The 57,671-nt window shown below is 71.9% G+C and carries 40 protein-coding genes (2 of these 40 only partly in view); 25 read left to right on the forward strand and 15 right to left on the reverse strand.

Translation table 11 applies throughout. From position 1 onward, the window contains the following. Nucleotides 1-9, forward strand: the 3' end of a protein-coding gene (locus tag B0I31_RS12795; RefSeq protein ID WP_106615583.1) for a hypothetical protein. 3,996 nt of this gene lie to the left of the window's left edge; only the last 9 of its 4,005 coding nucleotides appear in the window; its start codon lies beyond the left edge, outside the window; the stop codon is at nt 7-9. Between the two features lie 281 nt (nt 10-290). Here the strand turns inward: B0I31_RS12795 and B0I31_RS12800 are convergent, their stop codons facing one another. Further along, complete coding sequence (locus B0I31_RS12800; protein WP_106615584.1) at nt 291-5,996, reverse strand: CHAT domain-containing protein; 5,706 nt, start codon at nt 5,994-5,996, stop codon at nt 291-293. 69 nt (nt 5,997-6,065) lie between these two features. On the opposite strand from B0I31_RS12800, the gene B0I31_RS12805 reads away from it, so the two are divergent. From B0I31_RS12805 to B0I31_RS12815, 3 genes are all read left to right on the forward strand, one after another. Beyond that, nucleotides 6,066-6,464, forward strand: a complete 399-nt coding sequence (locus B0I31_RS12805) for a hypothetical protein (protein ID WP_181320135.1) — start codon at nt 6,066-6,068, stop codon at nt 6,462-6,464. After that, on the forward strand, nt 6,461-7,276 hold the full coding sequence (locus B0I31_RS12810; RefSeq protein WP_106615586.1) for a hypothetical protein: 816 nt from the start codon (nt 6,461-6,463) through the stop codon (nt 7,274-7,276). Before B0I31_RS12805 ends, B0I31_RS12810 begins: the two co-directional genes overlap by 4 nt. A 165-nt stretch (nt 7,277-7,441) precedes the next feature. After that, a complete protein-coding gene (locus B0I31_RS12815) occupies nt 7,442-9,094 on the forward strand; it encodes a glutamate--tRNA ligase (RefSeq protein ID WP_106615916.1) in 1,653 nt (550 codons plus the stop codon). A 31-nt stretch (nt 9,095-9,125) separates the two neighbouring features. Here B0I31_RS12815 and B0I31_RS12820 read toward each other — a convergent pair whose 3' ends face one another. From B0I31_RS12820 to B0I31_RS12830, 3 genes are all read right to left on the reverse strand, one after another. After that, nucleotides 9,126-12,548 (reverse strand): hypothetical protein, encoded by a 3,423-nt coding sequence (locus tag B0I31_RS12820; protein WP_106615587.1) that lies wholly within the window; start codon nt 12,546-12,548, stop codon nt 9,126-9,128. 129 nt (nt 12,549-12,677) lie between these two features. After that, entirely contained in the window at nt 12,678-14,120 is a 1,443-nt protein-coding gene (locus B0I31_RS12825) for an RICIN domain-containing protein (protein WP_106615588.1), read from the reverse strand. A 182-nt stretch (nt 14,121-14,302) separates the two neighbouring features. After that, entirely contained in the window at nt 14,303-15,538 is a 1,236-nt protein-coding gene (locus B0I31_RS12830; RefSeq protein ID WP_181320136.1) for an MFS transporter, read from the reverse strand. 76 nt (nt 15,539-15,614) lie between these two features. Between B0I31_RS12830 and B0I31_RS12835 the strand changes: the two genes are divergently transcribed. The 3 genes from B0I31_RS12835 (at nt 15,615) to B0I31_RS12845 (ending at nt 19,229) form a co-directional block, all read left to right on the forward strand. Continuing rightward, nucleotides 15,615-16,244, forward strand: a complete 630-nt coding sequence (locus tag B0I31_RS12835; RefSeq protein ID WP_106615590.1) for a VOC family protein — start codon at nt 15,615-15,617, stop codon at nt 16,242-16,244. Nucleotides 16,245-16,363: 119 nt separating this feature from the next. Then, complete coding sequence (locus B0I31_RS12840; RefSeq protein ID WP_106615591.1) at nt 16,364-17,761, forward strand: family 43 glycosylhydrolase; 1,398 nt, start codon at nt 16,364-16,366, stop codon at nt 17,759-17,761. Nucleotides 17,762-17,777: 16 nt separating this feature from the next. Continuing rightward, on the forward strand, nt 17,778-19,229 hold the full coding sequence (locus B0I31_RS12845) for a glycoside hydrolase family 43 protein (RefSeq protein ID WP_106615592.1): 1,452 nt from the start codon (nt 17,778-17,780) through the stop codon (nt 19,227-19,229). 47 nt (nt 19,230-19,276) lie between these two features. On the opposite strand, the gene B0I31_RS12850 is transcribed toward B0I31_RS12845, so the two are convergent. From B0I31_RS12850 to B0I31_RS12875, 6 genes are all read right to left on the reverse strand, one after another. Further along, nucleotides 19,277-20,461: a glycoside hydrolase family 88 protein gene (locus B0I31_RS12850; protein WP_106615593.1), complete on the reverse strand. Its 1,185-nt coding sequence runs from the start codon at nt 20,459-20,461 to the stop codon at nt 19,277-19,279. A 40-nt stretch (nt 20,462-20,501) separates the two neighbouring features. Further along, entirely contained in the window at nt 20,502-21,161 is a 660-nt protein-coding gene (locus B0I31_RS12855) for a hypothetical protein (protein WP_106615594.1), read from the reverse strand. Between the two features lie 5 nt (nt 21,162-21,166). After that, on the reverse strand, nt 21,167-22,069 hold the full coding sequence (locus B0I31_RS12860; RefSeq protein WP_106615595.1) for a carbohydrate ABC transporter permease: 903 nt from the start codon (nt 22,067-22,069) through the stop codon (nt 21,167-21,169). Then, nucleotides 22,069-22,908 carry a carbohydrate ABC transporter permease gene (locus B0I31_RS12865; protein ID WP_245949848.1) on the reverse strand — a complete coding sequence of 280 codons (840 nt, stop codon included), beginning with the start codon at nt 22,906-22,908 and terminating at the stop codon, nt 22,069-22,071. The genes B0I31_RS12860 and B0I31_RS12865 overlap by 1 nt, the downstream gene beginning before the upstream one ends. Before the next feature lie 151 nt (nt 22,909-23,059). After that, nucleotides 23,060-24,364: an ABC transporter substrate-binding protein gene (locus B0I31_RS12870; protein ID WP_106615597.1), complete on the reverse strand. Its 1,305-nt coding sequence runs from the start codon at nt 24,362-24,364 to the stop codon at nt 23,060-23,062. A gap of 59 nt (nt 24,365-24,423) precedes the next feature. Further along, nucleotides 24,424-26,352, reverse strand: coding sequence for a DUF2264 domain-containing protein (locus tag B0I31_RS12875; protein WP_106615598.1), 1,929 nt, complete (start codon nt 26,350-26,352; stop codon nt 24,424-24,426). 252 nt (nt 26,353-26,604) lie between these two features. On the opposite strand from B0I31_RS12875, the gene B0I31_RS12880 reads away from it, so the two are divergent. After that, nucleotides 26,605-27,705: a substrate-binding domain-containing protein gene (locus B0I31_RS12880; protein WP_245949849.1), complete on the forward strand. Its 1,101-nt coding sequence runs from the start codon at nt 26,605-26,607 to the stop codon at nt 27,703-27,705. Nucleotides 27,706-27,711: 6 nt separating this feature from the next. Here B0I31_RS12880 and B0I31_RS12885 read toward each other — a convergent pair whose 3' ends face one another. Together B0I31_RS12885 and kduI are read right to left on the reverse strand one after the other, a co-directional pair. After that, nucleotides 27,712-28,482 (reverse strand): SDR family oxidoreductase, encoded by a 771-nt coding sequence (locus B0I31_RS12885; RefSeq protein ID WP_106615599.1) that lies wholly within the window; start codon nt 28,480-28,482, stop codon nt 27,712-27,714. After that, nucleotides 28,479-29,309, reverse strand: a complete 831-nt coding sequence (gene kduI / locus B0I31_RS12890; protein ID WP_106615600.1) for a 5-dehydro-4-deoxy-D-glucuronate isomerase — start codon at nt 29,307-29,309, stop codon at nt 28,479-28,481. The genes B0I31_RS12885 and kduI overlap by 4 nt, the downstream gene beginning before the upstream one ends. Before the next feature lie 134 nt (nt 29,310-29,443). Here kduI and B0I31_RS12895 point away from each other — a divergent pair, with 134 nt between their 5' ends. Further along, complete coding sequence (locus B0I31_RS12895) at nt 29,444-30,547, forward strand: LacI family DNA-binding transcriptional regulator (protein WP_245949850.1); 1,104 nt, start codon at nt 29,444-29,446, stop codon at nt 30,545-30,547. Between the two features lie 695 nt (nt 30,548-31,242). On the opposite strand, the gene B0I31_RS12900 is transcribed toward B0I31_RS12895, so the two are convergent. Then, nucleotides 31,243-32,202: a sugar kinase gene (locus B0I31_RS12900; RefSeq protein ID WP_425444360.1), complete on the reverse strand. Its 960-nt coding sequence runs from the start codon at nt 32,200-32,202 to the stop codon at nt 31,243-31,245. A 240-nt stretch (nt 32,203-32,442) separates the two neighbouring features. Between B0I31_RS12900 and B0I31_RS12905 the strand changes: the two genes are divergently transcribed. The 9 genes from B0I31_RS12905 to B0I31_RS12945 all read left to right on the forward strand — a co-directional run bounded on the left by B0I31_RS12905 (nt 32,443) and on the right by B0I31_RS12945 (nt 45,507). Then, on the forward strand, nt 32,443-34,413 hold the full coding sequence (locus tag B0I31_RS12905; RefSeq protein ID WP_245949851.1) for an RICIN domain-containing protein: 1,971 nt from the start codon (nt 32,443-32,445) through the stop codon (nt 34,411-34,413). Between the two features lie 70 nt (nt 34,414-34,483). Then, entirely contained in the window at nt 34,484-35,770 is a 1,287-nt protein-coding gene (locus tag B0I31_RS12910; RefSeq protein ID WP_245949852.1) for a BNR repeat-containing protein, read from the forward strand. A gap of 105 nt (nt 35,771-35,875) precedes the next feature. Next, entirely contained in the window at nt 35,876-36,805 is a 930-nt protein-coding gene (locus B0I31_RS12915; RefSeq protein WP_181320137.1) for a carbohydrate ABC transporter permease, read from the forward strand. 62 nt (nt 36,806-36,867) lie between these two features. After that, nucleotides 36,868-37,677 (forward strand): carbohydrate ABC transporter permease, encoded by an 810-nt coding sequence (locus tag B0I31_RS12920; protein WP_106615920.1) that lies wholly within the window; start codon nt 36,868-36,870, stop codon nt 37,675-37,677. Nucleotides 37,678-37,710: 33 nt separating this feature from the next. Then, nucleotides 37,711-39,057 carry an ABC transporter substrate-binding protein gene (locus B0I31_RS12925; RefSeq protein WP_106615603.1) on the forward strand — a complete coding sequence of 449 codons (1,347 nt, stop codon included), beginning with the start codon at nt 37,711-37,713 and terminating at the stop codon, nt 39,055-39,057. Nucleotides 39,058-39,144: 87 nt separating this feature from the next. Beyond that, nucleotides 39,145-40,905, forward strand: coding sequence for a glycoside hydrolase family 35 protein (locus B0I31_RS12930; protein WP_106615604.1), 1,761 nt, complete (start codon nt 39,145-39,147; stop codon nt 40,903-40,905). A gap of 726 nt (nt 40,906-41,631) precedes the next feature. After that, nucleotides 41,632-42,690 carry a LacI family DNA-binding transcriptional regulator gene (locus tag B0I31_RS12935; protein ID WP_342751479.1) on the forward strand — a complete coding sequence of 353 codons (1,059 nt, stop codon included), beginning with the start codon at nt 41,632-41,634 and terminating at the stop codon, nt 42,688-42,690. Nucleotides 42,691-42,914: 224 nt separating this feature from the next. Beyond that, complete coding sequence (locus B0I31_RS12940; RefSeq protein WP_342751480.1) at nt 42,915-44,042, forward strand: transcription termination factor Rho, short form; 1,128 nt, start codon at nt 42,915-42,917, stop codon at nt 44,040-44,042. 355 nt (nt 44,043-44,397) lie between these two features. Beyond that, nucleotides 44,398-45,507, forward strand: a complete 1,110-nt coding sequence (locus B0I31_RS12945) for a glycoside hydrolase family 53 protein (protein ID WP_106615606.1) — start codon at nt 44,398-44,400, stop codon at nt 45,505-45,507. 50 nt (nt 45,508-45,557) lie between these two features. On the opposite strand, the gene B0I31_RS41185 is transcribed toward B0I31_RS12945, so the two are convergent. Further along, entirely contained in the window at nt 45,558-47,513 is a 1,956-nt protein-coding gene (locus tag B0I31_RS41185) for an eCIS core domain-containing protein (RefSeq protein WP_219910687.1), read from the reverse strand. 426 nt (nt 47,514-47,939) lie between these two features. Here B0I31_RS41185 and B0I31_RS12955 point away from each other — a divergent pair, with 426 nt between their 5' ends. Both B0I31_RS12955 and B0I31_RS40575 read left to right on the forward strand, forming a co-directional pair. Beyond that, entirely contained in the window at nt 47,940-48,284 is a 345-nt protein-coding gene (locus B0I31_RS12955) for a hypothetical protein (RefSeq protein ID WP_245949853.1), read from the forward strand. Continuing rightward, nucleotides 48,281-48,451, forward strand: a complete 171-nt coding sequence (locus tag B0I31_RS40575; RefSeq protein WP_181320138.1) for a hypothetical protein — start codon at nt 48,281-48,283, stop codon at nt 48,449-48,451. Before B0I31_RS12955 ends, B0I31_RS40575 begins: the two co-directional genes overlap by 4 nt. Nucleotides 48,452-48,503: 52 nt before the next feature. On the opposite strand, the gene B0I31_RS12960 is transcribed toward B0I31_RS40575, so the two are convergent. Then, nucleotides 48,504-49,772 (reverse strand): COG1470 family protein, encoded by a 1,269-nt coding sequence (locus tag B0I31_RS12960; RefSeq protein WP_106615607.1) that lies wholly within the window; start codon nt 49,770-49,772, stop codon nt 48,504-48,506. 177 nt (nt 49,773-49,949) lie between these two features. On the opposite strand from B0I31_RS12960, the gene B0I31_RS12965 reads away from it, so the two are divergent. The 5 genes from B0I31_RS12965 to B0I31_RS12985 all read left to right on the forward strand — a co-directional run. Continuing rightward, entirely contained in the window at nt 49,950-50,573 is a 624-nt protein-coding gene (locus tag B0I31_RS12965) for a helix-turn-helix transcriptional regulator (protein ID WP_106615608.1), read from the forward strand. A 125-nt stretch (nt 50,574-50,698) separates the two neighbouring features. Next, on the forward strand, nt 50,699-53,731 hold the full coding sequence (locus tag B0I31_RS12970) for a hypothetical protein (RefSeq protein ID WP_245949854.1): 3,033 nt from the start codon (nt 50,699-50,701) through the stop codon (nt 53,729-53,731). A gap of 49 nt (nt 53,732-53,780) precedes the next feature. After that, the gene (locus B0I31_RS12975) at nt 53,781-54,449 is read left to right on the forward strand and encodes a Pvc16 family protein (RefSeq protein ID WP_106615610.1); all 669 of its coding nucleotides are present in this window, start codon (nt 53,781-53,783) and stop codon (nt 54,447-54,449) included. A 719-nt stretch (nt 54,450-55,168) separates the two neighbouring features. After that, entirely contained in the window at nt 55,169-57,238 is a 2,070-nt protein-coding gene (locus tag B0I31_RS12980) for an ATP-binding protein (RefSeq protein ID WP_106615611.1), read from the forward strand. 221 nt (nt 57,239-57,459) lie between these two features. Then, nucleotides 57,460-57,671 carry the beginning of a phage tail sheath family protein gene (locus B0I31_RS12985; protein WP_106615612.1) on the forward strand. The gene runs 1,306 nt beyond the window's last position, so the window shows 212 of its 1,518 coding nt (coding positions 1-212); it begins with the start codon at nt 57,460-57,462; its stop codon lies off the right edge, out of view.

Consider the following 57,671-nt stretch of genomic DNA (forward strand, 5'->3'; position numbering starts at 1 on the left):
CCCGAGTAACCGCCCGCGGATGACGCCGCCGCACTCGCCCGGCAGACCGTCGAGGAAGGGTACGGGGCGTTCCTGACCTACAACCTGCCTCGGTCGGACACGCGCCGGTACGTCTCCGAGTTCACGCGCGAGCTGTACGACAGCGACGCGATCTACGTGGGCGGCGACGCACCCTTCGACCAGGGCACGGCGGGCATCGGGAACGCGGAGGGCTCCGAGCGCGGGGTGGGTCACCCGGCTCTCCCGGCAACCCGGGCCGGTTGTTGACGGGTCGGAGGTGCCGTGGCGGGTCAGGCGCCCGAGTGGATGTAGGGCGCCCAGCGGCTCGGGTCGCGGGGATCGGCGTCGCGCAGGGCCCGCACGGTCCGGTGCAGGACGTGGGCGGTGTCGGTGAGGTTCAGGCCGGTGCCGTTGATCAGTGCCGTGTAGACGGAGGTCGCCACGTCCACGGCGGTGCGGTCGGTGACGGTCCAGAGGGTGGCGATGACGTGGCGGTAGCCGGCCAGTTGCAGTGCGGCGGCGAGGTGGATGGCCTCGTCGGGCAGGGTGGTGCCGCCCACGGCGGTGTGGCACGCGGACAGGTAGGCCAGTTCGGCGTGGGCGAGGTCCAGGTCGGCGACGTCGAGCACGGTGAGCGGTTTGTCCCACAGGTACAGCGCGCCGGTGGAGGGGTCGCGCACGTCCTGTCCGCCGTGGCAGGCGAAGTGCGCGTACGCGTGGGTCCGCAGGTCTTCGGTGACGACGGCGTGGGTGGCGGCCTCGCCGACGCGCAGGGTGTGCGACCCGGGCAGTGCGCGTTCGAGGAACTCCGCCTCCGCGCGCGCTCCGGGCAACGGGCTCAGCGCGCCGGCGCCGGGCGGTGTTTCGGGCAGGCTCACGGCGAGCAGTCGCCGGTCGGCGGTGGCGGGCGGGTCGGTCTTGCGCGCCCTGGCCAGGGCGCGCAGCGTCGGGGCGTAGGAGGAGACGACGCGGTCGAGCACGGTCCGCCCGGCCGGGGTGTCGGCCGGGTCGTGGTAGCCGGCGGCGTGCAGCGGCAGCAGGGTCAGCAGGCCGGTGGGGCACCACCACACCCGCTCGCCGCCCGCCAGGCCGAGGTGGTCGAGCACCGGTCCGGCCACGGTGTCCCACAGCCACTCCAGCGTCACGTGCAGCGTCTGCTTGGCGCTGGTGCGGGTGAGGTCGCCGGGCACGGCCGGACGTCCGAGCACGCGCAACGCGCGCAGGTAGGCGGTCACCCGCCGGGTGGTCTCGGCCGCCGACAGGTCGGGCAGCGGGATGTGCTCGACCGGCCCGTCGCGCCGCACGACCAGCGCGTCGCACCGCACGTCGTAGACGTTGATCAGCACCACCGGCCCGTCCGGCAGGCCGTCGCGCAGGGCGGCCAGCGGCGGCACGCCCAGCAGGTGCTCCAGCCCCGGCAACGCCCGCGCCCGGGCGAGCAGCCGGTCCCACTCCTCGGCCAGCCGGATCCGGCGGTCCTGCTCGTGCCGGGCGGCGTCGGCCGGGAGCACGGCGGGCACGGTGGGCAGGGCGGGTGAGAGGCCGGTCGGCGCCTCGACGTCGCCCGCGGTGGCCAGCTGCGCGGCCACGCTGCGCAGCCGGTCGTACAGCGCCGGGTCGCGCTCGCGCAGCACCGACGTGTCGTCGCGGGTCTGCAACGCCTGCGACCACAGCACCGAGCGACCCTGTTCGAGCAGCTCCACCGCGAGCTCGGGGTTGCCGCCCTCCAACGCCGCCGCCGCACCGGCCGTGGCGAAGCCGTCCCACTGGTCCAGCCGCCGTTCGCGGTCGCCGCGCTCGACACCGTGCCAGGCGAACCGCGGCAGCAGGGCGGCCGCCGCGCCGAACCCCTCGACCGCGGACGGCCAGTCCTCGCGCCGGGCCGACAGGAAGGCCCACGCGGTGGCGGCGGACGCCCGCATGGCGGCGGTGGCGGACCGTGATCCGGCGGCGGTGCGGCAGGCCGCCACGGCGTCCTCGTAATCGGCCGCCGCGCCGTGGCGCACGTAGCGCCGGCGCAGCACCAGGCCCAGGTTCAGCCAGCCCAACGCCTGCCGCGGGTCGTCGGCCGGGATGGTCTCGATGGCCCGGCGGCTCTGCTCGACGGCCTCCTCCGCGTCACCGTCCTGACCGCGGCCGTCGTACCTGGCTTGCAGCACCGACGCCAGGTTGAGCCGGTACACGGCGCCGTTGGCGTGCGCCGGGTCGGTGATCGCGACCGCTTCGCGCAGCAGCGCGACGGCTCGGTCGAGGTCGTCGCCGCGGTCGCGGTGCTCCTGGTACCGGCTGTAGCGCATCATGGCCAGGTTCGACAGCAGGTGCGCCCGGTGCGGGTGGCCCCGCGCGCCGCGCTCGACCGCCTCGCCGGCGGCCTCGATCGCGGCGTCGAGGTCGGGTGCGTGCTTGCGTTCGATGAACCGGATGTGCAGGGCGACCGCGTGGTTGAGCAGGCAGGTGACGGCGGTCGCCTCGGACGCGTCGTCGATCGCGGACCGGGAGATGTCCACCGCCGCGTCGAGGTCCGCGGTGGAGCCGAGGTGCCTGGCCCTGGCGCACAGCGCGTTGCCGAGGTTGGTCCGCATGAGCGATCGCATGGCGCCGCCGCTGCTGTCCACCGCCGCGCGCATCACGTCGATCGCCTCGTGCAGGTCGGTGATCGCGCCCGTCCGCTCGTACCTGGCCCACAGCGCGGTACCCAGCCCCATCAGCTGGTGCGGTGCGAGGACGTGCCCGCCGGGCAGCTCGGCGACGGCGTCCCGGCCGAGGTCGACCGCCGCGGTCAGGTCGGCGAGGGAACCGCTGTGCTGGCCGCGGACCAGCAGGCAGTTCGCCAGGGCGACCGCGGCCGACGCCCGCTCGGGCGCCTGCAACCCCGGCCGCGCCAGGGCACGTTCGGCGGCCGTGACGGCCTCGTCCAGGTCGGCCGGGTCGCCGCGGTGGACGTACCGGGTGCGCAGCGAGTTCGCCAGCTCGGACAGGGCGCCGGCCCGGGCGCCGTCGCCCGCGGTCGTGGTCGCGGCGGCACGGCGGTGCGCTTCGACGGCTTCGTCCAGGGCGGCGATGTCGTCGGTCCGCTCGAACAGCTGGGTCAGGGACGTGCCGAGCAGCATGAGCAGCGTGGCGTGGTGCGCGTGGTCCGGCGCGGTGGCCCGCAGACCGGTCCTGGCGACCTCGATCGCCTCGGTGAGCTGGGCGGGGTCGCCGGTCTCGCTGAACCGCAGTTGCAGCGCGCGGGCCAGGTGCAGGTGGACGGCGAGGTGGCCGGGTGTGCCTGCGGGGAAGCCGGGGCCCGCCTCGCGCAGCAGTTCCACGGCCTCGTCCAGCGCCTCCGGGGACCGCGACCACTGCGCGCGCATCATCAGCGCGAGCGCCAACTGGGGGCGCAGCCCGTCGTGCGGCTTGCCCGGCGTGGCCTCGGCGAGGCCTTCGCGCAGCACGGCGATGGACTCGTCGACGTCGGCGAACTCGGAGTGGTGCAGGAAGCGGAGGGTCAGGGCGAGCCCGAGGTGCACCCGGCACTCGGTCAGCGCGGGGTGCGCGCCCCGGGTGCCTGCCACGGCGGTGCGCAGGACCGCGATCGCCCGGTCGAGGTCGGCCGGATCGCGGTGCAGCTCGTACCGGCCGGAGCGCAGGGCGGCGGATTTCGCGCTCAAAGCCAGGGTGGTGGCGTCCCCGGGCGGCAGTTCGGGGAGCAGCTGTTCGACTTGCCGGATCGTGTCCTCGATCGCGTCGTCCAGGTCGGCGGACGTCCCCTGGTGCTGGACCCGCTGGTGCAGGACCAGGGCGAGGTTGTTCAGCAGGGGGCCGCGTCCGCTGCCCGTCGTGACCGGCAACGCGGACCGCAGCACCGCCGTGGCGTCCGCCAGGTCCGCCGTGGACCCGGTGACCAGGTAGCGCTCGACCAGCAGCTCGCTCAGCGTGAGGACGGTGAACACGCCGGGGGCGGTGCCCAGCGTCATCGCTTCCCGACAGGTCTCGATCGCCTCGGTGAGGCCCGCCGGGTCGCGTTCCGCCCGGGCCGCCCAGCCGACCGCGCCCGCCAGCGCGTTGAGCGCGTCCGCCCGGTGCGGGTCGTCGGCCGGGGTGCCGTCGACGGCCGCGCGGGCGAGGCGGACGGCTTCGCCGAGGTCGTCGGGCTCGCCCGCGATGGTGAAGCGGAGCTGCCGCACGAGCGCGGCGGTGCGGTGGACCCGGGGCAGCTCGCGGTGACCGGCGGGCAGCAGCGCGGCGGCGCGGTCCGCCGCGTCCACCGCGCGGTCGAGGGCGGTCCGCTCCCCGGTGCTGTTGAACCGCGCGGTCCAGGTCGAGGCGAGTTCGTGCAGGTGGCCCGCGCGGTCCACGTCGTCGGGGACCAGCGACGCGATCGCGCGCAGCACCGCGATCCGCTCGTCGAGGTCGGCGCGGCGCCCGGTGCGGTCGAACCTCTGCCGCAGCAGGTCCGCGTGGTTGCGCAGGTGTTGGGTGCGCAGCGCCTGGTCGGGGATGCCGGTCCGGACGGCTTCCCGGGCCGCTTCGACCGCCGCGTCCAGGTCGCGCTCCTCGCCGGAGAGCCGGAACCACTCCCGGGTGACCTCCGCCAGCTTGAGCCGGGCCGCCATGAGGACGTGGTGGTCCGCGTCCGCCACGGCCTCCCGCAGCAGCCGCATCGCCTCCTGGAGCACCGCGGTGTCACCGGTCTCCCCGTACCGGGTGGTCAGCACGTCGGCCAAGGCGAACAACGCGCGGACGCGCTGGGCGGGCTCCACGGCCTCGGCCGACAACGCCGCACGGGCCGCCCGCTCGGCCGCGGGGTGGTCGTCGCGCGCCGCCCGGCGGACGTTCGCCAGCACGGCGTCCACCTCGTGCCGCAGCGGGTGGCCCTCGGGCACGGCGGCGTCGGCGATGGCGGCGAGCCTGGTCGCCTCGGCCAGGTCGCCCTCGTCGGGTGTGCCGTAGGCGCGCGCGTGCACCAGCCGCAACACCAACCCGGTGATGAGCTTGAGCAGCGCCGTGACCTCCACGTCGTCGGACGCCGTGCCGCCACCGGCGGACCACACCGCCGACATGTGCCGGACGCACTCCTCGACGTCGGCGACGTCGGCGTCCTCGCCGCCGCGGATGAACCTGATCTTGAGGGCTTCGCTGAGGATCACCAGCGCGATGCGGCGGTCGGGATCTCCCTCGGCGCACGCGGCCACGACGTCCCTGGCCACCGCCACGCACTCGCCCACCTCGTCGGACGGCGCGCCGCGCTCGCACCGGACCGCGAGCGCGGTGGCGAGCGCGAACAGGCACCTGAGGCGGTCGGTGTCGTCGGGCGGCAGCGTCTTCGCGCCGCGCAGGAGTTCCGTGGCCTGGTCCAGGTCGGCCTCACGGCCCAGCACCTGGAAGCGGGTGTGCAGGGCCAGGCCGAGGTTGAGCGCCGCCGCGGCGCCGAGCGGGTGGTCGGGGTGCTCCAGGGCGGCCCGGCCCGCAGCCACGGCCTCGTCCAGGTCGGCCACCGCGCCGCCGCGCTCGTGCCGGGCGGCCAGCAGGACGAGCAGGTTGTACCGGTGCACGGTGAGGTCGTCGCCCTCGACCGTCCGGCACGCGGCACGGCACGCCTCCACGCCGAGGTCCACCAGCTCGGGGTTGCCGGTCGTCATCGCGCCCCGGGCGATCACGGTGGCGTAGTAGCTGCCGATACCGTCGAGGGGCATCACGGGGACTTCGGGGTTCTCCGCACGCCACTCCAGCACCGGCGGGGGCACCGCCCGGGGTAACAGCGCGGCGATCGGGCCGTAGAGGCTCAGGCACACGTCGAGGTCGGGGCCGCCGATCTCCGGCCGCAGGGCGCCGTAGCGGAGCCAGTGCAGCGACGCCACGGTGGCCACGGCGTCGAGGGCCACGTCCCCGGTGATGGCCGGCAGCACCAACCGGGCGGCCTGCGCCAGCGCGTCCGGGCCGAGCACGTCGGTGGGATCACCGACCTGCCCGCACCGCGCGATGCGGTCACTCAGGGGAATGGCGTCCCGCATGCCCACCGACCTCGTGTGTTCACCCGCTACGGTTCGGACCGACACACAGCGTGACACAAGGGGGACGGTGTGGCGGTGGAAATGGACGAGGGACAGGCGTTGGTGCTGTGGTGCCTGCTGCTGCCCGACCTGCGCCGGGCCGCGGCGGCCGGCCGCTGGTCCGACCGGCTCGAACGCACCGCGGCACAGGTGCGGGACGGCGGGTCGGCGCTGGACGCGTGCCGCCGGTTCGACCTGATCCCCGGCGACGATGCGGACGACGGTACCCGCGGCTTCGGCGAGCAACCCGGCGTCGCCAACGCCTACCCCGACCCGCGCGGGGCACGGCCACCGGGCACCGGTCGCGGCGAGTACCGCTGCCCGCGCGGTGTCTGCGGGCGGTACGACCGCCGTGACGACGAAGGCCGCCCGCCGGTCTGCGCGCTGTTCGACGACGAGCCGATGCTGCCCACCGGGTCGCCGCGGTGAACCCGTTCCTGCAGTCGCTGGGCGGCAAGCTCGCCGAGCGGTGGGTCACCACGCTGGTGCTGCCCGGCGCGCTGTTCGTCGCCGCGGCCGTGTGCGCGGTCCGGCTCGGCCACCGCCACGCGCTCGACGTCGTCCGGGTGGGCAACGACGTCGTGGCGGCGTTCCCGCGGCTGCCGGTCGCGGTCGCCGCCATCGGCCTGGTGCTGGGCGCGACGGCCGCCGCCTTCGCCGCGCAGGCGCTCGGCGGGCTGGTGCAGTCGGTGTGGGTGAAGCCGTGGCGCGGGCCGGCGGGCTGGTTGGCCCGGCCGGTGGTCGCGGTGCGGCGGTGGCGGTTCGACCGGGCCGCGGCCAGGGCCGGGATCGACCCGGTGCCCGCCTACCGGCCGCAGCGGGCCACGTGGATCGGCGAGCGGTTCCGGTTGCTGGACTCGCGGGTCGCGGCGCAGTACCAGGGCCTCCGCCTGGGCCCGCTGTGGCCGCGGCTGTGGCTGCTGGTGCCCGAACCGGCGCGGCTGCCGGTGCAGGCGGCGGAGACCAGGTTCGGCTCGGCCACCACCCTCGTCGGCTGGGGCGTGCTCTACGCGTCACTGGGCTGGCGCTGGTACCCGGCCGCCGTGATCGGCCTCGGCGTGGCGTTGGTGGGCTGGCGCCGCGCCCGCACGGCCGCCACCGCGCTCACCGAGCTGATCGAGGCCACCGTCGACACCCACCTCGACCTCCTCACCACGGCCATCGGCCACCCCCTGCCCCCGTCCGGCCTGACCCGCGACCTGGCCGCCCGCATCAACGACCGCTTCACCAAGGGCGACTAACCCACCCGCCGCTCGGCCCCTCCCACCCATCCCTCGCCGGCCGCCCTCGGTCCTCGGTCCGAGTGATCTGCCGGTGAGCCCGGTGTCGGCTCGTCGGGCACGTCGGCGGCCGGTTGGTAGCCTCAGGACCCGTCCACCCACCCGTTGTTGGAGACCGTGAAACCGATGCTTGACCGCGCCGTGATCGACGCCCTGTTCCCCGCCGACCTGCCGGAGCCGGCGCACTGGGAACAGCGCTACCCGGCCCGGCAGCTGCCCGAGGGTGCCGAGGTCACCCGGTTCGGTCCCTCGCCGACGGGGTTCGTGCACATCGGTGGCGTGTACGCGGCGATGATCGACCGCGACGTGGCCCACCGCACCGGCGGCACCTACGTGCTGCGGGTCGAGGACACCGACCAGGCACGCGAGGTCGAGGGGGCGGCGGCGCAGTTCAACAACGCCTTCGCCTACTTCGGCCTGCCCGCCGACGAGCACGACGAGGTCGGCGACTACGGCCCCTACTACCAGTCGCGGCGCGAGGCGATCTACCTGACCTACGTCCGCGAGCTGCTGCGCGAGGGCAAGGCGTACCTGTGCTTCGCCACCCCCGACGAGCTGGCCGACATCCGCGCCCGCCAGGACGCCACGAAGATGCCGCCCGGGTACTACGCGGGCTGGGCGCTGTGGCGTGACCGCGACCCCGCCGACGTCCGGGCCAAGCTGGACGAGGGTGCGCCGTACGTGGTCCGGTTCCGGTCGCCGGGTGTCGAGGCCAGAGCGAAGTTCCAGGACGTGATCCGGGGCGAGCTGGAGCACGAGGACAACCGCAACGACGTGGTGATCCTCAAGTCCTCCGCCAACGACGTCCGGCTGCCCACCTACCACTTCGCGCACGCCGTGGACGACCACCTGATGCGCACCACGCTGGTGATCCGGGCCGAGGAGTGGATCTCCTCGGTGCCGCTGCACCTGCAGCTGTTCGCCGCGCTCGGCTTCGAGGCACCCCGCTACGCCCACATCGCGCCGCTGATGAAGCAGATCCCCGGCGGCAAGCGGAAGCTGTCCAAGCGCAAGGACCCCGAGGCGTCGGTCGACTTCTACATCGAGCAGGGCTTCCCGGCCGAGGCGGTGCTGTACTACCTGCGCGGGCTGGCGAACGGCCGGCTGGCCGAGACGCCGCTGGCCGAGGCGCTGGACGCGCCGATCCGGCTCGACGAGTGCGGTGTCGCCGGTCCGCTGGTCGACCTGGTGAAGCTGGAGGACATCTCCGCCGACCACATCTCCACGCTGTCCGGTGAGCAGATCCTCGTCGCGGTGCGCGCCTGGGCCGTCGACCACGACCCCGAGCTGGTGCCGGTGCTCGACGACCGCCGTGACCTCGCGCTGGCCGCGCTGGCCGTGGAGCGGGGCGCCGACGTGCCCAACCCGCGCAAGGACCTGCGCAAGTGGTCCGGGTTCCGGGAGGCGTACGGGTTCTTCTTCCCCGAGCTGTTCACGCCGCCTGCCGTGACGGGCGAGCAGTTCGCCGGCCTGGGCGTGGCGCCGGAGCTGGTGCGCGCGTTCGCGGCCGACTTCGCCGAGGACTACCGGCCGCTGACGGACTCCGGCGAGTGGTTCGACCAGATCCGCGACCTGGCCGCCAAGCACGGGTTCGCGCCCAAGCCCAAGGACCTGAAGCAGAACCCGGACGCCTACCCGGCGGGTGGGTCGATCCGCGAGGCGTCGCAGATCGTCCGGCTGGCGCTGACCGGCTCCACCCGCAGCCCCGACCTGCACGCCGTGGCCACCACGCTGGGCACCGACGAGGTGCTGCGCCGGGTGCGCGCCGTCGCCGGCTGAAGCGTCCCCGGTCGGGTGAGCACCGAGGTGGTCACCCGACCGGGATGATGGCCTTCACCTGGAACGCCCCGGTGGGCCCGAGCTCGATGACGGGCAGCCGCCTGCCCACCGCGTTGCCGGTGGTGGCGTCGATGGTGAACGCGCCGCCGGCGCCGCGGATCTGGTTGCGCTCGCGGTCGGAGCGCTCCAACGCGGCGCGCACGGCCTGGCGGTTGGGCAGCTCGCCCTGTGCGAGCCCGTTGGCCGCGCGGCGGACCGCGTCCGAGGCGGCCAACAGGGCGTCGTGCATCATCACGCCCCACCCGTCGGCCAGGTCGGCGGTGTCGAAACCGAGCCCTTCGAACTTCTCGGTCAGCTGGGCGAACTCGGTGATGCCCATGGCACCGGCCGCGTCGGGGTCGACGTGCGGGGTGTAGACGATGGTCAGGTCGGGCTCGTCGTCGCGGGGCCACAGGTCGCGCCTGGCCCGCAGCATCGAGGCGTCGGAGCCGGTGACGAGGGTGATGTTCTGCTCCAGCGCGCAGCCGCGCCCGCGCAGCTTGTCGATCAGCTCGTCCAGCAGCACCGCACGGCCCGCGTACAGCAGGGTGTTCGGGGCCCCGGTGACGCACAGGTCCTTGAGGATCTCCGAGAACTGGTTGGCCAACGACGCCTCGGTGTCGAACCGGCTCTCGATCGGGATCGACAGCGCGCCGCGCGCCGCGGCGGCCTTGAACTCGTCGTACAGCGTCGAGGTGTACAGGTCGTCCTCGTTGATGTCGTAGATCAGCATCGCCCGCGTCACGCCCTGGTCGGCCAGGTAGGACGCCAGCACGCCGATTTGGTTGCCGGTGGTGGAGCTGACCCGGGTGAACCCCTTGAGGTAGCGGGCGGGCTCGCCGTCGCCCGCGGGCTGCTCCAGGTGGAAGTCCGTGGCCGTGACGACGGAGGCGACCATCGGCAGGTCGGCCGCCGAGAGCGCGCGGGCGGTGTGCTGGGTGTTGGTGGTGCTCTGGCCGACGCCGACCACGCCGACCAGTCGCTGCTCGTCGGCGAGTTCGATGAGCTGGTCGACCACCCGCCGCCACTCCTGCTGCCTGCTGCCGGGATTGGCCAGCAGCAGCCGCACCTTCGGTTCGAGCCCGCCTTCGTTCGCGGCGAGCTGGGCCACGTGGGCGCCTTCCAGCTGGGCCCGGACGCGCTGCCAGGTCACGCTGCCCACCTCGGTGGGCAGCAAGGGAGTGAGCACCGCGATCGTGACGTGCGGTTGGCCCTCGACCTTCCGGTTCTCCTCGAGGATGCGCCGCTGCACGTCGGCGAGCTGGTCGTCGAACACGTAGGAGCCGTCGGTGACGCCGACGCACTCGCCGCCGTGCTCGTACACGCCCTCGCCGCACCGGGTGAACAGCGTCACGGCGGCGACCGTCGCCGAGCCCAGCACGAGCGCCACCACCACGCCCAGCGCGGCCAGCCTGCGGCGTTTGCGGCGCACGGCCCGCTTCGGCGTGGGTGGCACGAAGCCGCGAGGTTTCGGCGGGCCGCTCAGCAGCTGCCGCCGGGCGGCACGGCCCCGCGTGGGCGTGCCGCCTTCCTCGGCCCTGGCTTCCAGCTTCGTGGCGGCCCGGAGGAAGTCGTTGCGGGCCACGCCGGGTTGCTGGGCGAGTGTCTTGAGGTCCCACGCCGCACTGGCGTAGAGGTCCGCGCGGTCGGCGGTGGACAGCGGGTCGGCGGCCGACCACAGCGCCGCCACGACGCGCGCGAGCGTGCGGCCCGGTTCCTCGGTGGTGGTGTGGCCGATGGCGGCGAGCACCCGTCCGGGGTCGGACTCGTCGGTGTCGAGATCGTTGGGCGCGGCGGTGATGGCGTCCAGTTCGGCGAACCACGCCCGCGTGTCGGACAGCAGCGATTCCAGCCGGTGCACGACCGCGTCCACGTCCCGCAGCGCCAGCGCGTGGTAGTGCCGGTCCGCCTCGCGGCCGTGGTCGCGCAACCACGTGTGCACGGCCGTCCACCGCTCGGGCGTGGCGGCCAGGCGGCGCAGCAGCACGTGGCGCAGGGCGGGCAGCATGACCGCCCGGCCCGTGTCCGGGTCGCGGACCTGCACCACCACCGGCACGAGCCCCGCTCCCCCGCGCGGTGCGGGCACCAGTCCGCTGCGGGCCAGTTCGACGGCCTGCTCGACGTCCCGTGCGGCGGAGCACGCCTCCAGCGCCGCCAGGGTCGCTCCGTCCGGTGAGCCGAGCAGCTCGCGCAGCAGGCGTTCCTCGACGGTGACGGGGTCCTTGTCCACCGGGCCGCGCCACCGCGACGAGAGCAGTCGCTGCACCGATCTGGGCTCGCCGGTGTTGTCGCCGATGGCCTTGACGATCACGGCGGTCGCCGCCGGGTGGCCCGCGGTGAACCGGTAGACCTCGCCGGCCACGGCCCGGCGGGCGTTGAGCCGCGGTCCCGCGACGTCGGCGACCATGTCCTTGACCTCGTCGGGCGTCAGGTCCCGCAACGCCACCGGGTAGGAGTCGCTCTCGTAGTCCCCCTGCCGCCGTTCGACGTAGTCGTCGTAGCCGGCCTCCGCCGCGAACGGGATCTCCTGGTCCGCGGCGAGCTGCCGGGCCACCTCGCCGGCGCTGGTGGTGACCACGGTCAACGGGTCCGACTCGCCGCGCCGGGCGTCGGCCAGCGCCCGGTACAGCAGCCGGCCCGGCTTCGAGTCGATGTCGTCGAGCAGCAGCACGCAGTTCAGCGACCACGTGCGCGCTCCGCGCCCGGTGGCGAACGCGGCCCGCAGGTCGGCCAGGAACGCCGCCCACAGCAGCTCCGTGGCCTCCTTGCGGTCGGCCTCGCTCGCGTCGTCACGGGTGAGCATGCTCAGCCGCACCAGCTCGTCGTAGGCCTGGTTGCCCGAGCCGTACCACTCCAGGCCCTGACCCAGCACGACGCGGCGTCCCCATCGCCGGGACACCAGGCCGTCCAGGATGAGGTTCGGCGCGAAGCGGGCGGCCGTGGTCACGCCCGGCACGTCGCCCACCACCGGCACCGCGCCGACCACGTCCTCCGCCAGTGTGTCGAGGAACGTGCGGAGCTGGTCGACGCGGCGGGCGTTCTCCAGCTCCTGCCGGATCCGCAGTCGTGCGGCCTGGCCCGGTGTGTCGATCCGGGCGGCGATCGCGACCTGGGCGGTGACGAACCGCGGGAACGGGATCGAGCGGTAGCCGGCGGCGTTGCGGTTGAGGTCGAACGCCAGCAGCGACAGCACCTCCCACGCCGTGGTGGCCTTCAGCTCGCCGCAGTCGATCCGCGCGTAGGGGACGTTGCCGCGCAGGCCCTGCTCCAAAGAGTCCAGCAACGCGGTCTTCCCGCAGCCCTTGGGACCGGTGAAGACCAGCACCGGCGCACGGCGGGTGACCGGGTAGCCGTTCGGCTCCGGCCGGGTGGCGAACTCGCGCACCAGCGAGACGGCCTCGTCCCTGCCGTGCAACCGTAACGCGCCATCAGCCATGTGAACCCCCGCGGTGAGCACCCACAACCATGATCACGCAGGACGGACGCGTTGTCACGGCATTGCGGGGGAACGCCGGCGTCGGTCGCGCCGGCGTTCCCCGTCCGGTCAGACCCGGGTGAGTTGGAATTGCTGGTTCTGCCCCCCGTTGCACGGGTACTGCTTGAACTGCAGGTTCTCCTGCGAGCTGCTCGGCAGGTCCAGGCACTTGCCCGAGTGCCGGGCCACCAGCCTGGAGTAGCCGGACCCGGCGTCGACCAGCGACCACTGCTGGTTCTGCCCGGAGTTGCAGCTCCACTGCACCACGGCCGCGCCGTCCGCGGTGCTGCTGTCGCTGACGTCCAGGCACTTGCTGGAGTGCCGTGCGATGAGCTGGTAGTAGTTCCCGCCCGCCGACTGGAGGCGGAACTGCTGGTTGTTGCCGCTGCCGCACGGGTACTGCATCAGCGCCGCGCCGTCGGCACCGCTCGCGTTGGCGACGTCGAGGCACTTGCCGGAGTGCCGCACCGCGATCCGGTGGTACGTCAGGGCCGCGGTGGTGATCGTGCCGGTCGCCGTGTCGATGACGATCTGGCCCGCGTTCGGCAGGGTCATGGTGGTGTTGTCGGAGAACGTGATCGGGAGCCAGACGTAGCTGGAGTCGCTGACCGGTCCGCCCCACGCACCCGCCCAGCGGTCGCCCATGTACAGGTACGACGTCGTCTGGGTGCCCTGGATCGGCAGCACGTAGGCCGGTTGCGAGCGGTACGTGGTGGAGTCGCCGACGTTGCGCATGGCGCTCCAGGGGCCGGACATGCCGGTGGCGGTGGCGTACTTGGCCTGGTTCGGCGACCAGCCCGTGGCGCCCGAGGTGAGCATGAAGTAGACGCCGTTGCGCTTGAACACCGCCGGTGCCTCGCGGTGCCCGCCCGGCCACGGGTTGCCGACCAGCTGGGCGATGCCGCGGTAGTCGGCGTTGAGGCGGTAGATGTGCAGGTCGTAGTTCTCCCGCGCGGCGGAGATCATGTACGCGGTGCCGTCGTCGTCCTTGTACAGCGTGATGTCGCGCGACATGTGGTTGAGCGGGCGGAAGCTGCCCTGGTAGGTGTAGTTGCCGTCCACTGTGGACGAGTAGGCCACGGCGGCGCGCGCTTCGCCGTAGTGCTGGCCGTTCTCCCAGTGCATCCACATGACGTACTGGCCGGTGGACGCGTTGTAGATGACCTTCGGGCGCTCCACCCAGGACGTGCGCAGCTCCGCGTGGCTGTTCTGGGTGAGGACGTTGTTGCGGAACTCCCAGGTCTTGAGGTCGGTCGAACGGTAGACCGACACGGCGCGGAACAGGTTGTCCGGGTGCCGGTTCTCGCCGAACCAGTAGTAGTAGCTCCCGACCTTGATCACGCCACCGCCGTGGGCCTGGACGAGGTTGCCGCTGGTGTCGGTGAACTGCACGCCCACGTCCACGGTGACCGGCGCGGCCTGCGCCGTGCCGCCGGGGACGAGCACGGCGGCCAGGCCGACGACCGCGGCGGTCACCGCCGCACGCCACCGCCTCGGAGACAAGCGGGACATCTGGACTCCTTTGTCCGGCCCACAACGGGGAACGAACCAGCGACCGGCGTGGGCCCGATCGGCGCGCTGGCACTCCGGGTGGTGCACCCGGCCGCGGCGGTCGGCCGGCTCGAGGACCGCACGAGATGTTTGCGCAAACATCACTGCGGTCGAGCCAGTGTGGGAGCTGTGTCGTGCGGGTGTCAAGAGGAGGTCGACCGACTGACCTCGGGACGTTCCAACCGCAGCGAGCGCACTTCGGGCAGGAACAGGAGCAGCGCGCTGCCGAGCACCTGCCACCCGGCGGCGGCCACGAGCACCGTGCCGATGCCCACCGCCTCGGACACCGGGCCGGCCAGCGCGAGCCCGATCGGCCCGAGGGCGTACGCGCCGAGCAGCTCGTAGGCGGCGACCCGCGACAGCGCCCCGCGTGGCACCAGGGTCTGCTCGGTGGTGCGCCACAGCGCGTTGAACGTGCTGAGGCTGAACCCCACGGCGAACGCGGCCACCATGATCAACGGCAGCGGTGCGCGGGCGGCCAGCAGCACCAGCACGCCCACCCAGACCAACTGGACCACCGCGATCACCACCAGCGTGCGGCGGACGTGCAGGCGCAGCAGCACCACGCCGGCGAGGACGGCACCGGCGCCCTGCGCGGCGGCGATCGACCCCCACGCCCACGCGCCGCCCAGGTCGTTGCGCGCGACCACGGGCGCCAGCACCAGGTACGGCGCGATCACCATCAGGTTCCACAACGCCATCTGCAGCACGTTCGCCCACAGCCAGCGGCGGGTGCGGATCTCGGTCCAGCCCTCGCGCAGGTCGGCGAGCAGCCGGGTGCGCGGCACGCCCGTGCGCGGCGGCACCCGCACACCGGCCAGGAACACCGCGCTGAGCAGGTAGCTCACGCCGTCGATCACCAGCACGACGCCCGAACCACCCAGCGCCACCAGCACGCCCGCGACAGCCGGTCCGGCCACGTCCGGGATGGACTTCGCCAGCCCCAGCACCGAGTTCGCCCGCTGGAGCCGGTCCTCGGGCACCAACTCGGCCGGCATCGCGGCCAAGGCGGGCTGGTAGAACGCCGCCGCACCGCCCCGGACTGCCGCCAGCAGCATCATCGACCACAGCTCCGCCGTGCCGGTGAGCACCAGCGCCGCGAAGACGAACTGCGCGGCGGCGCACCCGAGGTCCGCGCCCACCATCACCAGCCGGCGCGGCACCCTGTCGGCCAGCACACCGCCCCCGACCAGGAACACCATCGTCGACACCACGCCCGACGCGAACACCAGCCCCAGGTCGCCCGCCGACGCCCCGGTGTCCAGCACCGCGAACGTCATGGCGACCGGGGCCATCGACGACCCGATCACCGACGTGGCGTAACCGAGGAAGAAGCGCCGGAAATTCCGGTCCGTCAAAAGCCCACTCGCACTCAGCACGCACCCCAACATACGCACGCGGACCGGTCAGGAATCAAGAAGCGCCGGTCCTGTGCCCGCACCTAGCGTTGCGGCCATGGCAATCATCGAATCCGTCACCCTGGACGTGCCCGACACCGCGGCCGCCGAACGCTTCTACACCGCCGCCTTCGGCCTCGACGGCCAGGTCGGCTTCCGCACCTCGGACGCGCCCTCCACCGGCTTCCGCGGCTACACGTTGTCGCTCACGGTGGCGCAACCGTCCACCGTCGACAGCTTCGTCGCCTCCGCCCTCGACGCGGGCGCCGCGGTGCTCAAGCCCGCCGCCAAGTCGTTGTGGGGCTACGGCGGCGCGGTGCAGGCGCCGGACGGTGCCATCTGGACCATCGCGACCTCGGCGAAGAAGGACACCGGGCCCGCCACCCGCGAGATCGACGGCCTCGTGCTCCTGCTGGGTGTCGAGGACATCGCCGCGAGCAAGAAGTTCTACGTCGAGCAGGGCCTGGTGGTGAGCAAGAGCTTCGCCCGCGTGTACGCCGAGTTCGACGCCGGGACGGGTCCGGTCAAGCTCGGCCTGTACCGGCGCCGCGCCCTGGCCAAGAACGCGGGCGTCCCGCCGGCGGGCGCCGGATCGCACCGGATCACCATCCGCGCCGACGCCGGCACGTTCACCGACCCGGACGGCTTCGCGTGGGAGGCCGTGCGGTCGGGACTCACCGCCAAGTGAACTCTTGATGTTAACGCACACATCACCCATACTCGCTGCGAACGTGCACTCTGGAGTCGCCCTGCCGCCTCTGTGTTAACGCTCACGAAGCGCCGACCACCGCAGATCGGAGCTCCTCGATGCCACGCCGGACCGGCCCGCTCGGGCTCGCGCTGCTCGTCATCGCCTCGACCCTCGCCCTGCCGGTGTCGTCGGCGGCGGCCGCCACGGTGCCGACCGGGGCGAGGTCGCTGGAATCGGTCAACTTCCCCGGCCGGTTCGTCCGGCACCTCGACCACCTGGGCCGGCTCGACCCCGTGACGTCCGGCAGCACGGCGCAGGCCAAGCAGGACGCCACCTTCACGGTGGTCAACGGCTTGGCCTCGCCGGCGTGCTACTCGTTCCAGGCGGCCAACGGGCAGTTCCTGCGGCACCGGGACTACCGGGTGCACCTGGAGGCGAACGCGGGCACGGCGCAGTTCCGCGCCGACGCGACGTTCTGCGCCGTCGCCGGTTCGGTCACCGGCTCGGTGTCGCTGGCCTCGTTCAACCTCCCGGACCGGCGGCTGCGGCACCGCGACTACGAGCTGTGGCTCGACCCCTACCAGGACACCGCGCAGTTCCGCGCCGACAGCTCGTTCCGGCTCACCGCGCCGTGGACGCCGAAGACCACCAAGGGGCCGGTGATCCCGGGGCTGTTCGCCGACCCGCACATCACCAACTTCAACGGCCGCTACTACCTCTACCCCACCACGGACGGGTATGCCGGGTGGGCGTCGCCGTACTACAAGGCGTTCTCCTCGACCGATCTGGTGAACTGGACCGACCACGGCGTGATCCTGGACCACGGGCCGGACGTCTCGTGGGCGGACAACTCGGCGTGGGCACCGGCCGTGGTCGCCAAGAACGGCCGCTACTACCTGTACTTCAGCGGTGGTGCGGCGTCCGGTGACACGGCCAAGCACCTGGGCGTGGCGGTGTCCGACTCGCCGACAGGGCCGTTCCGCGACGCCCTCGGCAGGCCGTTGATCCGGGCGGGCACCTACTCGGGGCAGGCCATCGACCCCATGGTGTTCACCGACGACGACGGCCGGTCGTACCTGTACTGGGGCAACGGCACCGCCTACGTCGTCCCGCTCAACGCCGACATGACCTCGTTCGACCCCGCCAAGGTCCGCGACATCACCCCCACGGGCTACCGCGAGGCGTCGTTCGTGGTCAAGCGCAACGGCACGTACTACTTCATGTGGTCGGAGAACGACACGCGGGACGAGGACTACCGGGTCGCCTACGCCACCGGCCCCTCGCCGCTCGGCCCGTGGACCAAGCGCGGTGTCGTGCTCCAGAAGCGGCTGGACCTCGGCATCAAGGGACCCGGCCACCACTCCGTGGTCAAGGCGCCCACCGGCGACACCTGGCACGTCGCCTACCACCGCTTCGCCGTGCCGGCCGGCAACGGCACCAACCGGGAGGTGACCGTCGACCGCCTGACCTTCAACGCCGACGGCACCATCGCCCCGATCGTCCCCACCCCGTGATCAAAGGAGATCACCCGTGTCACGAGTCCTGACGAGGGTCGGCGCGCTGGTCGCCGCCGTGGTCCTGATGTTCACGTCGTGGTCGGTGGCGACCGAGCGGCGGGCCGAGGCGCTCGACCCGTTCACCGGCTACCTGATGGCGCACTTCACCGGCGAGCACTCCACCGGCGAGCAGATCTACCTCGCGCACAGCCGTGACGGCCTGCGCTGGACCGACCTGAACAACGGCGCGCCCGTGCTGCTGTCCACCGTGGGTACGCGCGGTGTGCGCGACCCGGCGCTGGTCCGCTCCCCCGCGGGCGACCGGTACTGGATCATCGCCACCGACCTGCGCATCGCGAACGGCACCTCGTGGTCCGACGCGGCGAACAACGGCAGCAAGTCGCTGGTCGTCTGGGAGTCCACCGACCTGGTCACCTGGTCGGCACCGCGCCTGCTCAACGTCGCGGGCGCGATCTCAGGCGCGGGCAACGCCTGGGCGCCGGAGGCGATCTACGACCCGTCGTCCGGTGACTACGTCGTCTACTGGGCGACGAACGCGACGCTGAACGGCGTGAAGAAGCACCGGATCTACTACGTGCGCACGCGTGACTTCCGCTCGGTCACCTCGCCGGTGCTCTACATCGACCGCGGCCAGGGTCAGGGCATCATCGACACCCAGATCATCGAGTCGCCGAGCGGTGTGGGCGGCTACCGCTACTACCGGGCCTCCGCGGACGGCCACATCACCGTCGAGGGCAGCAACTCCGTCCTCGGCTCGTGGACCACCATCGGCAACCTGTCGCACATGGGCATCTCCAACGGCACCGGCGGCGGCAACGTGGTCGAGGGTCCGATGTGGATGCAGTTCAACGGCCGCACCGAGTGGGCCCTGTGGCTGGACCAGTACGCCACCGGCCGCGGCTACATGCCGATCACGTCGACCAACCTCGGCAGCACCCGCAACTTCACCACCCGCACCGACTACGCGCTGGGCAGCACCCGCAAGCGGCACGGCTCGATCCTCAACCTCACCGCCGCCGAGGAGAGCCGCGTGCTGGCCAAGTGGGGCACCTCCACCCCGGTCAACCGGATCCAGTCCTACAACTTCCAGGACCGCTACGTGCGCCACGCCGACTTCGACGTGCGCATCGACCCGAACGTCAGCCCGGCGCAGGACGCGCAGTTCCGCGTCATGCCCGGTCTCGCGGGCACCGGCACCGTGTCGTTCCAGTCGGTCAACTACCCCGGCTACTACCTGCGGCACAGCAACTACGACTTCGTCCTCGCCGCCGACGACGGTTCCGCGACGTTCCGGGCCGACGCGACGTTCCGCCAGGTCGCGGGCCTCGCCAACTCGTCGTGGTCGTCGTTCCAGTCGTACAACCACACCGACCGGTACCTCCGGCACTACGCCTACCAGCTCCGGCTCGACCCGATCACCGACGCGACGGGCCGCGCGGACGCCACGTTCCGGCTGACCGGCTGAACCGGCAGGGGGTGGGCGCTCGGGCGCGGGCGCCCACCCCCGTCAGCTCACCAGTAGCTGCGCCAGTCGGCGCGCAGCCGGCGGCTCAGGGCTTCCAGGTAGAAGTAGTCGCCCCACAGGTTCCCCTCGTCCACGCCGACGTTCTTGGGCATGTCGTAGACCCCGTGCCGCAGCAGCGAGGTGGACGTGGTGTCGTGCGCGGTGGAGTAGGTGGTGGCCAGGCTGGTCAGGATGGCGTCGGCCTCGGTGCGGTAGCGCAGGGCCACGTCCTGGTCGTCCACGTGGTCGGCGATCTCGTACAGGCCGCACACGGCGATGGCGGCGGCCGAGGAGTCGCGTTCCTGCCCGCTGCCGTCGGTGAACACCAGGTCCCAGTACGCGACCCGGTCGGCAGGCAGGCGGGTGAGGAAGTAGTCGGCGCAGCGGCGGGCCGCGTCGAGGAACGACGGTTCGCGCACGTGCCGGTAGCCCAGGGCGAAGCCGTACATGCCCCACGCCTGCCCGCGTGCCCAGCAGGAGCCGTCCTGGTGGCCCTGCTCGGTCGCGCCGCGCAGCGGTTCGCCGGTGTCGACGTCCCAGTAGAAGGTGTGGAACGTGGTGCCGTCCGGGCGGAGGATGTGCCGTCGCAGCTGCTCGGTGTGGCGGATGGCGGCGTCGCGGTACGCCCGCGCGCCGGTCGTCCCGGCCGCCCAGTACAGCAGCGGCACGTTCATCAGGCTGTCGATGATCGTGCGGCCGCGCTGGACCGGGTCGGTCAGGTCGCCCCAGGCCTGCAGGATGCCCGCCGGTTCCAGGAACCGGACCATCAGGTGGTCGGCGGCGGCCAGCGCGGCGTCACGGGCCCGCTCGTCGCCGACCAGCCGCCACGGCGTCACGCACGACAGGGTGTAGAGGAAGCCGAGGTCGTGGGTGTCCAGGTCGACGCCTCGCGTGACGCGGTCGGCGAAGCTGTCGACCTGGTGGCGCGCGGCGCGCAGCACGGCGTCGTCGCCGGTGCCCTCCCAGGCCAGCCACAGCATCCCCGGCCAGAAGCCGGTGGTCCAGCCGACGTTGGCGCCTTCCGGTTGCCCGTCGCGGGCGCTGCGCGGCCGGTAGGCACCACCGGTGGTGGTGTCGTCCGGGTACCAGGCGGTGAAGTCGGCGATGTTGCCGCGAACGGTCGCCACGGCGGCGTCCCAGGCCACGGCCAGGTGGTCGGTGGTCGGTGCGGCGCGGTCTGCTTCCGCGGACATGGTTCTCCCTCAGGACGGGTGACGGAACGGCGATCTCGGCTCAACGCGCCGCGAGCTCTGGCTCCTCGACGGCGCGGACTCCTCGCAAGGTCGCGCGGTTGCCCACCCACACGACGTACAGGGCCGGGCCGGTGAGCAGCCCGAGCGCGGGCACGGGCAGCGCTCCCACCGCCGCGGCGAACACCCACAGCACCGCGAGCGACACCACGCTGAAGTGCGCGCGGCGCAGCGCCAGGAACAGGCAGGCACGGGCGAGCCGCTGAACGGGCACATCCGGCCGTTCGACCACGGCCGTGAGCGTCACCAACGCGGTCACGACGGTGAGCAGGGCGAGCACGGCCAGCACCGGGATGGCGACCGCCCCGACCGGGCTCCCCCAGGCCGCGCGGACGTCGACGGCCAGCACGACCAGCACGCCCGACGCCACACCGGCGACCACCGCCGCCCGGCGACCGTGCGACCACCACCCCCGCGCGAACCCCCGCACGACGTCGGACGTCCCGGAGCCGAACACGGCGTGGGCGGCGGCGACGGCAGGACCCAGGAACGGCGCGGTCGGCACCAGCAGCGGCCAGGAGGAGGCGACCGGGGTGAACAGCAGCACGGCCAGGAACGGCGCGCTCGCGGCGGCGACCAGCACGCTGGTGGCCAGCAGGGCGTAGGCGGTGGCGAACACCCGCGAGTAGGTCTCGTACTTCACCGTCGTCAGCCCTTCATCCCGCTGGTGGCGATGCCCTGGACGAAGTACTTCTGGCCGAGCAGGAACACCACCGCGATGGGCAGCACGGACAGCACCGAGCCGGTCATGATCAGGGCGTGCTCGGCGTTGTACTCGCTGACGAACGACTTGAGCCCGAGCTGGATCGTCCACAGGTCGGGGTCGCGCAGGTAGATCAGCGGCCCGAGGTAGTCGTTCCAGGTGGTGACGAAGGTGAGCAGCGCCAGGCTGGCCAGGGCGGGCACGGACAGCGGCAGCATGATGCGGAAGTAGATGCCGTACTCGCTCAGGCCGTCGACCCGGGCGGCTTCGCACAGCTCGTCGGGGATGGTGGCGTAGTACTGGCGCATCAGGAACACCCCGAAGGCGCCGAACGCCTGCAACGCGATGATGGCCCACGGCGTGTTGGTCAGGCCGGCCTCGGACATCATGATGAACTGCGGGATCATGTAGGCCTGCCACGGCACCGCGATCGTGCCGATGTAGAGCAGGAAGAGCAGGTTGCGGCCGGGGAAGCGGGTCTTGGCGAACCCGTAGGCGGCGAAGCTGCCGGTGAACAGCTGGAGCACGGTGACGACCACCGACAGGAACACGGTGTTCTTCAGCCACACCAGCATGTCCGAGATGCGCCAGATCTCGGCGTAGTTGCCCCACTGCGGCGAGTCGGGGAACCAGGTCACCGGGATCGAGAAGACGCCGCTGTTGGTCTTCAACGACGACGAGACCATCCAGAAGAACGGCAGCAGCAACCCGACCGCCGCCACCACGAGCACGGCGTAGCCCAGCACCTTGCCGAGGGACAGGCCGCGGCGGCGCTCGGGCGAGTCGGTGGGCCTGGGTTCGACCGGGCCGGGGGTGACGAGGTCGGTCAGCGTGTGCGGCGCGGCCATCAGGCGTTCCTCCTGCGGTTGACGGCGAACTGCACGACCGTGACCACCATGCAGAGCGCGAACAGCACGACGGAGATGGCGGAGGCGTAGCCGAACCGGTTCTCCACCAGGCCCTTCTGGTAGATGTACTGGGACAGCACCAGGGTGGACTGGCCGGGGCCGCCGTTGGTCATCACCAGGATCAGGTCGAAGACCTTGAAGCTGCCGATGGTGAGCATGACCGTGACGAAGAACGTGGTGGGGCGCAGGCACGGCAGGGTGACGTTGCGGAAGCGCTGCCAGGCGCTCGCGCCGTCGATGCGGGCGGCCTCGTGCAGCTCCGGTGGCACGGTCTGCAACCCGGCCAGGAACAGCAGCATGTAGTAGCCCATCTCGCGCCAGACGCCGACGATGATGACGGCGGGCATGGCCCAGTCCGACGAGGCGGTCCAGCCGGGCGGGTCGTCCACCCCGAACAGGCCCAGGACCTGGTTGACCGGTCCGGCGTCGCGGCTGAACAGCAGGTTCCACGCGATGGCGATCGCCACGATCGAGGTGATGTAGGGGAAGAACGCGGCGGTGCGGAAGAACGCCACGCCGCGCAGCTTCCGGTTGAGCAGCAGGGCCAGGCCGAGCGACACGGCGAGCGTGAGCGGGATGTGGAACGCCGAGTAGTACAGGGTGTTGAGCAGCGCGGTGTGGAAGCTCGCGTCCTTGAGCAGGCGGGTGAAGTTGTCCAGCCCGATCCACTTGGCGGTGCCGAAGACGTTCCAGTTGGTGAAGGAGATGTAGAACAGCGCGACGACCGGGCCCAGGGTGAGCAGGCCGAAGCCGAGGAAGTTCGGCAGGACGAACGACACGCCCTGCAGTGACCGGAGTGCTCGGTGCCCCCGCTTCGTGCGACCCGCCCCGGTGCGTGGCGGACCGCCGGCCGTCGTGGTGCTCATCGGCTCTGTGTGCTCCTGCGTTGGTGGATGGCGCGGGCCCGGCGGCCGGGCCCGCGCCGGGTCGTCACTTGGATTCCAGGACCTCGCTGCGCGCCCGTTCGCCCGCTTGGCGCAGGGCGTCGTCCACCGGCGTGCTCTCCGACATGATCGCCGAGTGGGTCTCCTGCAGGATGTTCTGCAACGCGGCGGTCTGCGGCGAGACGGGGTTCTCCGCGCGGGTGTCGTGCGTGGTGAAGGCGAACTTCGACAGCTCGTCACCCGGCACGCCCTCGACCCCGAAGTACGCCTTGACCACGGGTTCGGTGAGCGTCGCGGGCGTGATGCCGATGGACGCCAGCGCGGTGGCGGCGCCCTCGCCGGCGGCGAAGGTCAGGAACTTCTTGGCGGCGGCGACCTTGCCCTCGTCGATGGCCGCGTTGATGCCGATGCCGGTGGGGTCGCCGAACGTGACCGGCTTGTCCTTGGCGCCCGCGTCGGTCTGCGGCGCCGGGGCGAAGCCCCACTGGAACGCCTGCGCGTCGCCCTTCTTCTGCTGCGCGATGAGGGTGGCGACGTACCAGCTGCCCATGAGCATCATGGCCGCTTGCTGGGTGCCGAACTGGGCCTGGTACTGGAGGGTGTTCGTGGTGGCCGTGCCGTAGTCGACCTGCGCACCGGCCTTCTGCTGCTCCAGCGCGCGCTTGTAGTAGGGCGCGAGGTAGCCGTAGTCGCCGCTGCCGAGGTCGGCGCCCGAGGTCTGGGCCAGCGCCAGGCCCTGCACGGTGGACTGCCAGGTGTGCTGGTAGGCGGCCTTGGCCGGGGAACCGGCGGCCTTCAGGGCCGCCGTCAGGTCGGCCGAAGCCTTCTCGTACTCCGCCCAGGTCCACGTCTCGCTGGGCGGCGTCACGCCCGCCGCGGTGAAGAGGTCCTTGTTGTAGTAGAGGTACCAGGAGTCCTGGCGGTACGGCACGGCGTAGGTCACACCGTCCACTTTGTAGTTGCCGAGGCCGTTGACGTCGTTCCCGAGCCCGCCGGCGACGTCGGAGACGTCCAGCAGCTGCTCGCCGCTCTGGTAGGTGATGAAGTTCTTGAGGTTCTTCAGCACGTACAGGTCGGGCGCGCTGCCGGCGGCCAGGTCCGCGGTCAGCTGGGTGTCGTAGTTGGCGGCGTCGTACTCCTTGAACTCGACCTTCACCTCCGGGTTTTGCGCCTGGAACGCCTCGGCGAGCTTCTGGAACTCGGGCGTGGTCTTCAGGCTCCAGGCGCTCATCGTCAGGGTGACCGGGCCGCCGCTGTCGGCGGGTTCGTCGGCGCCGCAGGCGGTGGCGGTGAGCGTGAGGGCGGTGACGGCGGCCGCGATGGCGGTCCACCGGGGATGGCGGTGTCGCATGGTCCTTCACTTCCTGGTCGAGCCACGGGGAGGACGGGGGGTGCGGGCGGGCCCGCCGGTCAGGACAGCGCGACGCGGGTCCGCGCGCCGTCGGGCCACCGGGTGGTGACCCAGGTCGTCGGCCCGTCGAGGTCGAGCCGGACCTCGGGCTCGGCGGACCGGGCCGCGGTGTCACGGGCCAGTTCCAGCAGGGCGGCGGACCACTCGCCGGGTACGACGGACAACTGCGCCCACGGGACCGCGGCGACCGGTCCCAGCGGGCCGGCGTCCTCGTGCCGGGACACACCCGAGCCGGTGGTCTGTCCCAAGAGGACGGTGAGCTTCGACCGCGTGCCGTCGTCTGCTTGGACGCACGGTCCTTCGGTGGGGACGACGTCGGCGCCCGCGACGGCCCACCCGCACAGCCTCAGAGCCGTGGGCGGGTGGTCCTCGGTGACGGCGTCCACCCGGACCAGGCGGACCTCCCACGGACCGCGCACCAGCGAGTGCACCGCGACGGTCCCGGCGTCGTGGTGGCGGCCCGTCCAGCCCGAGCCGTGGTGCTGTTGCGCCTCGTCGGGCTCCAGCCACCGCACGGGACCGGACGAGAACCCGAGGCCCACGGTGACGCCGTCGACGTCGACCACTTCGGTGACGCCGACGTCCATGCCTGACCGGTGGGACGTCCGACCTTCGGCGTCGACCAGCACGACGGCTTGGTCGTGCGGGTTCGCCCAGCTGTCGTGGTCCAGCAAGGGGCTGGTGGCGGTTGAGTAGCCGTAGCGCGCGTAGAGCGGGGAGTCGCCCTTGGTGTCACCGGTGACCGCGTGGTCGGTGCCGTGGTTGACGACCCGCACCACGCCGTCCGCGGCCGTGCCGCCGACCAACCAGCCCGGCGCCCTGACCGCGCGCACGTAGTCGCCTCGCTCGACCGGCAGCGGCAGCTCGTCCGCCGTCCACACGGGGTGGTCCGCGGGCAGGGTCAGCCCGAGCATGCCCTTCACCGCCCAGTACGGCGAGCCGGGGCCCGAGTACGCCTGCTTGATCGCGGGCCACCGGCCGTGCCACCCGAGCGACAGCAGACCCCGCTCGTCCAACGCACCGCGGTCCACGAAGTGGCGCACCACGCCGGTCGCGGCACGGCGCAGGACCCCGGGCGGCGTGGACGGGACCTCGGCCAGGACACCGGCCCAGAACGGCGCCGCGGCGGCGAACCGGTAGGTCAGGCTGCGGCCCTGCACCAGCGGTGAGCCGTCCGCGCCGACCAGGTGCACGGCGTCGAGCAGGTAGCGGTCCAGCAACGCCGTGTCCCGTTCGCGGCGGGCCTCCGCGAAGCCCGCCGCGCCCGGCATCCGCGACCACAGCAGCGGGTAGACGTGCAGCGCCCAGCCGACGTAGTGGTCGAACGCCCGCTCGTGGCCGTCCGCCATCCAGCCGTCCTCGCGCAGGAAGCCGTCGTGGGTGGCGAGGTCCTCGGCCACGTCGTCTGCCGACCAGGGACCGCCGACCGACCGCAGGAACGCCTGCACGACCAGCCGGAACCACACCCAGTTGATGCGCGGGTAGGTCGGGTCGCCCACCGCGGGCGCGAGGTAGGCGACGACCCGGTCCTGGACGGCCGGGTCGAGCCGGTCCCACAGCCACGGGCGGGTCAGGTCGAGGGCCAGCGCCAGCGAGGCGGCTTCGACCTTGGCCTGCGGGTGCTCGTCCAAACGCACCCAGCGCTCCGGCGAGGTCGGGTCGGTGCCCGCCGCGATGCCCTCGGCGTAGAACTGGGCCACGTTGTCCGGGTCGGCTCCGCGTTCACCGGCGATGCGGAAGCCCGCGAGCAGGAACGTGCGGGCGAAGCCCTCCAGGCCGTCCACCTCGGTGCCGTACCCGCCGACCGGGCCCGGCAGCGTGATCCGCGCGTGCCTCGGCGAGGCGAACGGGCGCACCGACCGCAGCATGGCGTCGGCCGTGCCCGCCCAGTCGGCGCGGGACCACCCGGTCCGTGTGGCTGCCCTCATCTGACCCGTCCTTCACCGTCGAAGGCGTTCGAACAAACAGTGCCCAGTTGCTTTCGTTTTTGTTCGCTTTGACTGTTAAGTAGTAAATACGTGCAGGAGTGATCGTGTCAAGACTCACAGCACGCTCACCGCTCCCCGAGCGGCCCGGCCTGTCGCCGTGAGGTGCCACGGCACGCCGCCCACATAATTGGGGTCACGATCAACGATGGGAGGACGTGCGGTGACGAGAGCGCGCATGGGGCAGGTCACGTCGTGAACTCAGAGTCGCGCACGCTGGCCGCCAAGAGGCGCGCGTCGATCCTCGAAGCGCTGCACCGCGACGGCGTGGTCCGGATCTCCGACCTCAGCGAGCAGATGGGCGTCACCGCCGTGACGCTGCGCCGCGACATCGCCCACCTCGACGGTGAGGGCCTGCTGCGCCGAGTGCACGGAGGGGCCACGCTCCCCACCGCCGACCTCCTGTCGCCCGGCGTGCCGCCGTTCGAGGTCGTGCCGGAGCACTTGGGCGCCGCGGGCATGCTGGTCCCCTCCCTGGACTACTACTGGCCCGAGGTGGTCCGCGGCGCCGAGGAAGAGGCGTCCGGACAGGGCTTACGGATCCGGCTGCGCGGGTCGTCGTACGAGAGCGCCGACGACCGGCCCCAGCTGGAGCGGCTGCTGGACAACGACGACGTGTGCGGGCTGATCGCCGCGCCGAGCCTGACCGCGCCGTCCGCGGCGGCCACGATCGAGTGGCTGAGCACCATCGACACCCCGGTCGTGCTGGTCGAGCGCGTCGCGACGGTCGGCCCGCGCCAGGCCGTGATGGAGTCGGTGGTGTCCGACCACGCCCTGGGTGCGGCGATGGCCGTGCACCACCTCGTGTCGTTGGGCCACCGCAAGGTCGGGGTGGTGACCAGCGAGAACAGCCCGACGTCGCCGCACGTGCACCGCGGCTGGCTGGACGCGTGCGCCGAGACGGGCCTCGACCCGCGGTCCACCGTGGACACCGCCGTCCCGGCACCTGGTGCGCCCGGCTGGGACACCGCGCTGGACGAGGTGCTGGACGGGTTGGCGTCCACCGGCACCACGGCGGTGCTCGTGCACGCCGACACCGAGGCGATGGCCCTGGTCCAGCGTGCCGAGCAGCGTGGCGTCAAGGTGCCCTCCGGGCTGTCCGTCGTGGCCTACGACGACGAGGTGGCGGCGCTGTTCACCCCGGCGCTCACCGCCGTGCGCCCGGCCCGGCGTTCGATCGGGAGGGCGGCGGTGTCGTTGCTGGCCGCCCGGCTGCACGACCCGGACCGGCCGGCGCACCGGGTGGTGATCACCCCGTCCCTGCGCGTGCGCCACTCGTCGGTGCCGCCGCCCTGACCGGGGTCACCGGGCCAGCCAGCCGCCGTCGACGGGCAGCACGACGCCGTGGACGTAGTCGGCCGCGCGGGAGCACAGGAACAGCACCGCGCCCGCGATGTCCTCCGGTTCGGCCCAGCGGCCCGCCGGGATGCGGTCCAGGATGGACCGGTTGCGGTCCGGGTCGGCGCGCAGGGCGTCGGTGTTGTCCGTGCTGACGTAGCCGGGTGCGACGGCGTTGACGTTGACGCCGCGCGGCGCCCACTCGTTGGCCAGTGCCTTGGTCAGGCCCGCTACGGCGGACTTCGAGGCGGTGTAGCCGGGCACGGTGATGCCGCCCTGGAAGCTCAGCATCGACGCGATGTTGACGATTCGGCCCGAGCCGCGGGCCAGCATCGCGCGGCCGACGTCGCGCGACAGCGTCCAGGTGGCGCGCAGGTTGACGTTCAGCACGTGGTCGAAGTCGGCGTCGCTGTGCTCGGCGGCGGGCGCGCGGCGGATCGTGCCGCCGTTGTTGACCAGGATGTCCACTTGGCGGTCGGCGAGCAGCGCGCCCAACTCCGTCACCTGGTCGGCGTCGGCGAGGTCGGTGCGGACCGGGGTGAACGCCCGTCCCTCGGCCTCGACGGCGGCCCGCGCCGGGCTGTCGCCCTCGGGCATCGAGCCGCTGATGCCCACGACGTCGGCGCCCGCGGCGGCCAGCAGCCGTGCCACGGCGAGCCCGATGCCGCGACTGGCGCCCGTGACGGCGGCGGTCCGGCCGGACAGGTCGAACAGGCGGGTGACCTCGGGCGTCATCGCAGCGCCGCCGCGGGGTGCGGGTCCATGTCGTCGAACGCCTGGTTCTCCCCCGCCATCGCCCACACGAAGCTGTACGCGGCGGTGCCGACGCCGCTGTGCACGGACCAGGGTGGCGAGATCACCGCCTGGCGGTCGGCGACGACCAGGTGCCGGGTCTCGGTGGGCTCGCCCATCAGGTGCACCACGCGGGCGTCCTCGGGCAGGCCGAAGTAGAGGTAGACCTCCATGCGGCGCTCGTGGGTGTGCGCGGGCATGGTGTTCCACATGCTGCCGGGGTGCAGCGTGGTCACGCCCATCACGACCTGGCAGCTGCGGACGCCGTTCTCGTGGATGTACTGGGTCAGCGTGCGGCGGTTCGAGGTCAGGGGGTCGCCCAGCTCGCGCACCGTGCCCGCGTCCGGTTCCACCAGCACGGTCGGGTAGGTGGTGTGGGCGGGGGCGGAGAACAGGTAGAAGGCCGCGGGGGTTCCGCTGTCGTCGGAGGCGAAGGTGACGTCTTCGGCGCCCCGTCCGATGTAGAGGCAGGCGGTCGGGGCGAGCCGGTGCTCGGTGCCGTCGACCGTCACCGTGCCCGGTCCTCCGACGTTGACGATGCCCGCTTCGCGGCGGTCGAAGAACCGCTCGGCCTTCAGCTCCGGGAACGCCGGCAGGGTCACCGGGCCGGTGCGCGGGAGGGCGCCCACCAGCACGACCCGGTCGTGGTGGCTGTAGACCGCGCGCACCTCGTCGTCGGCGAACAGGTCTTCGACCAGGTAGTTCCGCCGCAGGTCGTCCGTGGTCATGGACGGCACCTGCGGTGGCGCGGTCGCGTAGCGCTGCTCCACGTTGCGTCGCCTTCCTTCGTTTCATCACTCGAAGAGTCAGAAACAGTCAATCTCAGACACAAAGCGAGGGCAAGACGGTACAGTTTGCGTGTTACGATCAGTTTCGATCAGCAGGGCGAGGCGAGCAGGCGGTCATGGACAAACCGGAGGCCAAGGGCACGATGCTGCCCGCCGCTCGACGGCAGTGGCTGCTGGAGCACTTGGCGGGCCGGGGCGTCGTGCGGATCACCGACATCGCCCGGATCATGGGCGTCACCCCGGTCACCGTGCGGCGGGACGTGAACGACCTGGCCGCCGAGGGTCTGGTGGAACGCGTGCACGGAGGTGTCCGGCTCGTCGCCGAGGCGCCCGACCCGTCCGCCGGCACCGACTCCGCGCCCGCGATCGGGATGGTCGTGCCGTCGCTGGACTACTACTGGCCCGAGGTGATCCGGGGTGCGCAGGACAGTGCGCACGAGAGGTGCGCCCGGCTCGTGCTGCGCGGGGCGTCGTACCAGGTGGACGACGTGCGGCACCAGGTGGAGTGGATGATCGGCAGTGGTGCGGTCGACGCGCTGCTCGTCGCGCCGCCGACCCGGGGTGCCGGGGCGGAGGAGCTGATCGCGTGGCTGACCGCCCTGCCGGTGCCGGTGGTGCTGGTCGAACGTTCCGCCGTGTCCGGTCCTTACCGCCAGCACGTCGAATCGGTGCGCACCGACCACGCCGCGGGCGCGGAACTCGCCGTCCGCCACCTGCACGCCCAGGGTCATCGCGGAATCGGACTGGCGGTCAGCGCGACGAGCCCGACGTCCGGCCAGGTACGCGAGGGTTGGCACCACGCCATGACCGACCTGGGCCTCCGCCCCGCTCCCGAGGCCCAGGTCGCGGCCTACTACGAACCCGACTGGGCCGTCGACGTCGACCGCGTGCTGGACCTGTGCGCCGTCCACCACGCCACTGCACTGGTGGTGCACTCCGACCGGGAGGCCGTGTCTCTGGTGCAACGCGCCGAGGAACGCGGCATCCACGTGCCCGCCGACCTCTCCGTCGTGGCCTACGACGACGAGGTCGCCAGATTCGCCCACCCACCACTGACCGCCATGAGGCCACCCAAGTACGCCGTCGGCAGCACCGCCGTCCAACTGGCCCTTGACCGCCTGACCGACCCTCCCGACCGCCCTGTCCGCCGAGTCGTGCTGAGCTCGGAACTACGCGAACGCGCCTCAACGAGCGCCCACACACCAACCGCACTACTTTGACCTCGCCAATCACCAACCCCTCGACCACCTCCGTCACACCTTCGGGTGATCAACGACCAAAAATGTACGGAAACACTGTTCCCAATCCTCGGTTAAAACCATGAGGAGCCCTCGCCAACCACACCCCCACCCGACCACCCACGAGACCCACGCCACACCGGCCCCACACAGCGGCCCACCCGGCGGCCCCGCCCATCCGATGGACCCGCCAGACCGACCCCGACGCCCGCAGCCGGCCCGTCCGGCGGACCCGGCAGTCCGGCAGCCGCCTGGTCAGTGCAGCACCCACGCGCGCGGCCCGACCCAGCGGCGGCCAACCTGACCGAAAACCCGCGCCGGCCCGCATCAACGGCGGCCCGCTCGACCTGCACCCGCGCTGCCCACGGGATGACGGCCCGCTCGACCTGCACCCGCGCTGCCCACGGCGACGACGGCCTGCCTGATCCGCGCCCGCGCTGACCCCGCACGCGACGGCGGCCCGGTCTACACCCGCGCTGGACGCGAGCAGCGGTGGACCTGCCGGCCCGGCATCCGCAGCGACCCAGCAGCGCTGGACCTGCCGGATTCCAGCCACGCTGACTCACGCAACGGCCTGGGTGCCGGGCAGCGCCGCACTCACACCGTCCGGCGGCGTGCACGCGGCAAGATCGACGGGACTGCCGCCGCACGGACCGGGGTGACTGGCCGTCCGGGAGTCACCGCACGCCCGCCGCGCTGACCCGCGCGGCGGCCCAGGTGGCTGGGTCGGCGGCGAGCAAGCGGGTCACGTCGGCAGGTGGGAGGGGCACGGCCACGTCGGACAGGGTGCACAAGGCGCCGGCGGCGGCCAGGTGGCCGGAGCGCAGGCAGCGGGCCGGGGGTTCGGCGGAGCGGTGGGCGGCGAGGAAGCCGGCGGCGAAGGCGTCGCCCGCGCCGACCGGTTCCACGACGTCCACGGCGAGCGCGGGTTCGAACACCGGTGGGGCGTCCGCGATCAGCACGGACGCGCCGGTCGCGCCCTGCTTCACGACCAGCGTGCGGGGCTCGGGCAGCAGTTCGCGCACGGCGGCCGGAGTGGACGTGCCCCACAGTGCGGCGGCCTCGTCGTCGCCGACCAGGACGATGTCCGCCTTGGCCGCCAGCGAGCGCAAGACCTCCGGGCCGGTCGAGCACCACAAAGCCGGGCGCCAGTTGACGTCGAACGACGTCGTGACGCCCGGGTGGTCCAGCAGGGCGTGCACGAGCGCGAGGCACGACGGCGAAAGCGCGGCGGTGATGCCGGTGACGTGCACGTACGACACGGCGTCCAGGTCGAGTCGGTCGAGCACGTCCGGGCCGAGTGCGGACGCGGCCGAGCCCGCGCGGTAGTACCGCATGGCGCTGCCCGACTTGCCCGCCTCCTTGACGTAGAGGCCGGTGGGGCGGGTCGGGTCGACCAGGACGTGTGACACGTCGACCCCGGCCTCCGCCACGGACGCTACGACGGCTCGTCCGAACGGGTCGTCGCCCACCGCGCTCACCCAACCAACGGGCACGCCGAGCGCGGCCAACGCGCAGGCCACGTTCGACTCCGCGCCGCCAGTGCCGCGCACCCACGTCCGCACCTCCTCGGGAGGCCCGGCTTCCGCCGGGGTGAACACGGCCATGGTCTCGCCCACGCACAGCACCGCGACCACTTCGACTCCTTCGGCGTCGGATCCGAGCGAAACGATCGTAAACGAAAAAATAGTGCTTGACCCGACTCAAACGATCGCAGATGCTCAGACTCGCAACCGGCTCCCGTTTCCAGGCAGGTCCGAACGCCGAAGAGGAGATCGACGACGATGAGTCCTCGACCAACGACCGGAGCGATCGAAGCGACCGCCAAGGCAAGGACCACGAAGCCCCGACGCGGGGCGGTAGGGCTGACGGCGGCGGTGCTTCTGGGTCTGGCGGTCACCTACCCGGAGACGGCGGGTGCGCAGGACGTGCACGCCACAGCATCGGTGACCGTGCGACCCGACCCGTCCTACCAGCAGCCCGCGTTCGAGGGCTGGGGCACGAGCCTGGTCTGGTTCGCCAACGCCACCGGCGGCTACCCCGACGCCATCCGCAACCGCCTCGCGAACCTCCTCTACGGCCACGACGGCCTGCGCCTCAACATCGCCCGCTACAACATCGGCGGCGGCAACGCGCCCGACGTGCGCGACGACTACATGAAAGCCGGCGCGACCATGCCGGGCTTCTGGCGCGCCCCGGACGGCACCACCCGCGAGGACGTGGACTGGTGGGATCCGGCCAACCCGGACCACTGGAACCTCGACGCCGACGCCGACCAGCGCTGGTGGATCGACCGGATCAAGGGCAACGTGACCCACTGGGAGGCGTTCAGCAACTCCCCGCCGTGGTTCCAGACCGTCAGCGGTTACGTCTCCGGCGGGTTCGACCCCTCGGCCGACCAGATCCGCGCCGACCGGGTGGACGACTTCGCCACCTACCTGGTCGAGGTCTCCGAGCACCTCGAACGAACCCACGGCATCCGGTTCGACACGATCGACCCGCTCAACGAGCCGAACACCCCGTACTGGGGCACGCAGCTCGGTCCAGACGGCCAACCCACCGGCGGTCGGCAGGAAGGCGCCCACGCCGGTCCGGCCCTCCAGCAGAGCGTGGTCCTGGCCCTGCGGCGAACACTGGACGCCTCGACACTGGACGCCCGACTGTCCGCAATGGACGAAACGAGCCCCACCCTCTTCCGCACCAACTGGAACGCCTACGGCCCAGAGGCGAAGGCCGCCGTCGACCAGCTCAACGTGCACACCTACGGCACGGGCCACCGCACCTCCGCCCGCGACATCGCCAAGGGCGCGGACAAGCCGCTGTGGATGAGCGAGGTCGACGGCACCTGGGGCACCGGCCAGAGCTTCACCAGCATGGAGCCGGGGCTGGGCATCGCCGAGCGGATCGTCGACGACATGCGTGAGCTGGAACCGTCCGCGTGGCTGCTGTGGCAGGCGCTCGAGGACTACAACCCGCAGGCCGCGGCGGGCAAGAACTGGGGCGCGATCCAGGTGCCGTTCGACTGCCCGGCGGACGCCACGCCCGTGACGTGCCCGATCCGCACGAACACCAAGTTCCACACGATCCGCAACTTCACCCACTTCGTGCGGCCGGGTGACCGGGTCGTGCGGGTGGACGACACGTCCAGCCTTGCCGCGGTGTCCGCAGCCGGCGACTCCGCCTCGGTCGTCCACCTCAACAAGACCGACGAGCAACGCGCGGTGACGCTGGACCTGTCCCGCTTCGGCACGTTCGCCGCCAACGCGTCCGTGACCCCGGTGGTCACCGACGTCAACGGCGCTCTGGTGCGGGGCAAGGCGATCCGCCTCGCCGGGAGCCGTTCGGCCACGTTCACCGTGCCCGCCAAGTCGGTGACCACGTTCGTGGTGGACGGCGTGAGTGGCGTGGCGGCGGACGCGGCGCTCGTGCGGCCGGGTCACGTCTACTCGTTGACCGGCGTGCAGAGCGGCAAGGCCCTGGTGCCCTCCGCCGACGCGAACTCCGTGGTCCTCGGCACCGTCGACCAAGCCGAGGCGCGGTGGCACGTGGACCAGGTGACGGAGGGCACCGGCAACCGGGAGCGGTACACGGTGCGCAACGCGGCCAACGGCAAGCGGGTGGCGGAGCGCGGCGGCAACCTGGTGCTGGAAACGGCCGCGGAGACCGACCCGGCGGCCCAGTGGATCATGTCGACCACGGGTGACGGCACCTACACCTTCGTCAACGCCGCCACCGGTCGGCTGTTCGACGTGGTGGGCCAGGCGACCGGCGTGGGTGCGCGAGTGGGCGTGTACGTGCCCAACTCCGGGTCGAACCAGCGGTGGGCGGTCGTGGACCGCACGGCGTGATGACGGATCAACGACGGGATTGACGATGGTGTCGGACATCGGGCGAGCGACCACGCCCTCCGTGACCTCGGTGTCCGACACCCTCCTGGACCCCGCCGCGCTGTACTTCGTGTCCTACGACGGCGTGGTCAACAACAATTCGTTCCAGCGCGACGCGATCCTGACCCACGCCGGGCACCAGTACGCGACCTGGTACACCGGCAGCCGCAACGCCGTCGTGGCGCGCAGGCGGCTCGGCGGCGAGTGGGAGCGGGTCGTGCTGCCGCACCGGTTGAGCGTGGACGACTCGCACAACGTGATCTCGCTCGGCATCTCGCCGGAGGACGCCACGCTGCACGTCGCGATGGACACGCACGACAACCGCGTCTTCTACGTGAAGTCGGTCCTGGGGCCGCGGTGGGACTCCTCGGCGTTCGGCGAGGTGCAGCGGACCCTCGACGGCGTCGAGCTGGGCGACATCACGTACCCGCAGTTCGTCGTGACGCCGGAAGGCGTGCTCCAACTCAGCTACCGCACGGGCCGCTCCGGCAACGGCGTCAACGAGCTGGCCGAGTACCGCGACGGCACGTGGACGCGGTTGGGTGCGTGGAGTTCCGCCTCCGGCGACTACACCGCGCCGAACGGTGCCGTGTCCGGCACGCGCAACATGTACCTGCACGGCCTGGACTACGACGGGCGCGGGCGCTTGCACGCCGCGTTCACGTGGCGCGAGGGCGACAGCGGCGTGCTGTCCGGTGGTCCCGGCGGCCTGGCCAACCACGACACCGGGTACGTCTACAGCGACGACCGGGGCCGGACGTGGCGCAACGACGCGGGCACCGTCGTGGGCACGACCGGCGGGCCGGCGGTGAGCGTCTCGTCCCCCGGTGTCGTCATCGACCACCTGAGCCCTGACCGTGGCCTGATGAACCAGGAGGCGCAGGCCGTGGACTCCACCGGCACGCCGCACGTGGTGATCAGCTACGTGCCGGAGCGGTTCGTGCCCGTCGTCTCGGACTACGCACGACAACGGACCCAGTACGCCCGCACTTTCCACCTCACCCGCTCGGGCGACACGTGGACCAAGCGCGAAGTGCCCGTCCCGCCACACAGCACCCAACGCACGAAACTGGCCTTCGACCGCGCCGACAACGCCTACCTGGTGATGCCGCGCGGCCGGATCGTGGCGGCGAGCCGGGCGAGCGGGTGGACCGACTGGACGACCGTGTTCACCCCGACGTCGCTCAACGCGTTCGGCGAGGTCAACGTCGACACCAAGCGCGTAGCGGTCGACGGCGTCCTGTCCGTGCAGTACCAGCAGGCCTCGACGGGCACCACGCCCTCGCCGATCCGGGTGGCGGACTTCCGGCTCCCGTGACGGGAGAGTTACCGGCCGAGGGCTTGCGCACGGTGGATGTTTGCGTAAACATGACCGAGCTCGATGTTTGCGTAAACATCTTCGCCGTGGTCGACAGGAGTGACGATGACGTCCATCTCGGCGCCGGTCAGGTCAGCGCCGGCACCGCCGGCACGCACTGCCCGCCGTTCGCGCGTGGACCGCCGGGGTTGGTTGTTCGTCGCGCCGTTCCTGGTGGTGTTCGCGTTGGTGTTCCTGGCGCCGATCGCCTACGCGCTGTGGTTGAGCCTGTTCCGCGAGCAGGTGTTCTTCGGTGGCACGGAGTTCGTCGGGCTGGACAACTACGCGGCGGTGTTGGGGGACGCGAAGTTCTGGGAGTCGTTCTTCCGGGTGTTGTTGTTCCTGGTCGTGCAGGTGCCGGTGATGTTGGGGTCGGCGTTGGTGGCGGCGTTGGCGATCGACAGCGCACGGCTGCACGCGGCGGGGTTGTTCCGGATCGTGATCTTCCTGCCGTACGCGGTGCCGGCGGTGGTGGCGACGTTGATGTGGGGGTTCATCTACGGCGACACGTTCGGTCTCGCGGCGGATCTCAACGAGTTGTTGGGGCGCAAGGTGGTGGAGCCGTTGTCCGGCGACTGGGTGCTTGTGTCGATCGGCAACGTCGTGACGTGGGAGTTCGTCGGCTACAACATGTTGATCCTGTACTCGGCGCTGAAGGTCGTCCCGCACGACCTGTACGAGGCGGCGGCGATCGACGGGGCGGGGACGTTGCGGACGATCGTGAGCGTGAAGCTGCCCGCGATCCGGGGTGCGCTGGTGATCGCGACGATCTTCTCGATCATCGGCAGCTTCCAGCTGTTCAACGAGCCGAACATCCTGCGGGCGTTGGCGCCCAACGCGATCAGCACGTTCTACACGCCGAACATGTACGCCTACAACCTGTCGTTCAGCGGTCAGCAGTACAACTACTCGGCCACGGTGGCGATCGTCATGGGCGTGATCACCGCGGTCATCGCCTACGTCGTGCAGCTGCGCGGTTCCCGGAAGGGGGTGTGAGCATCGTGGCGACGACCCGTTCCCCGCTCAGGCCGCGCAAGTCCCGGGTGTTGACCGCGGTGATGGCGGTGTACCTGCTCTACACGCTGGTGCCGTTGGCGTGGTTGCTGATCAGTGCGACCAAGACCCAGCAGGACCTGCTGTCGACGTCGGGGCTGGCGTTGGGCGGCACGTTCGCGCTGTTCGACAACATCGCCGAGACGTTCACCCACGACGGCGGGATCTTCCTGCGCTGGTTGGGCAACACGCTGCTGTACGTCGTGCTCGGTGCGGGTGGTGCGACGGTGTTGGCGACGGCGGCGGGCTACGGGCTGGCCAAGTACCGGTTCCGGGGCAGGCGGGCGGTGTTCGCGGTGTTGTTGGGCGCGATCGCGATCCCGGGCACGGCGTTGGCGGTGCCCACGTTCCTGATGTTCAGCAACCTCGGGCTGACCAACACGCCGTGGGCGATCATCATCCCGTCGCTGGTCAGCCCGTTCGGCCTGTACCTGGTGTGGACCTACGCCGTGGAGGCGGTGCCGGACGACTTGTTGGAGGCCGCCCGCATCGACGGCGCCGGGGAGCTGCGGATCTTCTTCACGGTCACGCTGCGGCTGCTGCTGCCCGGTGTGGTGACGGTCGCGCTGTTCGCGGTGGTGTCCACCTGGAACAACTACTTCCTGCCGCTGATCATGCTCAGCGAACCCGACTGGTACCCGCTCACCGTGGGGCTGAACCAGTGGAGCGCGCAGGCCTCCGGCGTCGGCGCCCAGCCGATCTACCACCTGGTGATCACCGGCGCGGTGATCACGATCGTTCCGCTCGTCGTCGCGTTCCTGCTGCTCCAGCGGTTCTGGCAGTCGGGCCTGACCGCGGGCAGCGTCAAGCAGTAACTCCTCTCCCACCGCCGCGAAAGGACTCCACCCATGTCACCCACCAGGCGCAGCCGCCAGGTGGCCATAGTCCTGGCCACCGCCCTCGCCACCGCGCTCTCCGCCTGCTCCTCCGGCGACGGCGGCACCGCGGCGGGCGGCACCACCGGCACGCAGGACGCGGTCGACGCCGCGCTGCGCGAAGGCGGCGAGATCACCTACTGGAGCTGGACCCCGTCCGCCAAGGCCCAGGTCGAGGCGTTCCAGCAGGAGTTCCCGAACGTCAAGGTCAACTACGTCAACGCGGGCACCGGCAACGACCACTACACCAAGCTCCAGAACGCCGTCAAAGCCGGTTCCGGCGCGCCCGACGTGGCCCAGATCGAGTACCAGGCACTCCCCCAGTTCGCCATGACCGGTGCCCTGGTCGACCTCGGCCAGTACGGGTTCAACGCGTTCGAGGACGATTACACCCCCTCGACCTGGAACTCGGTCAAGGTCGGCGGCGGGCTGTTCGGCCTGCCCCAGGACTCCGGCCCGATGGCCCTGTTCTACAACAAGGAGGTCTTCGACCGGCACGGCCTCACCGTGCCGAAGACCTGGGACGAGTACGTCGAAACGGCCAGGAAGCTGCACACCGCCGACCCGACCAAGTACATCACCTCCGACACCGGTGACGCGGGCTTCGCGACCAGCATGATCTGGCAGGCGGGCGGCAAGCCGTTCACCACCGACGGCAAGAACGTCAAGATCGACCTCCAGGACGAGGGCGCCCGGAAGTGGACCGCGACCTGGGACGAGCTCGTCGAGGAGAAGCTGGTCTCGACGATCCCCGGCTGGTCGGACGCCTGGTACAAGGCGCTGGGTGACGGCACGATCGCCACGCTGGCGACCGGCGCGTGGATGCCGGGCGTGCTGGAGTCTTCGGTGCCGGGCGGCGCGGGCAAGTGGGCCGTGGCGCCGCTGCCGACCTACGACGGCAAGACCCCGGTGACCGCCGAGAACGGCGGCGGCGGCCAGTCGGTGCTCAAGCAGAGCGCCAAGCCCGCGCTCGCGGCGGCGTTCGTGCGGTGGCTCAACAACGGCAACGGCGTCAAGCCGTTCCTGGACAGCGGCGGCTTCCCCGCGACGAAGGCCGACCTGGAGTCGTCGGCGTTCAAGGACGAGGCCGCGCCCTACTTCGGCGGGCAGCAGATCAACCAGGTCCTCACCGCCGCCGCCGGCCAGGTCGTGCCGGGCTGGAGCTACCTGCCCTACCAGCTCTACGCCAACAGCGTTTTCGGCGACACGGTCGGCAAGTCCTACGCCGACTCCACCAGTCTGGACCCCGGTCTGACCGCGTGGCAGCAGGCGCTGGTGGACTACGGCAACCAGCAGGGCTTCACCGTCACCACCGGCTGACCCCGGGGGCGGGGCGGCCCGGCCGTCCCGCCCTCTCGCACAGACCTCGACCCCGCGCGCCACACCCGGAAGGGAACACCCATCTCCGTGCCCGAGTTCAGCATCGGCGAGCGGGACTTCCTGCTCGACGGCAGGCCGTTCCAGATCGTGTCCGGTGCCCTGCACTACTTCCGCGTGCACCCGGACCAGTGGGCGGACCGCATCGACAAGGCCCGGCGCATGGGCCTGAACACCATCGAGACCTACGTCGCCTGGAACGCGCACGCGCCCACCCCCGGCACGTTCGACCTCACCGGCGGGCTGGACCTCGGCCGGTTCCTGCGGCTGGTGGCCGACGCGGGCCTGTACGCGATCGTCCGGCCCGGCCCGTACATCTGCGCCGAGTGGGACAACGGCGGCCTGCCCGCGTGGCTGTTCCGCGACCCCGAGGTGGGTGTGCGGCGCGCCGAGCCGCGCTACCTGGCCGCCGTCCGGGACTACCTGGACCGCGTCTACGAGGTCGTCGCGCCGCTGCAGGTCCAGCACGGCGGCCCGGTCATCCTGGTGCAGGTCGAGAACGAGTACGGCGCGTTCGGCGACGACAAGACCTACCTCAAGGCCTTGGCCGAGCACACCCGGGACGCCGGTATCACCGTGCCGCTGACCACCGTCGACCAGCCGACCGACGAGATGCTCGCGGCGGGCAGCCTGGAGGGCCTGCACCTGACCGCGTCGTTCGGATCGCGCACCACCGAGCGGCTGGCCGCGCTGCGCCGCCACCAGCCGACCGGCCCGTTGATGTGCGCGGAGTTCTGGATCGGCTGGTTCGACCACTGGGGCAGCCACCACTACACCACCTCGGCCGCCGACAGCGCCGCCGAACTCGACGCGCTGCTCGCGGCGGGCGCGTCGGTCAACATCTACATGTTCCACGGCGGCACGAACTTCGGGTTCACCAGCGGCGCCAACGACAAGGGCAGGTACCAGCCCACCGTCACCTCCTACGACTACGACGCGCCGCTGGACGAGGCCGGGAACCCGACCGCCAAGTACCACGCGTTCCGCGAGGTCATCTCGCGCTACCGCGACGTGCCGGAGCCGCCACCGCCTGCGGCGACTTCCGCGCCGCGGTCCACCGTCGCGCTGGCCGATCCCGTGCCCTTGCTGGAGGTGGCGAAGGAGTGGCCGGGCTGGGAGCGGCACGAAGCCGTGCCGACCCTGGAGCAGTGGGACGGCACGCCCCGGCTGGCGCTGATGACCACGCGGGTCGACGCACCCGGCCCGGCGGTGCTGTGCTTCGGCGAGGTGCGCGACCACGCGTCGGTGTTCCTGGACGCCCAACCGGTCGGCACCCTGCTGCGTGAGCACCACCAGCGCGCGCTCGGCGTGCGCCGTGCGGTCGGTGAGTTGACGGTGCTGGTCGAGGACCACGGCCGGGTCAACTACGGGCCGCGCATCGGCGAGCCGAAGGGGATCATCGGCGGCGCCACTCTGGGTGGCGTGCCGTTGACGGGCTGGGACGTGCTGCCGTTGTTCCTCGATACCCCGCCGGCGGTCTGGACCGGTCAGGGCGGCACGACGCCCGTCGACGCGGCGGTGTCGGGTCCGGTCTTCCTGCGGGCGGGGTTCGACCTCGACCGGGTCGTCGATCTTCACCTGGACGTCAGGGGTTGGGGGCGGGGGGTGGTGTGGGTCAACGGCTTTTGCTTGGGGAGGTACTGGTCGCGTGGGCCGCAGCGCACCCTGTACGTGCCGGGTCCGGTGCTGCGGGGCGGGGGCAATGAGCTGGTCGTGCTGGAGCTCGACGCGCTGACCGAGCCGACTGCTCGGTTCGTGGCGGAACCGCTTCTTGGGCACACGGAGGCATAGGGCGAAAGCCTTGAAAAGCCTCGAAAAGCGTCCTCGCCGGACGGGCAGATCAGCAGGATGACCCCAACTGCCTCCGTTATCTCCTGTTGGGTTGTGGGTCCGGACTCCGTGTCATCCCACCGACCTCCCTCCGGGCTACCACACGTGTCAAGGGCGGCGCGCGGTCCCAGTTGACGCCGCGGGCAGAGGTGGACGCGCCGCCCTTGACACGTGCGGTAGGGCTGCGCCAGGTCGGCGGGATGACACGAAGCCCTCCTTTGGGAAGAAGGACGTGCCTGTGGCACGGCGCGGGGGTCGCCGGCGGGCGCGGGGTCGGGCGGCGCCGGGGCGTGTGCGGCTGCGACGCACTTCCGCTTCTTGTAGGAGTAGGGGTTCGTGTCATCCCGCCGACCTGGCGTAGCCCTACCGCACGGGTCAAGGAGGCGCCACGACCGATGCCTCACGCATCGGTCGTGGCGCCTCCTTGACGCGTGTGGTAGCCCGGAGGGAGGTCGGTGGGATGACACGAAGCCCGGGACCACGCTGGGTCGGGGAGTCGACGGCGTAGTTGGGGTCATCCTGCTGATCTGCCCGTCCGGCGAGGACGCTTTTGATCTTTTGAACTTTTGATCTTTTCAAACCCCCGCCACCACCACATGTTTGCGCGAACAAGCACCCACGCCCAAGGGCTATAGTGACAACGCGCCACACGGCGTCACGACAGCCGCCAGGGGAAGGAGCCCAGACGTGACAGCCGAGTCCACGTCGGGCACGCCCCGGCAGCCCGCCGTGCGCCGCGCGCCCGCCCGGCGCGTCTCCATGGCCGACGTCGCCCGCCTGGCCGGTGTCTCGGCCCAGACGGTGTCACGGGTGTCCAACGGCCACCCCAGCGTGGTCGGTTCCACGCGCGAGCAGGTGCTGGACGCCATGCGACGCCTGGGCTACCGGCCCAACAGCGCGGCCCGCGCGCTCAAGTACGGCGAGTTCCGCACCATCGGCGTCATCCTGTTCACGCTCTCCACGGTCGGCAACAGCCGCACGCTGGAGGCCATAGTGGACCACGCCGCGCACGAGGGTTACGCCATCACGCTGATCCCGGTGGCCGTACCGACCCAGGACGGCGTGCTCGGCGCGTTCACCCGGCTCGGTGAACTCGCCGTGGACGCGGTGATCGTGATCATGGAGGTCCACCTGCTCGACGCGGCCACGATGACCCTCCCGCTGGGCATCCCGGCCGTGATCGTGGACTCCACCGGAGGCGACCGCTACACCGTCGTGGACACCGACCAGGCGGACGGCACCCGCCAGGCCGTCCGCCACCTGCTCGACCTCGGCCACCGCACGGTCTGGCACGTCGCCGGCCCCGAGGACTCCTACGCCGCCGAACGCCGGGCCGAGACGTGGCGGGCCACGCTGACCGAGGCCGGGCTGCCGGTGCCCCGGATGTGGCGCGGCGACTGGTCGGCCGATTCCGGCTACCGGGCGGGGCTGGAACTGGCCGACGAGCCGGGCTGCACGGCGGTGTTCGCGGCCAACGACCAGATGGCGCTGGGCCTGCTGCGGGCGTTCCACGAGAAGGGCAAGGTCGTGCCCCGGGACGTCAGCGTGGTCGGGTTCGACGACATCCCCGACTCCACGTCGTTCATCCCGCCCCTGACGACCGTGCACCAGGACTTCACCGAGGTCGGCAGGCGGTGCGTCGAGCGCGTCCTGCGCCAGGTCCACCACCGCCGCACCAAGGCGGGCACGACGCTCGTGCCGACCCGCCTGGTGGTCCGCGACAGCACCGCTCCGCCGCCCGCCTGACCCCCAGCTCAGCCCCTGTCCACACCGGACACGCTTGCGCATCGGCCGCACCGGGGGCTATGGTGTTCGTCATCTCGTTCTCGTGGACGTAGGCGGCTTCAGCCCCACCCACGAATTCCTTTCACCGGACCCGCTTCGGACGTGGCTCGCGCAGCCTTTCCCGACCGGGTTCCCACCGCGGCACCCGCCGCGCTGCCCACCATGCCCGAATCTGGGAGAAAACCTTGAACCACAACGATTTTTCCGACAACCGGCTCACCTCGGGCGTCCTCGACGTCGTGGACCGCCGGGCCGTGCTGCGCACCGACGGCTACCTGCCGGGGCCGGACGACGTCACCGTCGCGCCGCACCTGGTCGCCGAGCACGGCCTGCGCCGCGGCGACGAGGTCCACGGCCGGTTCGCACCCCCACCCCGCGGCGGCAAGGCACCCGCGCTGGTCACCGTCGAGGCCGTCAACGGCGCGCACCCGCGCCACTCCCGAGCCCGGCCGGCCTTCGCCGACCTCGTGCCGACCCACCCGCACGAGAGGCTGCGGCTGGAGACGGAGGCGCACGAGCTGACCACGCGCGTGGTCGACCTGCTCATGCCGATCGGCAAGGGGCAACGCGCGTTGATCGTCGCACCGCCCAAGGCGGGCAAGACCTCCGTGCTGCGGTCCATCGCGCACGGCCTCGCCAAGAACCACCCGGAGTGCCACCTGATGCTCGTCCTGGTCGGTGAACGCCCGGAGGAGGTCACCGACCTGTCCCGGGGCGTGCCGGCCGAGGTGGTCGCGGCCACCTTCGACCACCCGCCACGCGACCACACCGCGCTCGCCGAGCTGGCCGTCGAACGGGCCAAGCGCCTGGTCGAGCTGGGCCGGGACGTGGTGGTGCTGCTGGACTCCGCGACCCGCCTCGGCCGTGCCTACAACCTCGCCGCGCCACCGTCCGGGCGGACCCTGTCCGGCGGCGTGGACGCGGGTTCGCTCACCGCGCCGAAGCGGTTCCTGGGCGCGGCGCGCAACGTCGAGGGCGGCGGATCGCTGACGATCATCGCCACCGCGTTGGTCGACACCGGTTCGGCGGGCGACGCGCTGCTCTTCGAGGAGTACAAGGGCACCGGCAACGCCGAGCTGCGCCTGGACCGCAGGACCGCGGCACGGCGCGTGTTCCCGGCCGTGGACGTGCACCAGTCCGGCACCCGCCGCGAGGACCTCCTGCTCACACCCGCCGAGAGCGCGTCGATCCGCTTGCTGCGCCGGGCGCTGGCGGGCAAGGAGGACGCGCTCGACGTGCTGCTCGACGGCCTGCGCAAGACGGGCGACAACGGCGAGTTCCTCACCCGGCTCACCGCCACCACGCCCCGCTGAGTCCACTGCGGACGGTCCGGTCAGGTGAACCGGGCCGGCGGGGCAACCGGCGCAGTCGCCAGTGCCGCTGCCACGGCCAGGACCGCGGCCACGGTGGCCGCGCGCCGGGACGGGCGAAATCGCAGGCGGTGCATGACGTGCCCCCTTCCGTCCGGGCGGCGGTGACGGAAGTGTCGATCACGCCTCTGGACACGGTCTGGACGTGGAGTGGATCACTCGTCCCGCGCTCGGACCTGCGTTGTGCACGTTCCCAGTAAAACCGCCGAAGTTGACCCTTGAGACTGCCACCGGTCTCCGCTTTCATAGTGTGCACGTTCACAGTCGCCGCCACCGCACCTCGATCAAAGGAGATCGGATGTCCGGATCCCACCGGGCGGTCAAAACCGCCCTCGCCCTGGCGACCGCCGTGCTGCCGCTGGCCGCGCTCACCCCGGCCGTCTCCGCCGCCGGGTCGCTGAGCATGCTCGGCGCCGACGTCTCGACCGCGCAACGCGCCCTGGACCTCGGCGCGAAGTACTACGACGCGTCCGGCACCGCCCGTGACCCGCTCGACATCCTGAAGGGCGCCGGGGTCAACTACATCCGCCTGCGCGTCTGGAACAACCCGAGGAGCGGCTACAACAACAAGGCGAAGGTCCTGGCCTACGCCAAGGCGGTGAAGGCCAAGGGCCTCAAGCTGCTGGTCGACTTCCACTACTCCGACACCTGGGCCGACCCCGGCAAGCAGTACAAGCCGGCCGCCTGGGCGAACCACGGCATCGGCCAGTTGCAGGCCGACGTCTACAACTACACCCACGACGTGTGCTCCAGCCTGAAGGCTCAGGGCACCACGCCGGACAGCGTGCAGATCGGCAACGAGATCAACGTCGGCATGCTGTGGGACGACGGCAAGGTCGTCAACAACGACTTCACCAACCTCAGCCTGCTGCTCAAGGCCGGTTACAACGCGACCAAGGCGTGCAACAGCGGCACCAAGGTCATGATCCACACGGCGAACGCCGACAGCCTCGACCACGCCCGCTGGTTCTACGACGGCATCCGGTCCAAGGGCGTCTCGTGGGACATCACGGCGCTGTCGTACTACTGCATGTGGCACGGCACGCTGAGCAACCTCTACAACGTCATCGCCGACGTGCGCTCCCGGTACGGCAAGGACGTCGTGCTGGCGGAGACGGCCTACCCGTTCACCACCGGCAACGCGGACGGCACGGGCAACTCCATCACCACCGGTTGCTCCGGCTACCCGTTGACGTGGCAGGGCCAGGCGGCGAACTTCACCCACGTCCAGAACACCGCGCGCAACGCGGGCGCCATCGGCGTCTTCTACTGGGAGCCGACCTGGTACGCGGTGCCCGGCAACGGCTGGGACCCCGCCGACATCAACGGCAGCGGCAACGGCTGGGACAACATGGCGATCTTCGACTGGTCCGGCCGGATCAACCCGAACGTCCGCTGGACACCGTGATCGTCGTCGGTGGGCGGGCCGGCACGCCGACGACCCGCCCACCGCGATCGTCACGTCGTCGTGGCCTGGGTCGGTGGCGCGGGCACGGCCGCCCGGCGGTACGTCGGGTCGGTGTTGTCGTTCTCGACGATCTCGGTCATCAGGTCGAAGATGCCGAGGAGCACGGGTTTCCAGTCGTCGCGGGGCAGGTGCTTGCGCATCCGGCGGAGTTCCACGATCGGCGCCCGTCGGCCTCGGGAGTCGTCCATCCGGTCGCCGAGGGAGCCCATCGACTCGAAGTGCTCGCCCTTGTCGGCCGTGGCGGGGAAGGCCGCCCGGTAGCCCGGCTCGCTCAAAATGTCCCTCCCCTGGGTGATACCGCTGAGCCACTTCCGGCGGGTGACCTCCGCGAACGACACCTCCCGCCGGTCCACGGTCTCCAGCACCGGCTCGTCGGCCGCGGTCAGCTCCGCGCACCGCAGCGCCAACCGGACGAACGGCTCACCGTCCTCCGCGGCCAGCCGCTCCTGCTCGTCCGCGCTGAGCAGTGCGAACATGGCGGCGAAGTCCGTGCGGGCCATGATGGGCGCGACACCCTTGTAGTAGCCCTCGTGCGGCTTGGCGTTGCCCTGGATGAGGTACGCGGCGACCGGCATGAGCAGTCCCCGCAGCTTGTCGCTCGCCGGGGCGGCCGTCGAACCCTCACCCTCCTGAGCGGGCGCGACGCCTTGGCCCAGCACGCGATCGACGTTCGCCTTCGCCTTGCGGATCGCACCGATCGAGTCCTGCGCGGCCAGGTCGGGTGCCGCCTCGACCCGGGTCCGATCGGAGTGTGCCCGGTCGTCGTAAGCGTTCGACACCGCCGCGAACAGTCCCTCCAGCAACTCGAGCGGGATGCCCGCGGTCATCTGGGGATTGCCCGACGAGGCGGTTCCCTTGGTCAGGTACTGGGAGGAGAAGTAGAGCGTCGGCGTGGCGGGCTTGAGCTCCCGACCTCCCGCCGCGGTGGCCAGTTCGGCGGCGGTGTGGAAGCGGTCGTCGGTGCTCGACGCCACCCGCACGATGGCGTCGAGGGCGGAGACGAGCCGGTCGCGGCCCGCCGCGCCTTCCGGGAACGGCTCGGTGACGAACTCCAGGTTGGATTCGCCGCTGGACCCGTCGTCGGCTTCCAAGGTGAAGCCGGCGGCCTCCACCAGGACTTCCTTCTTCGCCAGCCGTCGGATCAGGCTCGGCCTCAGCTTCTTGAGCCCCGGGTTCTCCGGGCGGCGTGGCACCCACTCCCGGGAGGTGACCGGGGTGGCGATCTCCTTCTTCTCGTCCAGCTCCTGGGTCGACGGTGAGGGCGCCAGGGCGTAGGTGCTGACCGGCACTTCGATCTCGAAACCGACCGCGCGTTGCACGGCGGTGCGGTCCGGGTCCGCCACCGGTGGCCGTGCCCCGGTCGCCGGCGGCGCCTGGTCGCGTTGCGCGGATTGGGCCATCACCCGGTCGGCGTTGGCCACGGCGGCGCGCTCGAAGGTGTCCGCCGGGTGGGAGACGGCCACCCCGCCGCCGACGTCGGTGCCCGCGACCGGACCGGATCGCTGCTGGTCGACGTGCGTCAACTCGTGCGCGAGCATCCGCTTGCCCGCCTCCGACGACGTGTCGTACCGACCGCGTTGGAACACGATGTGCGAACCGGAGGTGAAGGCGTGCGCCCGCACGGACTCGGCCGCGGTGTGCGCCGCGGCACCGGTGTGCACCCGCACGTCGGAGAAGTCGCTGCCGAGGCGGGTTTCCATCTCCCGGCGCACCGGCTCGTCCAGGGGCTTGCCCCCGTCGCGCAGCACGTCGTGCACCGGGGAACGCTGGACGGTGGCGTCACGGTCCTGGCCGGCGAGCAGTCCGACCACCGCCGTGTTGCCCGCGGCGCGCTGCAACGCCCGGATGCCGTCCGGGGACAGCGGCCCGGCGGGTGCCCGGTCGGCGGTGGCGCGGAGGGGCTCGGGCGGCGGGGTGGAGTGGTGCTCGTGGTCGTGCTGCCTCATGTCGTCCCCTTGGTGGAGGTGAAGACCCACACGCGCCTCCAGGGTCACCGCCGGGGCGCGCGGGGGTAAGGGACACCGGGGCAGGGTCGGGGCGGCGCGGGTGCCCTCAGCGGCCTGGGAATCCCCTCGTCGTCGTGGTGGGCGAACCGGGCCGCGTTTTCCACGCCACCTCGACTCGTGCCCACCCGTTCGGCGCAGCGCCGGCCGCCGGGTCGACCATCGTCAGGCACCGGCCGGGGTACGGACGGGCAGATCTGCCCTGACGGACTTCCGGCGGCACCGTCTCGCGTGGTGGGCTCAAGCCGGCTCCCTGCCGCCACGCGGTCGGGGGTTCCGGAGGACCGGTACGGGCCCCGGTGCCGGTACGGAGGTGTGCAGGCGATGTGGTCGCGGGAGTCCCGGGAATCCCGGCAGGACGGAGGTCGCGTGGCGGACGGTTCCACGCCCGAGAGGTTCGCGGGCGACCTGTTCCTCGACCTGGCGGCCAAGGGTTGGCTGGTGGTGGAGCCGGGGGAGGCCGCGCGGGTCATCGCCGAGTTGGAGCACACCCTGGAGGTCGTCCGGTCGCGCGCGCACCGGATCGAGGTGTCGCGGCGGCTGCGGACCGCGGCGGGCGACGACATCCACCCGGACGTCGACCGGCTCGTGGTCGACGCGGTGTTCGCCGAGCAGATCATGTCGGGCTCGTGGGAGCGCGCGCTGGTCGAGCTGCCGAAGTACATCGAGGCGTTCCGGATGGCGGCCCGCAACACGTCGCCGCGCGAGCCGTGAAGCCGACCTACCACGACATCACGTCGTGCGACCTGTGGTTCGAGCTCACCGCGGCCGGTGACGACCTGCGCTACTACCGCGAGCGCGGCGACCACGCCACGGTGGAGCTGATGGTCGCGTGGATCGACGTCCTGCTCGACGAGTGGAACCGGCGCGCCGGGCGCTGACCCCCGCGCACGAGTTCGCCGCGCACCACGACGGGTGCGCGGCGGTCGACGGTCAGCCGGCCAGGTCGCTCAGCTCACCGCTGACGTTGAGCAGCTGCGCGCAGTTGGGCGCCTGCGGCCCACTGGCCGGGGTGCCCGGCCTGGCGCAGTCGACGGTCGCGGTGACGGTGCCGTTCTGCGGGATGTCGATCGGCGTCACCCAGTGGTAGTCCTGGTTGCGGAAGGTCTCCAGCGCGATCACGGTGATCGTGCGCTCGCCGAACGCGATCGTCAGCACGCCTTCGTCACCCTGGTGGTTGGCCAGCACGATGTCGGTGATGTGGAAGACCTTGCCCGCCGGCACGACGTAGGTGCCGGTGGCGCGCTGACCGGCGTTCGTGCGCACTTCGATCGTGCCGGAGCTCTGCCGGGTGCCACCGGTCGTGCCGCGACCCTGCCCCTGCCCCTGGCCCTGGCCCTGTTCACCGGCGGGTTGCTGTTCCGGCGCACCGCCCGGCTCCTGCGCGACGGGCGCCGGTGGTTCGGCGGCGGCCTGCGCGATCTCCTGGGCGCGGCCGTCGGCGGCTTCCCGTGCGGCGCTGAGCACCGCGGGGCGCACCAGCAGCAGCCACGCCAGCAGCAGCGCCAACAACGCGCCGAGCAAGGACAGCAGCCACTTGGACAGGATCGGCAGCTGCACCAGTTCACCGGCCAGCTCGTGCTCGTGCCGGTCGTCCGCCGCGAGGGCCACCACGTCGAGCCGCACCGGCCACACCGCGGGCTTGCCGAACCACAGCAGTTTCGCCACCCGCACCCGCAGTTCCAGCTCGGCGCGCGCGCCGGGGTCCACAGTGGTCGGTGCGGTGGACACGGTGGTCTTCAGGTGGTCGTCGGCTTCGGGCAACGCGGCCGTCACCACGGTCGGCGTGTTGCCGTCGTTGTGCACCTCGACGCGGTAGCGCGCGCTGCGCCACGCCCGCCGGCGCTTGGGGATCAGCCGGGCCCGTTGCCGCGCGAACGGCTCGATGATCACGGTCGTCTCGGTCACGACCGCCGAGTCGGGTCGTTCGGCGGGCAGCACCCGCACCCCGAGCGGCACCTCGCCCGCGCGCACCTCGGGTGATCGTGGCGGGCGCAGGACGACGGCGACCTGCTCCGAGGTCCCCGGGTACAGCGACAGCCGTGCCGGTTCGACGGTGGTCCAGGGGGCGCAGGCGCCCACCACCTCGAACTCGTACGCCTCGACGATGTCACTGTCGTTGCGCACCGTCATCGTCGTGCTGGTCTCCCGACCGGGCGTGACAACCACGGTGGGGAGACCGAATTCGGTCGTTGTGGTCACCCGACGAACGGTAGGCACGGCACACCCGCGGCCGACAGGGAGAAAAGGGCAGCATGCGGGCAAAGCCGTGCACCGCGGGTCCGGCGCCGGTGCCCGCGAACCCCTGGTGGGAACACGATAGCCGCAACGAGGTCGCGGTGGTGCGGTCCGGCTGAGCTCATTCCACAGGAGGTTCGCATGAACAGGATTCCGGTGGCCGTGTATGCCGAGGACCCGGTCCTGAGAGCGGGGATCACGCACCAGTTGCGGCCACGGCCCGAAGTCGAGGTGGTGCGGCCGGACGAGGAGCACCGTGCCGCCGTGTCGCTCGTGGTGGTGGACCGGGTGGACGACGAGACGGCGCGGCTGCTGCGCCGGTTGCGGCGGTCGTCGGCCACGCGCACCGGTCTGGTGGTGGGGCGGTTCGACCAGGACGCCCTCCAGACGACGATCGACTGCGGCGTGACGGCGGTGCTCCGGCGGGCCGACGCCGACCAGGACCGGTTGGTGGGCACGGTTTCCGCGCTGCACAAGGGAGAAGCGGTGCTGCCGGGCGACCTGCTCGGCACGTTGCTCGACCACGTGAGCCGGTTGCAGCGCAGTGTGCTCGATCCCAACGGCCCGTCCCTGTCCACGCTCACCTCGCGGGAGGCGGACATGCTGCGGCTGGTGTCCGAGGGGTTCGACACGGCCGAGATCGCGTCGAAGACGTCGTTCTCGGAACGGACCGTGAAGAACGTCCTGCACGAGGTCACCACCCGGCTGCAGCTGCGCAACCGCGCGCACGCAGTCGGCTACGCCATGCGGCACGGCCTGATCTGATCCCGCGCCCGCCTTGCCCGAACCGCCCTTCAGCCGTGCCCCGACCGTGCCCGCCGGGACCTCCGCGCCACCGGGCGTCGCGGACGACGATTCCGGCACACGCCCCAGACGGAGGTGGAACCTTGGTGACCTGGCTGCCGAACCGGCCCATCGCCACGATCGGCGCGGTGCTGGCGCTCAGCGCCGCGGTCGTCGTCGTGCACGACGTCGCCACGTCGGTGTCGGCGTCGGTCCTCCAAGAAGAACCCGTGTCCGGCCGGATCGCCTACAGCGGCACCGGGCACCGCAGCCTCGGCGTCGTCAGCGGGCCCGTGCCGGATCAGCTGCGGCCCAGTGAACCGCTGCTCGGCGCGGGACCCGCGCACCATGACGACGACGTGTCGGCGCGTGGCGGCCTGGTGGTGTTCACGAGCTTGCGTGACAGCCCCACGCCCCAGGTGTACGTGCGTGCGGTCGACGGTTCGGTGCGCAGGCTCACCGAAGGCCTCGACGCGGGCCACCCCCGGCTGTCCCCGGACCTGCGGACGGTCGTGTTCGACTCCCGTGCGGGCGACCGGCGTGACCTGTGGCTGGTCGGCGTGGACGGCGGAGGGCTGCGCAGGCTGACCGACACGCCGTCCTCCGACGAGGCGTGGCCGACGTTCTCCCCGGACGGCGCGAGCGTCGCGTTCTCCGGTGACCGCGACGGCGGCCGCGAGATCTACCGGATCCCGGTCGGCGGCGGGCGGGTCACCCGGCTCACCGACGAACCGGACGGTGACGCGGGTGAACCGGACTGGAACCCGCGTGACGACCGGGTCGCCTACACGCTCGACGTCGGCGGCGTCCCGGGGCTGCGCGTGCTCGCCGGCGGTCGGGTCGGCGTCCCCGTGCTGGGCGGTGACCAGGCCGGGTGGCGTGGCCGGTGGCCCGTCTGGAAGCCGGACGGCGCGGGTCTGCTGTTCCTCAGCACCGACCAGGTGTGCTCGTGCCCGGCCGACCCGGACGTGGAGAAGGTGTACCAGGTCGACACCGGCCCGGGCCTGCCCGTCACGGCCGCGCCCGGCCTGCTCTTGGCGGAGGACCGCGCGGTCACGTCGCCGACCTGGCTGGTGGACGCGCGTGGCGAGCAGCTGGTGGTGGCCCGCACGACCGCCGAGACGCACTTCACCGCGACGTTGCAGGACATCCGGCCGGACGGGTCGGACCCGCGCGACCTCGGCGTGCCGGTGCTGCGAGAGGACCCGGAGAGCGTCAACGACCCCAACCTGCTGTTCCGGCCCCGGGACGGCTTCGACCCGTGGACCCAGCGGCAGTCCTACTCCCCGGACGGCCGGACCCTCGCGCTGAGCCGGTTCGAGCAGGTCGGCGACACGCGGGTGCAGCGGCTGTGGCTGGTCGACGCGGACGGCGGTGACGCGCGGCGGCTGCCGGTCGCCGATCGGCAGCCCGGGGACTGGGAGTTCGACGCCGTCTGGTCGCCGGACGGCCGGTACTTGGCCTTCGCCCGCCGGACGCCGGGAGGGGTGCGCCCGGAGGGAGGGCCGAGCCGGATCGTGGTGGTCGAGGTCGCCACCGGAGCCGTGGTCGGGCGGCTGACTCCCCCGCCGGCCGCGGCCGACCAGGAGGACACGCAGCCCGCGTGGTCACCGGACGGCGGCACGGTGGCGTTCACCAGGGGTCGGGTCTTCGACGGGCCCACCGGCGAGGTGCGGGACAACCACGTGTGGACCGCCCGGGCCGGGACGCTGGACCGGCAGCGGGACGTGTCCGCGGCGGTGTGCGGGTTCGACTGCGAGGTGACCGACGACAGCGCGGTGTTCAGCCCGGACGGTCAAACGTTGGCGTTCAACCGGGAGGCCGATGGTGTGCTGCTGGTGACGTTGGCGGATGACGGGTGTCGGGTGCTGCTGCCCGCCGGTACGTGTGCCACGCCGCTGACCGCGCCGCCTTCGGGGCCGTTCCAGCCGCGGGACGTGTCGTTCTCGCCGTCCGGGGATCAGGTGGTGCTGACCGCGCGTCGTGAGGGTGATCTGCGGTCGCCGGAGGAGTTGGTCGTCGTGGAGGTGGACACGGGGGCGATGCGGCGGATCACGGCGGACCTGCCGGGCAGGCAGAAGGAGCCGACGTGGCAGCAGGCGGTCGACTTGACCGTGCGGGCGCCGTCCTCCGCGCCGGAGGTGGACACCGGCGTGACGACCGCCGTGACGGTGACCGTGACCAACCGCGGTCCGGCCGCCTCGCCCGGGACGGTGTTGACCGTGGCGGTGCCGGAGGGTGTGCGTCTGCTCGGCCTGCGTCCCGCGCGGGGTGGTTGTGACGTCCTGCGGTGCGATCTCGGGGTGCTCGGGCCTGGTGAGGCGGTGGACGTGGTCGCCGAGGTGGTGGGGCTGGTGCCCGGTCGGCGGGACGTGACCTGGTCGGTGGCCGGTTCGGTGGTGGACGTGCTGCCGTCCGACAACGCGGCGGCCACCGGGATCCCGGTGCGTGACCCGGTGACCGGTCCTCCGCCTCCCGCGCCGCCGCCCGTGGTGCCGTCGGCTGGCCCTTCGCTGGCGGTGGTCGTGCAGCCGAATCCGTCCTATGTGGGCGGACGGGCGACGGTGAGTTATACGGTGCGCAACGGTGGTGGTGGGCTCGCGACCGGGCTGCGGTTGGACTTCGGGCTGCCCGCGGTGCCGGTGGCTGCGCTGCCGCCGGGGTGTGCGGCCGTGGGGTGCGGGTTGCCCGACCTGCCGCCCGGTGGGTCGCAGGTGGTGCAGGTCGTGCTGGCGCCGGACGCGCCGTTGGAGGCCGCGGTGCGGGGTGTTTTGCGCACGAGCGGCACCGATGCCGATGCCGGGGACAACGTGGCCGTCGCGCCGATGCGCGTGCTGCTGCCCCGGATCGTCGCCGTGCCGCCGATCGGGGAGCCCGGTTTCGTGACTTCGGTGCGCGGCTTGGACTTCCCTCCCGGCGTGCCGGTGCGGTTGTCGTGGTCCCCCGGCATCACCGCGGCCGCCACCCCGACCGTCCCGCGCCCGGACGGCGGTTTCACCGCGCAACTGCTCATCCTCGCCAAGGACCAGACCGGAGAACGCACCATCACCGCCGCCGGCCCCGGTTTCCGAGCTGCCACCACGGAGTTCCTCGTCGTGCCCGGCTCCGTGGGCCCACCCGACGAGGTCCGGCGCCGGTGATCCCCCCGTTTCGCTATCGCCCCAACGTCTTCGGTCGAAGGAGGTCATCGTGATCCACGAGGTGGACGAGGGGATCCGCCGACTGCTCGACAGCGGCGGCGTGCCCGGTGGCGGCGGTGAGCTCGCGTTCGAGGCGCCCACCACCGACTGGACGGCCCGCCGCAACGCGCCGACGGTGAACGTGTTCCTCTACGACATCCGCGAGGACTCGACCAGGCGCAGCACCGGCAACCTGGAGGTATTCGAACGGGACGAACTGGTCGCCCACCGCAAACCACCCCGCTGGTTCCGGCTGTCCTACCTGGTGACCGCGTGGACCAACCGGCCACAGGACGAGCACCGTCTGCTGTCCGAGGCGCTGGCATGCCTGGCCGGCCACGGCCACCTGGCGCCCGAGTGGCTGACCGGCTCCCTGGCCGACCTCGGCCTGACCGTCGTGCTGGAGTCGGGCGGCCCGGTCTCCGAAGGCCGTGCCGCGACCGACGTGTGGTCAGCCCTCGGCGGCAGGCTGAAACCGGCCATCAACCTCGTCGCGACCGCCCCGGTGGCCGGCACCCTGACCCCACTCCCCCGCCCCGCCGACAACGGCCTGGTGCTGGCCGGCACCCCCACCGAACCGGCCCGCCGACTGCGCTACGACAACCACCCCGACACCACCGCCTTCGCCCCCACCCGCCCTCACCCCACCGACCGCCGCCGCCGCGGCCCCATCGTCTGATGCCCCCAACACCCGCCGGCCCGGCAACACCCCACCGACCACACCCCCAACCCCGCCCCGCCCCCCACGCTCCCACCCACCGTCCACCACCCACCGGCCGCCGACACCAACCGCCGGCCCGCCAGCCACCGCTCCCCAGCCGCTACCGCACCACCCACGGCGGACACCAACCGCCAGCTCGCGAGCCGCAGACCCGCCAGCCACTACCGCACCGCCGACCCGCAACCGCCGACCGCGGACACCGACCGGCCGACCGCGGGCGCCGACCGCCAACCTGCGAGCCGCAGACCCGCCAGCCGCAGCCGCGCCGCCGACTGTCGACACCGCCGCCGGCCGCTACCGCGCACCGCCCAGCCGCAGCGCCAGCCGCCGACTCGGCAGCCGCCAGCACCGGCCACCCCGCCACCCGCCACTGGCTGCGGAGCGCGAGGCTGTCTGTCAGGCGTCGGCTGCTTGGTCGCCGCCGTTGGCCGCTGCCCCTCTGGCGTGGGGCTGGCGATCGTGCTGCGAGGGTCGGATCGAGCCCTCCGCCGTCCGCTGCCGACACCTTGCCCGCCGCGCCGTGCCGCCTCCTTCTTTCCCGGCAACGCATTTCCGGTCCGAAAAGTTTCCTCGAATCTTCCATTCACGATCGGTTAGCTCGTCTGGGTGATCTTCGGTGGGCAGGAGATCTGGTGCTCGGCAGACGGTAGCAACCGGTACCGACAAGGTGGTGTGCGATGACCATGACCACGGCGATGGGGACACCGGCGCGGGCGGCGGATCTTGCCTATCTCTGGGCGAGGTTGAGTGTGGTCGAGTGGAGGGTTCGGCAGGCGGTCGCGGGGCGGGGTGGGGATGAGTTGGAGGTTGGTGATCCGCATCGGGGGCTCTACCTGACCGCGGAGGCGGTGAGGCGGGTGCTCGATCGGTCGGTTGAGCCGCTTCCGCCGTTGGAGTCCGATCCCGACCTCGATGTGTTGGCGGCGATGGTGCCTGAGCCTGGGCCTCGGTTGTCGACGTTGGGGCGGCGGTTCGGGCTGGAACCGGTGGATGTGGAGTTCCTGCTGGTGGCCCTGGCGCCGGACATCGACGCACGGTTCGAACGGCTCTACGGCTACCTCAACGACGACGTCACGCGACGCCGCGCGACAGTCGGTCTGGCGCTGGAGTTGTGCGGGCTGCCGGCGGCGAGCGCGGGGAGGTTCCGGTTCGGCCCGGCCGCGCCGCTGGTCAAGTACGGGCTGGTGGAGGTGCGGGACGACGACGTGCCCGCGTTGTCACGGACGCTCCGTGTGCCCGACCGGATCGTCGCCCACCTCCTCGGCGACGACGAACTGGACCCCGCGATCGGCACCACCGTCCGGCTGCGCTCGGGGAAACCGGCACCGGAGGCGTTGGCGCGCAAGATCGGTGACGCGCTGCACGCGGGTATCCTGGCCGTCCACCTCCAGGACACCGGTGGTGACGCGAGCCGGGTCGCGGTGGACGCGCTGGCGGCGGCAGGTCGGGACGCGCTGGTGCTGGACGTGACGGCGGGTGCGGACCTTCCGCTCACGGCGTTGGTGAGGGAAGCCCGGTTGCGTGGTGCGGGACTGGTGTTCGGCCCACTCGAACCCCTGTTGCCCGAGCGGGTCCAGCTGATCCGCGACCTCACCGGGCTCACCGACGACGTGCCGCTGTTCCTGCACGGCAAACGCCACTGGGATCCACAGTGGACAAGCCAACCGGTGGTGTCGCTGAACGTGCCACCACTGGACGCGGACGCGCGGGCCGACCGGTGGGCACGGGCACTGGCCGATGCCACCGGCACGGCGGCTGATCCTGCGGTGGTGGCGGACCTGGCGGGCTACCGGCTCGGCACGGACGAGGTGGAGCGTGCGGTGACGGCCGCCGCACGGTTGGCGTTGCTGGAAGACCGGCCGATCGGCCTGGCGCACGTCCGGGCCGGGGTGCGGGCGCAGAACGGGGCCGGGCTGGAGCGGTTGGCCCGGCGGATCACGCCCGCGGTGGAGTGGGACGACCTGGTGCTGCCCGAGCCGACCCGCCGGCAGCTGGACGAGCTGGTGCTGCGCGCCCGCCACCGGGAACGGGTGCTCGGTCAGTGGCGCATGCGTCCCGGCGGTGGTCGGGGACGTGGTGTGGTGGCGTTGTTCGCGGGCGAGTCGGGCACCGGCAAGACGATGTCGGCCGAGGTCGTCGCGGGGGCGGTCGGCATGGACCTCTACGTGGTGGACCTGTCGTCGGTGGTGGACAAGTACATCGGCGAGACGGAGAAGAACCTCGAACGGATCTTCACCGAGGCCGCTGGCGTGCACGGCGTGCTGCTGTTCGACGAGGCGGACGCCGTGTTCGGCAAGCGTTCGGAGGTCAACGACGCGCACGACCGGCACGCCAACACCGAGTCGGCGTACCTGTTGCAGCGGATGGAGTCCTTCGACGGCATCGCGGTGCTCACCACCAACCTCCGGTCCAACATGGACGAGGCGTTCACCCGCCGGATCGACGTGATCGCCGATTTCCCGCTGCCCGGCGCGGCACAACGGCTCGCGTTGTGGGACCGCTGCCTCGGTTCGCACCTGCCTCGCGCGGACGACCTGGACCTCGCGTTCTGCGCCGACCGGTTCGAGCTGGCGGGAGGGTCGATCCGGGCGTGCGCGGTGACCGCCGCCTACCTGGCCGCGGCGGGCGGGCGGCCGGTGGGGATGGCCGACGTGATCGCCGCCGTGCACCAGGAGTACCGCAAGCTCGGCAGGCTCGTGCTGCCCGGCGAGTTCGGGCCGTGGCTGCAGGCCACCGAATCCCGGTGACGACCGGGTCTCAGTGACGACTAAGTCCCGCTGAGGACAGCGAGACCAAGGGTGCCCTTTCGCGTGCCCTGAACACCCAATTGCCTGTTGGGGCAACGGAAGTGCCCTGGCCGGGGTCCGCGGGACCTGCCGCCGCCGTCGTGTGCGCGCGACGCTGGTCGTGCCAGAGCGGAAGAGCAGGCACCAGCAGACACCAGCGGATGAGCAGACGAGGAGCGACCATGCCGCAGTACCTCTCGCCCGGCGTGTACGTGGAGGAGGTCCAGACCGGCGCACGCCCGATCGAGGGTGTCGGCACCGCGGTGGCGGCCTTCGTCGGCTTCGCCGAGCGGGGACCCTTCCACCAGCCGACCCGGGTCGCCAACTGGAACCAGTACGTGCGCGACTTCGGCGGTTTCACCGAGGACGCCTACCTGCCGCACGCCGTCTACGG

The organism is Saccharothrix carnea (genome assembly GCF_003014735.1).
Taxonomy (GTDB): Bacteria; Actinomycetota; Actinomycetes; order Mycobacteriales; family Pseudonocardiaceae; genus Actinosynnema; species Actinosynnema carneum.

Bases quoted from the DNA above. Each gene is read 5' to 3' on its own strand.
- B0I31_RS12800 (WP_106615584.1), bottom strand. From the start codon at position 5,996: ATGCGGGACGCCATTCCCCTGAGTGACCGCATCGCGCGGTGCGGGCAG.
- B0I31_RS12875 (WP_106615598.1), bottom strand. From the start codon at position 26,352: ATGAGGGCAGCCACACGGACCGGGTGGTCCCGCGCCGACTGGGCGGGC.
- B0I31_RS12965 (WP_106615608.1), top strand. From the start codon at position 49,950: ATGAACAGGATTCCGGTGGCCGTGTATGCCGAGGACCCGGTCCTGAGA.
- B0I31_RS12850 (WP_106615593.1), bottom strand. From the start codon at position 20,461: ATGTCCGCGGAAGCAGACCGCGCCGCACCGACCACCGACCACCTGGCC.
- B0I31_RS12860 (WP_106615595.1), bottom strand. From the start codon at position 22,069: ATGGCCGCGCCGCACACGCTGACCGACCTCGTCACCCCCGGCCCGGTC.
- B0I31_RS12920 (WP_106615920.1), top strand. From the start codon at position 36,868: ATGGCGGTGTACCTGCTCTACACGCTGGTGCCGTTGGCGTGGTTGCTG.
- B0I31_RS12835 (WP_106615590.1), top strand. From the start codon at position 15,615: ATGGCAATCATCGAATCCGTCACCCTGGACGTGCCCGACACCGCGGCC.
- B0I31_RS12825 (WP_106615588.1), bottom strand. From the start codon at position 14,120: ATGTCCCGCTTGTCTCCGAGGCGGTGGCGTGCGGCGGTGACCGCCGCG.
- B0I31_RS12815 (WP_106615916.1), top strand. From the start codon at position 7,442: ATGCTTGACCGCGCCGTGATCGACGCCCTGTTCCCCGCCGACCTGCCG.
- B0I31_RS12870 (WP_106615597.1), bottom strand. From the start codon at position 24,364: ATGCGACACCGCCATCCCCGGTGGACCGCCATCGCGGCCGCCGTCACC.
- B0I31_RS12925 (WP_106615603.1), top strand. From the start codon at position 37,711: ATGTCACCCACCAGGCGCAGCCGCCAGGTGGCCATAGTCCTGGCCACC.
- B0I31_RS12980 (WP_106615611.1), top strand. From the start codon at position 55,169: ATGACCATGACCACGGCGATGGGGACACCGGCGCGGGCGGCGGATCTT.
- B0I31_RS12945 (WP_106615606.1), top strand. From the start codon at position 44,398: ATGTCCGGATCCCACCGGGCGGTCAAAACCGCCCTCGCCCTGGCGACC.
- B0I31_RS12885 (WP_106615599.1), bottom strand. From the start codon at position 28,482: ATGACGCCCGAGGTCACCCGCCTGTTCGACCTGTCCGGCCGGACCGCC.
- B0I31_RS12895 (WP_245949850.1), top strand. From the start codon at position 29,444: ATGGACAAACCGGAGGCCAAGGGCACGATGCTGCCCGCCGCTCGACGG.
- B0I31_RS41185 (WP_219910687.1), bottom strand. From the start codon at position 47,513: ATGAGGCAGCACGACCACGAGCACCACTCCACCCCGCCGCCCGAGCCC.
- B0I31_RS12915 (WP_181320137.1), top strand. From the start codon at position 35,876: ATGACGTCCATCTCGGCGCCGGTCAGGTCAGCGCCGGCACCGCCGGCA.
- B0I31_RS12840 (WP_106615591.1), top strand. From the start codon at position 16,364: ATGCCACGCCGGACCGGCCCGCTCGGGCTCGCGCTGCTCGTCATCGCC.